Genomic DNA, 57,671 nt, shown 5'->3' with positions numbered 1-57,671 from the left:
TCAAGCAATTGTCCAGCCCCTACCAGGTGGAAAAATTACGCTTTGTGCTGGGTGCCAGCATTGGCATTGCTCATTACCCTGACCATGCCAATCAATTGGACGATTTGGTGCGGGCCGCCGACGTCGCTATGTACGAAGCCAAAAAAACCAAAAACAATATCTATCTGTACAGCAAACAACTGGATGCACATTATCAGCGCCGCTTTGCCATCGAGCAACGCCTGAGGACGGCCATCGAGCAACAGCATCTATTTATGGTGTACCAGCCGCAAATCGATAGCAAGGGGCAGCTGTATGGGGTGGAAGCCCTGGTGCGCTGGCAGGATCCTATCGATGGCTTTATCCCACCAGATCAATTTGTACCGGTCGCGGAAAACAGTGGGCAGATGCCGCTGCTCGGCCAGTTTATTCTGCGACAGGCTTTTGCCGACATCAGTAAAATTCAGCAACAGCTCCAGCAACGTTTCCAGCTATCACTCAACATCTCTGTCCGGCAACTGCTGCACAGTGACTTCTTGCCGCAATTGGATGCCCAGATCCAACAACACGAGCTGGTGGCGGAGCAGCTCACTCTGGAGCTGACGGAAAGCATCCTGATTGAGGACCATGATCATGTTTGTCAGCTGCTAGGCAGCATCAAACAGCTCGGCTGCAAAATTTCCATGGACGACTTTGGCACCGGTTACTCTTCACTCAGCATGCTGCGAACACTGCCGGTGGATGAACTGAAGATTGATAAAAGCTTTGTCGATTGCATGCGTGACGACGAAACCTGCCGCAATATGACCGCCAGCATTATTGCCATCGGGCAACGCATGAAGCTGCTGACCATAGCAGAAGGCGTTGAGCACAGCCATGAGCGTGATCTGCTGCTGCAGATGGGCTGTGAACTCTACCAAGGCTACTTCTTTGCCAGGCCGATGCCAGCAGAACAGCTGATTGGCTATCTTCAACAGCAAAGCGCTGACCAGTCAGCAGAAGGAGCAAACTTTAATCCAGGACAATAAAGTAGCCGCCAGTATGGTCTAGACTTAGTGTCATTGCATTCAGGCACCTAAGGAGTCCACTATGGCATCGCACAACCCGCATCGCGTTTACATTCCCACCAATGCCCATTCCAACCAGTATCTGTTGGCCGAAATCAAACTGGACGATGGCTTTTACCGCCACTATGCCAACAGTGAAGACTGCTATCAGGGGCTGGCACAGCAGCTGTTCAGCCTGGCCGATGCGCTGCAGCTACGCAATGTGCATTTAATTGCCAACGACAAACTACCGGTGGTGCGCTTTCATACCGAGTCCTACACTTTCCAGACCGAGAAACAAATTCTGTTTTTCTACAATCCGAAATACCATGAAGGTCAGAACCTATTTGCCACCCCAGGCTATCAAGCGCGTAAAATCCGCTTGCTGTTTCTGGCTACCGGTGAAGAGCTGCGCAGCCAGGCCGCTAACTTCCATGGTAAAGTGGTGCAACTGCTAAAGCAGTTTAAAGCACTGCTAGCCGAGCCGTGCGCCATTAAGCTGCGCGATCATCAGCATTTATCTTACGATCTCTTTGCCAAAACCAAAGGCCACAAAGAAAGTTATGGTTACAAGCTGCGTGGTCTGTACCCACGCTATCAGGCGCGGCAGTGCGAATTACCGGCCGAGCACAGCGAAATCACCTACGTCACTGTGACTTTGCCACTTAGCCGGGCCCTGAAACAGCAGTTGCTGCATGAGCGCAGTGAGGACTTCAGCCCGCTGTATCAGAGCTTGCAGGATAAATTCCAGCAAGCCTGTGCCGGCAAGAAGCTGGACCGGCTGGCGATGGTGGCCAATGGCCTGACCCCGCTGGTACGCAGCAGCAAATGGGATCAGCACGATAAAAATCGTGAACTGCAAAAAATCAGCTTCAACCCGGATTGCAGTGAGCCGCAGTACCTGACCTTCTGGCAAGCCAATAATCTGGTAGAAAGTGCGCATTTTGTGCTGGTGGCAAGCAAGGAAGATCACACCGAAATGGGCTATGGCCGCTTTATGAATCAGGTGGAAGAAGCGCTGCGCAGCTTTGCCAAAAGCATTGGTTTCGATGGCAACCACCAAAACCTGACAGTGCGGTTCTTCCAGCATATCAGTTACGTGCTCTAACAGCATCGGCAGGGGGAGCCCCCCTGCCTCGCTTCACCGCTGCCACCAAGTAAAAATCAATCACAAAATGTAACAAAAACACCCTGCAAAAATCCTTTCGATAACCATTCATACAATGATATAAACGCATTTATTTACTAAAATACTGAATGTTAACCTATGAAAAAAGCAAATCGGTTACGATTTTTTTATCTAATCCCAGTACTGGCTGTCACAGGCTGCAGCATTAATAATCCACCTTATACCTCAATGAGCCTGGTACGGATGGAAAGTCCAGAGCTCAGTGCCAAGCCACTCAGTGTGCAACTGCATACCGGTTATGCTGAAGAGCGCCAATTTACCCTAACCGCGGATGCAGAGCAGCAGGTAAATTATGGCTGCTCTATTTACAGCAGTAGCAACCCGGACTCTATTACCAGTAACCGCTGCAAAAAACGCGATGCCATCTACCGCGCTGGCCTCGCAGTGGCCCCTGGCCTGGAACTAGGCTACACCCGCCACGCCAACCACCGCGTTTCTGCCAAGTATCAATTTGCAGGCCAGCACCGTGAGACTGCCAGCACCGGCAATTGGTCTCAGGCCCTGGTGGTTGGCTATCAATGGCAGCAGGAAGACTTTGATGGAGCGGTAAACTTTTGGACAGACTTTCCGGATAGAAACCAGCGCGCAACCCGCTCAGAGTGGCAACAAAAAACCACTGGCTACGATATTGGCTATGTAGTGGGCTATCGCATAAATCCCTCCCTGCTAATCTATGGCGGCCCTTACATCTACAAAGGGGATTTGAAAGGCGAGCAAATGTTAACGGTTCAGCAAAATAGCGAAAATAGCCAGCTCAACTTTGATCTTAACAGTGCCGGCCGTCAAACTGGCGCCAATATCGCCTTGCAGTTCAATTTCGGCCAGTATTTCCTGCTGCAATCCGAGCTGGTGTACTCGCAATTGCGTTGGGAAGATGCCCGGAAAAATGCCACTCAACTCAATCTGATGTTCGGTGTGCAATTCTAATGCAGTAGTTATTAGACCGGCTGGTACTGCTTGGCCGCCGATATAGCCCCTGCCTGCCGGACTTCGACTAGCGGCCCCCATTGCAATTTCCAGCGGGCTAACTCACACTGAAATGAGTATTTTACCACTGGAAATTTCACCATGACCGCTCTTCGTATACTGCTTTGCCTGGTTGCAATGGTTCTGATGCCGGTAAGCCATGCTGAAACAGCAGCCGGGTTTGATGCTGATCTGGCCAAACAACTTGGCGCTGATAGCTACGGCATGAGCCGTTACGTGCTGGTACTGCTGAAAGCCGGCCCCAACCGTCAGCAGGATCCACAGACAGCGAGCGAGCTGCAGCGCGGCCATATGGCGGCCATCAACCACCTGGCCAATGAAGGAAAGCTGGTGCTGGCTGGCCCGATGCTGGCTGGTGGTGAACTTCGCGGTATCTTTATTTTAAATACTGCCGAGCCGGACGAGGCTCAGCAATGGTTGCAAGCCGATCCGGCCATTCAAGCAGGTCGCCTGCAGGCTGAGCTACACCCCTGGTATGGTTCGGCTGCTTTGAAACAAGTGAACCAGCTGCATCAGCAAATCAGTGCAAAACAGCCCTGATGTCTATGGCTGAAAATTATTGTATATGATGTCTTTTACAGAGCTGTCCGCCCCAGTCAAACACAGCATGACCGAGAAAAACAGCGATTTTCTAGCCTTTTTGCAGCCGGTACAAAACCGCGATGAGGCCATGCAGTGGGTCGAGCAGTACCGTGCACGCTACCGCGATGCCAGCCATGTCTGCTGGGCGTATAGTATCGGCAATACCCGTCAGCCAGAGGCGCAAGCCTGCAGCGATGATGGCGAGCCGAGCGGCACCGCCGGCCGGCCGATGCTGCATGTGCTGACTGAACGGGAGCTTGGCAACAGCCTGGCGGTGGTGGTGCGCTATTTTGGTGGCGTCAAACTGGGTGCCGGTGGTCTGGTACGGGCTTATTCTGCTGCGGTCTCCCAAGCCGCACAACTGGCTGAGCTTGCTACCGTCAGCCCACAGACAGAACTTGCCATTCAGCTTGGCTTTGCCGATGAAAGCAAAGTACGGCAACTGCTGAGCGAGTATCAGGGCGAGCTAATAAGCAGCGATTACAGCCACCTGGTCACCCTGACCATCCGGCTGCCACAAAGCGCTGAAGCCGCCTTTTGCCAGCAACTGAGCAACCTGACTGCAGGCAGTGCCGTCATTGACAACAACAGCTGATTTCCTCTTTGGCATTTCCCTCTATTCCATGGATAATAGCCGTTATAACACGACAAAAATGACCCCATGGCAGCCGAATCGGGCTGCCGACAGGATGCGCTATGTCTCAATTACTTCGTATTGTGCTGCTTCATACCCATTTGCCGGGTGTGGTGGAGTTGCAGCTTGATCAACACACCAATATTTGTGGCACCAATGCTTCGGGTAAAACCACGCTACAGCGGTTGGTGCCGGTATTTTATGGCGAGCAGCCAAACCGGGTGGTGCCAAAGACCCGCAAAAAATTCGATGAATTTTACCTGCCCTATGCCAACAGCTACCTGATCTACGAATACCAGCGCGAAAATGGCGATGTCTGCCAGGTGGTGCTGACCAAAAAGAGCGATGGCGGTGTTGAGTACCGTTTTGTTGCTGCACCTTACCAGAGCGATTTCTACCTGCAGCAAAGCGAAGAAGGCGTGAAGGCGCTGAGCTACAGCGATTGGGCCAGCGCCATGCGCGCCCGGCCTGATGTGCAGGTGTCCGCCAAAATCAGTGCCACCAGCGAGTACCGCAGCATTATTCAAAACGACGCCGCCGCGCTGCGTGGCAACAATGCCGACAGCGTCAAACTGCGCCGGCTGGCGGCTAGTTTCAGCCTGGTCGCCAGTGGCCACAAGCTGCGTCATATCGAAAAGCTGGTCAGCGCCGTCCATGCCAAAGAAGGCAAGATGGATACGCTAAAAGCGATGCTGGCGGCTATTTTTGAAGAAGATGGCGTGACGCTACCGACCACCAAGGTAAAAAACACCAAGGCACGGGACTGGATCCAGCAGATGCGCCAATCGATGCGGCTGGACCGGTTGCAACAGGATTTCGAGCGGCTGCAACAACTGGCATTGCAACTGGATGGTGCCGAAGCCCAGTTGGCGGCTTTGCTGCCCCTGCTGGAGCAGGATGAGCAGCAGTTAAAGCAACAACGCGCCGATGCCGAGCAGCAGGTGCAAAGCCTGCGTCAGCAATTGCAAAGCGCCAAAGATCAGTATCAGCAACAGCAACTGGAGCACAACAGCCAACTGGCCAAAGTGGAAGCCGATCTGCATGAAACCTCAGCCCGGTTGGATCGCTTGCAGCAACAGTACGATGACTTTGACAGCAAAGACATGCCGAAACTGCAGCGCGATACCGATGCGCTGCCGCTGTGGCGCGAAACCCTGCAAGAACTGGCGGAACAGTACCAATTGATGGTGGAGCAGCACGGCGATATGGAGCGTCAGCTGGAGCAGCGCAAAGCCAAGCTGGCAGAGTCCTTTAATCGCTTAAGCGAGCAGCACAGAGCCAAGGCCAAGCAGCTGCAGCTACAAAAGGACCAGACCCGCGAGCAACAAGACAACAAACTGGCTGCGCTGGAGCAGGCCTTTCAAAGCCGGTTGCAAGAGCAGCAGCAAGCCTTTGCCAATCAACTCAGTGAATGCCACAGTGCTATCGCCGTGTTGCACAGCCAGCTAAGCGCCTCACCGCTGACCGAAGCCGAGCACGACGAGCTGCGCGCCGCCGAGCTGCGGCTGGAGCAAGCCCAGCAGCAAGCCCAGCAGCAGGCGCGGCAGATGCAGCAACTGCAAAAGCAGCACCAGCAAGCGCAGCAACAGCGTGAGCAGGCCGACCAGCAGTTGGAAACCAGCCGCAAAGCCCTGCACAGCGCCGAGCAGCAGCTGCAAAACCTGCATCGCCAACTAAGCCCCGAACAAGGCAGTTTGCGCCATTTCCTGCGGCTGCATTACAACGGCTGGGAGCAGAAGCTCGGCAAAGTGCTGGACGAACGCCTGCTGGAGCGGCACGACTTGCAGCCGCATCTGCTGGAGCTGACCGACAGCCTCTATGGCCTGCAGCTGGATATAGCCGCCATCGACACCCCGGACTACGCCCAGGATGAAGCCGCCATTCGTCACCGCATTCACAGTGCCGAACAGCAGCTGGAGCAGGCCAACAGCAACAAAGCGGCGGCCGAGAAAGCATTAAAAGACAAGTACGAGCAAGCCGAACTGGCCCGGGCACAACTGGAGCAGGCCGAATGGCAACTGACCCAGTACGAGCAAAACATCGACTACGCCCGCGATGCCCGCAACCGTTTAGAAGCCCAGCAGCGCGAGCTGGTGAAACAGCGCCAGGCCTGCGTACGCTCGGAACTGAGCAGCCGTCAGCAGCAACTGGAAAAACTGCAGCACCAGCAACAACAGGATCTGCACGGCCTCAAAGACGACCACAACAGCCAGAAAATGGAGCTAAAAGCCGACTGGCAGGCCGAACTGCAGGTGTTCGATGAGCAGATGGACGAGCTGGAGCGTCAACTGGAGCGCAAGCGCGAAGACAACAAAAGCCAGCTGCGCGAACTGCAGCAAGCCTTTGCCGAAGAGCTCTCCGCCAAAGGCATCGATCCGCGCCGTCTGACCGAGTTAAAGCAAAAGCAGGACCAGCTGAAAACCGAGATCCAGAGCGTGACCGAGCGTCAGAATGAACTGAGCGCCTGGCAAAGCTTTATGCAGCTGGACTGGCAGCAGCTACGGCCCAAGCTGCTGGAGCAGGAAACCACGCTGAAACAGCAACAACGCACGGGCCGTCAGGCGCTGGAACAACTAAAAGCCGATTACAGCCAGCAGCAAAAACAGCTGGATGTGCGCAAGCAACAGCATCAGGAACAGATGCAACACGCCGAGCAGCGGCTGGTGCAATTAAAACCTTGCCTGAGCAAGCTGGCCGAGCTGCACCTGAGCAGCGTGAAACCAGCCAGCCTGGCAGCCTGCGCCGATGTGATTGAACGGTTGTCCCGTACCAACGAAGCACTGGAACAGCGCAGCAAGCTCGATGGCGCGCTGAAGCTGGCGATGGAGCAGTTTGAAAGCATGCTGAGTAAAGATGCCGGCCCTGAGTTCCTGGATCGGCTGGAGCATGAAAAACGCAAATTGCCCGACTACGCCGGCAAGCGCGAGCAGTTGCCGATCCTGTCCGATTTGCTGCGTATTTTAAAAGACGCCCAGCAGCAACTGCTGGAGATGGGCGAAAACATCGGCGGCGATCTGAAAAAGTTCTTCACCGTCTTTAGCGACATCAACCGCCGTATTGCGCTGCAAAGCCGCCGTTTAAGCGAAGCCGTGGCCGACGATCTGGTGCTGGAAGGCATCAGCCGCTCAGAAGTTCGCATTCTATCCACCATCGACGAGCTGGGTTTCTGGCAACCGCTGAAGCACTTCGCCAAGCTGTACGACGACTGGGGTGCCTCTGGCAAAGCCCTGCCCTCCGAACAATACTTAAACGCCCTGGCCGATGTGGTCGAGCTGCTGCGCGCCGACGAGCAGTACAGCATCGAATCCCTGCTGCGGCTGGAATTGCATTTAAGCGAAGGCGGCTCCGAGCTGGTGATTAAGAACGATCGCCAGCTGCTGGAGTCCTCCAGCCATGGCATGGCCTACCTGATCCTGTGCAAATACCTGCTGGCCTTTACCCGCTTGCTGCGCGGCGAGGCCAAGGTCAGCATTCACTGGCCGATTGATGAAATCGGTACCCTGGCCTACCACAACGTGGAAAAACTGTTCCAGGCTTGCAGCAGCAACAACATTGTCATTGTCGGTGCCTTCCCGAACCCGGAGTCCGATGTGCTGATGCTGTTCCAGCACCGCTATCTGATTGAGCCCAGCCAGCAGGACCCGAGCAAGCGCCAGCTCAAACGCATTCAACCCAAAGTCAGCCGCCTTGCTGAGCGGCTGGCACAGAAACAGCAGGAGGCCAGCTGATGCTGCAACACGGCCCTTTACTGGAACGGCTGCTGGCCGGTGACTTTATCTGTCAAATCAGCGACGAAGATGGCTATCGCCACCTGAGCGATGAACAAACCCAGCAGGAGATCAACCACTACCTGCGGCCGTTAAACCGCCGGCTGGTTAGCAATGACGATGGCTCGGTGTTTTATCTCGGTTACCACGAGCTGAGCAAAGAAGCCCGCGAGCATCTAAGCAGCCAGTTTGCCCTGACGGTGCAATCCTTGCTGCCTTTGCTGGAATGGTTGCAACTGGTGCAGGAAACCCTGGGCCGCGACAGCGCCCTGACCGCCGGCGATACCATCAAGCTGCAGGAGTTTGTGCTGCGCACCGAAGACAACCAGAGCCTGCGCCAGCGCCTGAACGCCCTGGCCAGCGACCGCTTTTTTAACAGCCAGAGCGAGCAACTGGACAGCCAGGTCAAACTGATTTTCCGCCGCTTAAAAGAGCACGGCTATCTGCTGCAACCGCACAGTGAACGCCAGTACTACATCGTCACCGGTAAAATTGATCATCTGCTGGATGTGATCCGCTTTATCCGCGATGAAGAGCAACTGCCGGTAGACGATACCCCCAGTCAGGAGGCACTGCTCTGATGGCCCCGTTGGAACCCAGCCTGGCGTCCAATTTATTCAGCATCGGTGCCGAGCGCCTGGCCTTGCTTGGCAAGCACCACAAAGCGCTGATGCAGGGTTATCTGGATGGCCATATTGATGAAACCGCCTTTAGCGAAGGCGCGCTGAAAAAGCTGATCGCCGCCCGTATTTTATGGCGGCCGGACGAGCAGCAGCCACTGGCACTGCGGCCTTTGGTTAGCGAGCTGATTGCCAGTATGGTGGCCGATGAAAACCGCCGCCAGATCAATGCCGACGTGGCCGAGAAGTTAGAACAAATCCGCAACCGGGTACAGGCCTACCGCGATGCCCAGTTCAAAGGCGATTACAGCGTGGCCGAGCTGCAACTGCAGCGCCTGACCGAGCATGTGCACGATTTAAGCGGCCAGTTTGAAGAGGCCATCGACAGCCTGTGGCACCGCTTAAACAGCGACTTTGGTTTTGTCAGCAGCCTGGACGATAAGATCCGCGAAAACGAACGGGCGCAAAAGCAACTGCGCCGTTTGCTGGATGGCCTGGATTTGCTCGATTTCAACGAGCTGATCGAGCTGTCGGAAGGCAACAACCACCTGCGTAAACTGCTGGTTAGTCAGTTGCAAAATCAGCTCAGCTCCCATCACAGCAGCTTGCTGGAAGTACAAAAGCGGCTGGTGCAACTGCTGGCGAAATTCCGTCAGCAACAGGCCCGCTCCATGCTGATCGCCAATATGGCGGCTTTTTTACGCCAGCACCCCAAATACCAGCCAGCCGATTACCCCAATCGCTCCGAACTGCCAACCTTGTTCAACCAGGCAGCAGCGATCCGGCCACAGGCCGCCATCGCACTGGATAAAGCCAGCGAACGGGCCGTGCTGGCCGAACTGGTCCGCGCCCTGCCAAGGCCCAGCAGTATCGAACTGCCGGAGCAACACAGCGCCAGCTTTGCCGAGCTGATGGTCGATGAAGAAATCGCCGCCCGCCAGCAGGCGCTGAAAACCGATGTGGAAAACTTCTACCTGCGGGTGATCGATCAGGGCGGCAAACTCAGCGCACTCGAGTACCTGGCCCAGCAGAAGCTCGACTGGGACAGCGAGATCTGGTTGTATCAGATCCTGGCCGAATACCAGGCACTACCGCTGGAAGAAAAGCGCATGTTCGGTATTTTGCGCGACGAAGCTCCGGCCAGCAGCGTCAACCAGCTGCTGCTGATCCGCGATATTCAGATCGCCCTGAAGGCCGCCTGATGCAACAGGCGCTGGGGCTGCAGGCACTGAACTGGCTGCGCCAGCTGGAGCTACGGCTGAAAGCCAGCGGCAGCGAAGCCGTAAGCCCCGGCAAAAAAGCGGCAGCTCAGGTGATTGACTGGTGCATTGAGCAGCAACTGTTGCCAGCCCACAGCGCCAGCTTGCCCAAAGTCCGCTTTGATATGGCGCTGCTGGGGGCCATTGCCACAGCCCAGCGCCAGCTCGGCCAGGCCTGTTTTCGCGATAATCTGGCGGCACAAAGCCGGATGGAGGCTGCACAATCCAGCCAGCAGGAATTAAAAAGCGCTGGCTTAAAGCCTCGCCAACAGCGGGTGCTGCTGCGTTTAAATCAACCAACGCAGCAAGCAGGTCTTCATACAGAGTTTATCGACACCGACTGGCAGCAACTACCACTGGACCAATTCGACACCTTGCTGGTAGTGGAAAACCTCGATTGTTTTTACCAACTGGAGCTGTTCACTCTGGAGCTACCCTTCCAGCAGCCGTTGGTGGTTTATCGCGGCGATCGCCTCTACAGCCGGGGCTGCAAAGCACTCAAAACCGCCTGGCTAAGTTTGCAGAAACCAACCATCTACTTCGGTGATTTTGATGGCAAAGGTGTCAGCATCGCTTTGCACGAAGGCTATCAGGCCATGCTGTTACCAGATCTTGCCACTTTGCAACAACAAGCCAGCAGCAGCATGCTGCCGGATACTCAGCTGAAATACCTGCCAGCGATCAAAAGCACTGCCTGCAGCCAGGATTTTCAGCCTTACCAAGCGTTACTTTGTCAGCAACTAAAAGGCCTGCGCCAGCAAAATATGCAACAGCAGCAACTAAAACCAATCAGCCTGACCTAAAGCAATATCAGCAATCACTGACCAAACCAAAGTTATGCTTGCAGTAAGTCTCTGTTCATTTTGAAAGCGCTAGCATCAGACTATTAGATTATTATAATTTCTAAGTACTGGATTGACATAGAATCACCTAGGTTCTACTATTAGAACCAATATGACCGACGCCTCTGCATTTATGTACGCGTCGGTTCTCATTTCTGAAATTGACTCAGCCATTCAACAGCCCCCTCAACGACACCAAGGTCTTGCAATGTTAACATGCCATTTCTAGAGCTTGGGAAGTCGTTTATCAGTGCAATCAGTCGTTGTGTCCAGCTTGAGTTAGGGCAAATAACAGCGAGTAGTTTCGCCATGATGGCAAAGTACATAAAAGGGCGGCTATGGTGCGCTGACACGTTACGCACAAAGTTCAAACTCTTAAGCCATTTTGCCAGCTGAGCGCCGTCCGCAAGCCCATACTTTTGGGCCACCTGATTTTTATCTGTAAACTGCATGCCTTCAAATAACCGGGACAGTAGTCCGAAGTCCCATACTTCAATCGCTACCCATATTGGTAAACAGCCGTCATACTTCTCGCGGTGATGAGCAATAAAAGGCTCCCGTCGCGCTCGTTTCAACATAGTATCGTATTTTTCCAGCCATACCTGATGCTCAGTCTTGCCTTTGTTTGGCCCTTTTATTATCGCTTTTTTGGCAAAATTACCATGCAAGCAATCCGGGTTCAGGTGTGCACAGGGATCTTTCTCCCCTAACCGATGGGCAATGTCCACCCGAAGTGCCATTTCAATTCGTTCCAATGCATCCAGCGCCAGTAGACGTAGCTTTTTATCAAACACATACAACTTAACCACATCTTCAAAATGGCTTTCTGGCATAAAGTGATCAAAGCGCACGGGTCGGTGTTCTTGTAGTGATGTTTCAGTGTCGATAACGCGAAGGGGGTACCAATAGCCGCTTAGCCGGTAATAACCAATACGTGCAAGGTAATTAAGCGCTGCTGGTTCATTATCAACCAGCAAACCACGGGATTTTAGAATAGCTAATTGGTCGGTCATTGACCGCCATGGTTTTAAGTCTGGCACAGGTTTATTTACCCCCTCCTTGCTCAAAAGTAGTATTTTTACGACGAAGGCAAAAAACCTCTTCCGTGCTTTCCATGGTATCGAGCACTACAGCTGTAACTTCAGACTTATCTACCCCATACCGCTCTTGGGACGCCTTTCCCATCTTTTGCTTCACTGGCGTACACAAATTCAGCGTCACTGTTTACTGGAAAATTAGCGTTATGAGCCGCTAAGATAATTTGTCGGCTGGATTTTACTTTACGATGCATCGGAATCACTTCGTTGAACACAAAGTTTAAATCCAGCTCATCTCCTGGCTGGTCAATAACCAAAGGTCCGCCTTGTTGTGCCAGAAACAATGCATGCGTCAATGATGCTTAAAAGTACTGTGCTAAAACAGATTGCGCGACTCTTCGAGTTCCCGCATCAAATACTCTTTGCGATTAAATCAGCTTTTAGTAACCCGCCCTTTGTCAGCAAACGAGCGGAGAAATTTGGTTTGCGTTTACTCCGATAAGCATCATAAATTTGCTTTAGTCCGTCCGCTGTGAGTAAAGAGATATTCACTTCGGTATCCATCTCCGCTGACTCAATAAAATCCTGCGAAAAACTTGGGGCAATAATCAGCACCTGTGCAACACTTTTTCCCTGATTTTCGCATCGTTTAACATAGGCCTTTATCTGCCGTGAAGTGCTGGAGTATTTTGCAAAATCACCATTCTTGCAGGTTTTGGCCTCACCAATAATAATATCGTCATCGCTGATGGACAGGATAATATCGGCTTTATCTTTAGCCGTATTTATCGACTTGCGAAGCTCTTCATCCACATTCAAATCCATCTGCTCGAGAATAGTTTTGGTAGCCTCCTCAAATTTCAGACCAAGATCTGCCTCAGAGACATCAATACCGGATTCTTTAAGCCCCATCAGATCACGTCGAGCTAAAGCAGCAAAATTTTCAATCAATTTATCATTTGCACTGGCGAATACATCAAGCAGATGAAATCTTGGGTTACCCTTTTTAGGAAGATTCATCGTATCCCGCAAATCTCTCATTTCATCATTATTAATTAAATAAAGCAGGTCATGTGGGGTGATGCTCAGAGCGCGTAACCGCTCGACATTAATTTCCTCGGTATCTTCCAGCTCAAACTCTCTTTTGAGACGTTGTGAAAGTGACTCTTGGCGGCCATCAGGGTCCTTGCCGTGGAAGTTTTCCTCCAGCGCATCGAACATTTCTTTATAGCCTGTTGCACTCATGGCATTAAATTCGCGCTCAGTAGCTGAATTTAAGCTCTCCAAAATTACGTTAATCCGCTCATCAACTGTTTGTCCTATTCGCTCAGCGTCAATATCCAGATCGGTGATCAGTTGCTTCAAACGCTCTTTGCGTTTATTTTGACTTTCATTTTCATCGTACAAATCCCGTCCCAGCATATCTCGTACAGAAATACCGGAATGCATGATGGTTGAAATTCTCTCGCTGCGGGAAACCCCACGAATTCGCTTACCATAACTTTTAAGAATGTTGGCAAGTTCAGCGTCGGACAGCACCCGTAATATCCTTAGCAAATGCTTATCCGCCAACTCTTTATGCTGAATTTGATTAAGTATGGCAACGACTTCGTCAGGAATCAGTACTTCTGAGCGTTTCCGGTTGATAAAAATCACCCCCATCTCGCGTAGGTCCTGCAAACAATTTTCGACTGTTTCCTTCCCTGCTTTTATCGGATCAGACAAATGCTCAATAGCTACGACTTCATCGTGAGAAATTTTCAGGTGCTGTGCGAGGACATTGAGAATACTTCGTTCATCATCAGAGATATTGGCTTGTCTGTTTGTTTTGAGATCGTTGGAATATGCAATTTTGAGGCAGTCATTAAAAATTTTAAGTCGATGTTCACGACAGTAGTTATCCGCTATACAGCTGTTTATCTCTTGCTGTATTTGCCTCGAAAGCGAGTCCAGCACCTCCCACTCCCGACTATATAATTGCTCTAGCCAGCTGATTCGAGCAACGCCGTTACCGTCACGGCTCAATATATTCACTAACAGAGCCATAGATGCATCGCATAGTGTCAATCTTTCTTCTATCGCTACTTTGTAGTGCTCAGCAACAGCAGCAAAAAGTAATGAAATTTCGCTTCCGGATGCATCTTTGATTTGGCGATTGACCTTATTCAAAGTTTTGTCGATTGTGGCGTCGTAGGCAGCTGCATTGCTACATAATTTGTCTAGGCAGGTAATAAATTTTGATTTTTCAATTTGATTTAGTGCAGACAGAACTTGATTCAATTTCATTGGACGTCCCTTTCTTATTGTTTTGGCATTGCTAACAACGGCAACTATTAGACTGGTTGTAATTCAACCAGAAAAATACTTATACCCAATCTAGAACATAAGTTGCTGTTTCGCAATTCAAAACAAGACAAAGGTTAATCACCCGATTTACTTTAGTGCTTCAAAACTCTCTGCTACGCATGGTTACTACTGCACATCACCAACCACCTGATGCTTGCTTCTTAGTAACAGCACTCCCAACCAGCTAAACCAGATAAGTTGCAACAGGCCAAACATGTCTTTTAAATAGGGCACGGTATGCAGCACGGTGAGGATCCCCAGGCAGCCTATCAGCAACCCCAGTAAGTGCAAGGCTTTCGGTAGCCATTGTTGTTTAAGGCCAGCCAAGCTAAGCAGCAACACCCATAGCCCACCGACCAGCTCAATACCGCCTCCAAGGGCATGGGTGATAAGCCAGAAGCTATGGTACAGCGCTTGTGCCTGCACCGGGTCGATGCTGACCAGGTGTATAAGTCGGTCCAGCCCTATCAGGTAGGTCATGCCGCTGGCCATCATCAGCGTGACCCAGATCCAGCCAAAGCGGTCTGCCAAGCCGGCCAGGGCAGATTGTTTATCCGGCATTGCCTGCTGCAATGCCTGCAAACTGATGGCTAACAAGATCCCAAACACCAGATAACCAAGGCTGTAACTGATGGCAAACAGCAGCCGACCTTGCTGCAAAAATTCTATCCGCCCCAGGGTATCCAGCCCTGGCGGAACGGAGATCAGCCCAAAGAAAATGATAAACATACTGAGATAGCACAACGCCATCCCAAGGGCGGCAACACCACCGATCCGTACTGTGCTGTTTGAAGGGGCTGAAGGGGTCGCTTGCATGCTTTGCTCCTGGTATTGAACGCTGTTTTACCGTCCTACCATAAAGCCATTTCGCTGTGATGTCGTCCGGGACGATAAGCGCGGACAGTTTTTTACTATTGGCGCCCCAGAAAAGGCCGTACACTAACGGCTACAAACAACGAACAAAAAGCAAGCATCGATGACGGAATTAAGTCTGGCCGCTGCAGCACTGGGTGTGCTGGGATTTACCCTGCATTTGCTGATACTGCGGCTACCACAGCAGCATTATTTATCGCCATTAGTGCTTGCCTTAGGAGCACTGGCGGTGATCTTAACTGGCCCGCTGATTTTTCAGCTCGCGCCTGACTTCATCTTCCTGTACATCGCGGCTTTGCCAGTGGCTTTTTTTGCCGTGCCCCCCAGCCTGTACCTGTATGCCAGAGCGCTAAGCACCCGCACTGCATGGCGCTGGCAGTGGCACCATAGCACCAGCTACTGGAGCCAACTGGTTGCGATACCGCTGGCACTGCTGATTTACACCCTGCCCGAAGCGGAGCAACAGGCGCTGTTTTTCGCCGATTCCGCCTCACTGCAAGGCCAGTCACTGCTCACCGCTATCGCATTCTTAGCAGCCACTTTGCTTTGGCTGGGGCTTAGTCTGTTGTATCTGCTCCGCATCACCATGCAATTACGGCGCTATCGAAAGCAGCTCAGACAGGTGTTTGCCACTGATAGGGGAAAACACCTGCATTGGCTCGATGGTCTGATCATCTCGCTACTCCTAAGCTGGGGTTACGCTGTGCTGGTATTGATGGCTGGTGAGCGGCTGGCATCGCCCTGGGTCAGCGATAGCGGTGTGCTGCTGTTGGCACTGATACTGGTGTGGTTACTCTGTTATTGTGGTCTGCAGCAACAGCCGGGTTTTGCCGAAGTGTTCAGTATGGTGGAGACCAGCGAACCTGGTGACGCAGAAGCGGCAGGAACCAAGCCCGTCGATGCCGTTAAATACCAGCGTTCGGCGTTAGGTGAGGCGCAAACAGAGCGGATAGCGAACAAGCTGCAGCAGGCGGTGTACCAGCAACAGCTGTACCTGGACCCTGCGCTGACCTTGTACAAACTGGCAGAGCATATTGGTGTGTCGCCGCAGTATTTGTCGCAGACACTCAACCAGGCTCTGCAGCAATCGTTCTATGACTACATCAATGACGCCCGCATAGCCGCAGCAAAGCAGCAATTGCAGCACAGCAATGACAGCGTGCTTACCATTGCCATGACGGTTGGTTTTAACGCCCGCTCGTCTTTTTACAAAGCCTTTAAAGCCAGCACTGGCCTTACCCCGGCGCAGTATCGGGCGCAGGTAGCTAACTAATCAGGCTGCACCCGTGCCAGCACAGTAATAGGTTCGGTCAGCGGTAAGGCCAGCAGTAAGCCTTCGCCGGAGGCGGGAAAAATACCAGTCAGAGCGGTGATATTGACCTGATGACTGATCAGCACTGTGGGGGTGCTAAAGGGAGCCTGCGCCAGAAAGACTTTCAATGCGCTGGTTTGTGCCTGCCGATCACCTCGGCCAGCAAAAAATGAATTCAGCAGTGGCAAGGGCTCAACCGCTGAAAGCGCCATCAGCTGACCGGTTTCAAGGCTGCGGCACCACTCACTGCTAAAAATCTGCACATCGGCAGCTGTTTTTTGCTGCAGCAAATGCCCCCAGGCCTGGGCCTGCTGACGACCGCGCGCATTCAGATTGCGCTGGGTGCTGCAGTCTTGCAGCACAAAGCCGGCCGGGTCGCCGGTACCTGGCGCTAACGCATGGCGCATGATTAAAACGGCGTTGCCATAACGCCAGGCTTGCCATGCCAGTTCATCCGCCGTCAGGCTAAATGGCAACAAAAATAATAGTATCCAGGGTTTCACGTAAGGCCCCCAACATCATCCCACCGAGGCAATACGTCACAGGGGGCCAAAAGGATTTAGCTGGCCGGATAAAACCAGGCGCTTTTAATCAGGCCAGCTTCGACTTCGTACACCACGGCCACTTCGGATGGCGTGTCGCTTAGGCCATGCACCCGCTCGTGATCAATCACCTTGTTGCCTACCACCATACGGCTAAGCACCTCGGCGCGAAGCGCTGGCAGGGTAAAGCGCTCACTGGCATAGAACTGCCGCAGCGCAGCCAGACCCTGCAGCGCCGGGGAACTTGCCGGCATGCGGTAAATGGCGATATCCGGGTGGTAACAACGGCAAAAAGCGGCTAAGTCTTTGGCATTGTAAGCATCCAGCTGACGCTGCACCGGCTCACGCACATCGGGCGCCGCCAGCAGGCTTTTGACCATAAAGCAACTGTTTTCATCGTCCTGGTAATCGGCAAAAGGGCCGCAAAACACAAAGCCAGCGCTTTGGTACAAGCTACGGGCTGGCTTGAAAAAATCCATCGAGCCGGTTTCAAGGTAAAGGGTATCGATCCCCAAAGCGGCTGCCTCGGCCAGCACATGCTGCAGCAAAGCCCGGCCAATGCCCTTGCCACGCACCTTCGGATCGGTGCGCATCGATTTAATCTCGCCGATGCCGGCACTGTGCTGCTTTAAAGCCACGCAGCCCAGCAACGCATCGTTTTCCCAGCCAGTCCAAAAGCGGATATCCGGTGCTTTGAGTTTGCTCAAGTCCAGCGCATGCACGCTCTCTGCCGGTGAGGTGGCGTACATATCGGCCAGATGGCCCTGCAGCAGTGCAATGACGGCCGAGGACTCGAGGGGATCAAGAATGATGTTCATAAAAACAGATGTGGATTGAGGGTGCATCATCATAGCAGCAAGTCGCGCCGTTAAAAAAGCATGCCTTTGACTGCCACACAACATTTGGCTGAGCGGCTACCCATCTGTTTAACGACTAACGACGTGGTATGGTTTGCTGGCGCATCAGGTTGTTTTGTCTTCCTGATACATGCACCAAGCGTGATGCCCGGTTTTACTTTGATACATGGCACTATCGGCTTGCTTTAGTAAGGTTTTTGCCGAAACTGGCTGGCCGGGTGAAAACAGGGCAACACCAATGCTGCAAGATACATCGATCTGCTGCGCTGAGTAGTGCACACCGGGTGTGTTTAAAGCACTGCTGAGCCGCTCAATGGCTTTGCACAGTTCTTCATCGCTGTTGATTCGATCCAATATCAGCACAAACTCATCCCCGCCCAACCTGGCAGCAAAGTCCGAAGAGCGGCTGGCTTGCTGCAACTTGATTGCAGTTTCAACCAGCAGTTGATCGCCAGCATCATGGCCATGGGTATCATTCAGTTCTTTAAACTTGTTCAGATCAAAGTACATCAGCGCCAGTTGGTGCTGGTATTTTCGAGCCAGTTGCAGCCGCCGTTCCAGCTCTTTATTGAAGAAACGCCGATTGGCCAGTTTGGTTAAATTATCGTGATTGGCGATGTATGACAGTTTACGGTTTCGCTGTAGCTGCACAAAAGCACTGTAGCTGATTAGGAAAAACACCACCAGCAGGTAACTGAGCTTGGCTTGCCAGGTTTGCCACCAGGGCGGGATCACATCCAGTTGGATCCGCTTGCTAGCAGGGTTCCAGATACCATCTGCATTGGTTGTGCGCACCTCCAGTTCATACTGGCCGTACGGTAACTGGCTTAAACTCAGCTGGTTGCCGGCCATGGCACGCCAGCTGTTCATTAACGGCGGCAGCCGGTATTGGTATTGAATGCGCTCGGGGCTGAGAAACTCCAAAGCGGCAAACTCAAAAGCGTAATAACTCTGTTCCGGCTGAATGGTCAACTGCTCAATAAAAGCCGGCAGGCTCTGCGCCATCACCTGCACCGATGTCAGATGCAGCCTAGGGAATTCGACATCGGCAGCCAACTGCTCTGGCGCAAACAACAGCAGCCCCTGATTACCACCAAACGCCAGCTGACTTGCGCCCGAACGGCTCACCGCATTGGCATGAAACTCCATATCCAGCCAGTGCAGATGACGGGATAGTGCCGTAATCGTCAAGGTTTCCGGCTCAATACGGCTCAAAGTTCTCATGCCGGTTAGCCAGATATCGCCGTTTTCGGCTTTGGCCAGGCCGCGCAACTGATTCTCTGCCAGTCCCTGCTCTACCGTCAGATGGTGTTGCAATTGCCATTGCTGTTGCACTTGTTGCCAGCCTAGCACAAACAGACCGTGATCCTGCGTCGCCAGCCACAGCCTGTCTTCCTCCAGCAGCAGGCTGGTGATATGGCGCTGCTGCAGCTCTGTGATCCCAAGTTGTTCAGCCAGCTCAACCGCTTCCTGTTGGTGCAGATGCCATAAGCCACGCGAACTGGCCAGCAGGTACCCCTGCTCCACAGGCTGGATATCCGTGATGTAGCCGCGGGCGATCGGAGGATGCTCCAACTGGAGCTCACGGCTTGCCAGATCCATGACGGCAAAACCACCGTCATAAAAGCCAATGAGCAATTGCTGTTGATCCTGTCGCAGGCTATACACTTCCCGCCCTGCTATCAGCACTTCAACCTGAGCGCTGTCGGGGTCAAAACCAAGCAATCCGGCATTGGTGCCCAGCAGCACCTGATCTTGCCATGGCAGCAAACTCCAGATCACCGTGCGTGGCAAAGCATCCGGCTCACTGGAAGCCGGGAAAGTGCGCAGCTGTTGGCTGCGCACATCAAAATGATTCAAACCACTTTCCGTGCCAAACCAGACGCTCTGCTCAGTCGCTGCCACCGACCACACATGCTTATTGGTAATATTCTGATATTCCCCCAGATGGATGATGGCGGCATCAACCGGATTCGCCACCGCCAGGCCATTGGTGGTAGCGACCCATAAGTGCTCGGCTTGATCAAACAGCAACTGGCTGATGTTGTTATGAGGCATGCTGTATTGGATCTGGGGATGATGGCTGTAATGGCGAATGCTAAGATCCTGCAACGATAAAACCGCTATACCATCGTAAAAGTAGCCAAGCCAGAGCTCATTGTTGCGAAGCGCCAACGACCAAATGCTGTTGGAAAGCAGGCCGTCATCGGTAAGCAGTTGCCGCTCCAGCTGTCGGCTGGCCGTATTAAAGATCAGCAAGCCATCCCGCTGTGTGGCCAGAAAAAGCCGCTCCCCCAGCAACAGGCCATCAAACAACCGCTGATGCTGCACATCGAAGCCCGGCATGGCCGTTAAATCAATTGGTTCTGGCTGGCTTTCTGCCTGCCTGGCGTAGAGCCCCTGCTTGGTGCCAATCCAGAGCGTATTTCCTTGCTCCGTAAGAAACTTCACTTCCACATCAGGCAGGATCAGTTCAAAATCACCGATGGGATCAACCAACCGATACAAGCCCGCATCCGTTCCCACCCAGAGCTGCTGCTCACTATCCTGGTACAGGGTTAATACCGTAGCGTCGGGCTTGGGTAAGGGTTGCAGGCTGAAATGGCCTGTCACTTCATCAAACAGATACAAGCCTTTTTCAGACCCTACCCAGAAGCGCTGCTGTTGGTCCTGCAGCAATACCAGAATATCGTTGCTGCCAAGGCCACTGTGGGCAGACAATTGATAATGCACAAAGCGTAAGCCGTCAAAGCGCGCCACGCCGCCTTTGGTTCCTAACCAGATAAAACCATCCTGGTGTTGACTGATGGTATTGATGTAGGCAGAAGGCAACCCATCCCGGACCGATAAGCGGCGAAAATGCAGTTGCTCAGCATCAAGCTGGTAACTGGCGGCAAGGCCAGCAGCAGGGGATGTACACAGCGCCAAGATAATCAACAACTTAATCATATGCTTTGGCAGTAATCGGCAGGTAATCTCAGCCTAGCAAATGCTCAGGAAATATACAAAGTAAAGTGCGATCATTCCTCTTTAGAGGTACAGGCTGTTACCGGCCATCGCTGGCGTTGCAGCAATCCTGCAGCACCTGTTCAACAGAAGTACAGAGCGTCTGCTCGGTAAAGACATTACTTTGCAGCCCCAACAAACGCTGACGCAGCGCTTCATCATCCAGCAGCAAGCGCGGCCGCAGCTTTTTTTGCTGCAGTTTTTGCAGCATGTCTTCAATGGCAAAGACAGCAGTGAGATCCATGTAATCCACCCCGCGACAATCCAGCACTATGTCTCTGGTTTGCATTACCTGGTCAACCTTATCCATCCGATCCAGCATCTGCGCCATCGAGCCAAAAAACAGCGGGCCGCTTAGGCGCACCAGCCGCACACCGGGGTGTTCGGGGTCATTCGGTACATCCAGCAGCTCGTCGTCTTCCAGATGAATATGGGCGGTTTTGGCCATGCGCCAGGTCACCAACCCCATGGCCAGCACCACCCCAACCCCAACGGCTATCACCAGATCCACCAGCACCGTCAGCGCAAAGACACTGAGCATAATGACTACTTCTGGCCTGGGCGTGCCCTGTATCCGCTTGAGTAGCCGGTAATCCAGAATATCGATGCCTACCTTCACCAAAATGCCAGCCAGAACCGCCAGCGGGATCTGAGCCGCCAGTGGCGCCAGCCCCAGCAGCAAGGCCAGTAAAAACACTGCATGCACCATGCCACTGACCCGGGTGCGGCCACCGGCATTCACATTGACCACAGTACGCATGGTGGCACCGGCACCGGGCAAGCCACCGATAAAAGCACACAGCATATTGCCAAGGCCCTGACCAATCAGTTCTTTATTAGGTTGATGCCGGGTGCGGGTGATGGAGTCTGCCACTAACGAGGTCAGTAAGCTGTCGATGGTTCCAAGCAGCGCCAGCGTTAAGCCCAGGGTAAAGATCAGGCTCCATTGCGCCAGGCTAAATTGCGGCAGATGAAACTCCGGCAAACCCGTTGGGATCTCGCCAATCACCGGTACCTGCCAGCCCAGCAGTACAGCAGCCAGGGTGCAAAGACAAAGCGCCAGCAAAGGCGATGGCAAATAGCGGCTAATGCGCATTGGGGTAAACCAGACAATGGCAAAGGTCATTAAACCCAGCACCAGTGCATGCCAATTTAGTTCTGCCAGCGTATCTGGAAGCCTGGCCAGTGCCTGCAGCGGTGAAGGGGATGGTGAGGCGCCAAGCAAGGGAGCGAGCTGCAACAAAATAATAATCACCCCAATGCCGCTCATAAAGCCGGAAATAACCGGATAGGGAATGTAGCGCACCAGGCCGCCAATTTTTAGCAACCCAAAGATAATTTGCAGCATACCGCCCAGCAGCACCACCGCCAGTGCCATTTGAAAGCTGCCACCTAAAGCCGCTATAGCCGCTGCAAACACCACCGTCATCGGCCCGGTTGGGCCGGAAATCTGCACCCTGGTGCCACCAAAAAGCGCGGCCACTAAGCCCAAGGCAATGGCACCATACAGACCTGCCGCCGCCCCAGCGCCAGAAGCAACCCCAAAAGCCAGTGCCAATGGCAGTGCTACGATGCCGGCAGTCAGGCCACCAAAGAGATCACCACGCAAGGTGGCGGCAGAATAGGAGTTAGGTGCTGCCATGAAATCGTCTTGTTGTTGTTATTTTCAACAGACTTTGCAGATAATTGCAGCAAAGCCACGGTAAAGTGTGGCTAAGTTACCGTTTTCAGGCTCCGATAACAAGGCGGATCAGTTTGGTCTGTGCCAGCAAAGACTGCTCTGCAAGCTTTTATTTGACGGGAGCAAGACCAGACTTGCTATGCTTAGCAAAACACTCAGGTGCCCCTGCTATGGAAAAGAAAGTCCCTCCGCTGCTGTTGTTTGTGATCTTTGCCGGGCTGATTTGGCTCACAGCCAACTGGCCGGCTCCCTGGCCATTGTGGTTCAGTCAGTTGCTGGCGGTCTTGCTGCTGTTGGATGGCGTGATTTTCTGCGGCTGGGCGTTTTGGCAGTTTCGACGCGCCAAAACCACCGTTGACCCGCGCTACCCGGAGCGCACTGCAAAGCTGGTGACTGGAGGGGTATTCCAGTTTAGCCGCAACCCGATGTATCTGGGCTTTTTATTGCTGCTGATTGCGCTTTGCTTCTGGTTGCATAGCCTGAGCGGCTTTTTGTGGTTACCGGCTTTTGTGCTCTGGCTGCATTACTGGCAAATAATGCCTGAAGAGCGGGCACTGGCCGAGCGCTTCGGCGATAGCTGGTGGCACTACTGTCAGCAAACCCGGCGCTGGCTTTAACGTAGCAGCGCGATTTCTTGCAAATGATCTTTTAAATGCAGCCAATGCGCATTGTAATACTGTGCCTTGCTGAGACGGCCATAGGCAAAATGCGGTGCCAGTGCGCCCTGCCAGCGGATAAACTGCTCCAGCTCTATCACCAGCTCTGCTTGAGCCACGTCAATCGGTACCGATTTGCGTAACTCTGGCGCTCCGGGCAGAGGTTCATGCAGTGGGTGCTGCATCTTACCGGCCGCACTAAAGGCGGCCAGTGCCGTCGAGCCGACCGTCAGCTGAAACAAGCGGGAGCGCTGCTCCGGATAACCAATACGCGAATAACGCACACTCTGGGCACAGTGCTGAAAGATTTCACTGACACTCCAGTCGCCGAGTTGGGTCAATTGCCCGGCCGGCCATTGCTGCAGCTGGCTGGTCAGCTCATGCAAAGGCGGTCGGCGTAGCATGGCACCAACATGGGCTCCCGCCCAGAGTGCGACCGGCGTAGCAGCCACCAGACCTAAAAAGGCTCTGCGTTTCATGACTCATTCTGCTCTACTTAGTCTCTTGACTTCATCTTAACGCCATTTTCCTGTCAGATCGAATACTGGTTGTACCTTGCTGAAGGACAGTACTGTGCTGTATGCTTGTTAACAAATAGGGCAAGGAGAGAAACTATGCGTTGGTGGTGGTGGTTTACCTGCTTTAGTGCCGCCTTGTGGGCAGAGCCTGTACCCGATGAGATCAGGTTGTATACCGAGCATCTCCCTCCCTACAGCTATCTGAATGGCGATACTGTAGATGGCATCAATGTCGAATTGATGCGCTTGCTGTGTCAACGTACTGAGCTCAACTGCCGGATTGAACTGCTACCCTGGCGCCGCGCCTTTGACAATGCGCAGCAACAACCCTACAGCGGTGTGTTTTCCACTTCCCGCACCGAAGAGCGTGAGTCGCTGTTTCAATGGGTAGGGCCTATTGCCTCGGATTGGGGGTATTTATTTCGCCTCAAAGGCCGTAACGACGTCAACCCGACCAACCTGGAAGAAGCCAAAGCCTATCGACTGGCGGTAGCGCGTGGCGATGTCTATGAAAGTTATTTCAAACGCCATGGTTTTGAGTATGGTGTCAATATGCTGGACTTTACCACCAAGCCGGAGCCGGTGCCCTTGTTTCTGGCCAAACGGGTCGATTTATTGGTTGGCTCGCCCCGCTCAGTCCGAAGCTGGCTGCAACAGTACGGTGCACCAGAGGACAGCGCAGAGGCCTTATTTAAGTTGCGCAATGTAGGCGACAATTACCTGGCACTGCACCCCGGCTTTCCGGCTGAACTGACCGCCCGACTGCAGCAAGAGCTGGAACTGCTGCGCGCTCAGGGCGTGATTCAAGCCCTGATCGAGCAGTATACTCACGAGTAACACTTCCTTTAGTCGCAGCATTCACCGAAAATAAAGTACACTCTGTTTTTTTTATACTAACGACTGCAGTACGAGGCGAACCTTGACCACACGCCCCCTTTTCCAACCGGCCTGGTGGCTACCCGGCGGGCATTTACAAACGCTGGCGGCCAAATACCTGCACCCACGCTATCAAGGCAGCCTAAGCAGTGAGTGGCTGCCGCTGGCGGATGGCGATGAGTTGGAGCTGTGCTGGAGTCAAAACTTGAACGCCGATTACCAGGGGCCCTTGGTGGTGCTGTTGCATGGCCTGGCCGGTAACCGGCACAGTCATTACGTGCAAGGCATGTTTGCTGCGTTTGAACGTCTGAACTGGCCAGTCGTACTGCTGCATTTTCGCGGCTGTGGTAGCCGGCCCAATCAGTTGCCACGCGCTTATCATTCGGGTGATACCGATGATCTGCGCTATCTGTTGGCTCAATTGCAGCAACGCTTTCCAGGTGTACAACTGCTGGCCGTAGGTTTTTCGCTGGGTGGCAATGTCCTGATGAAGTTCTGCGGGGAAGAAGGCAACAATAACCCGTTGACAGCTGCAGTTGCCGTCTGCGCTCCACTGGCTCTGGCTAGCAGCGCCAAACGAATCAATCAAGGCTTTAGCAAGCTGTATCAGCGCTACCTGCTGCGCCAGCTGAAGCAAAGCGCGCTGCAAAAGCTGCAACGCTTTGATGACTTCCCTATTCCACTCACGCACCAGACCGTAAAGCGTATGCATAGCATTGAAGCCTTCGATAATGGCTTTACCGCACCTTTGCATGGCTTTTTGGATGCCGCCGATTACTATCGGCAGGCCAGTGGCCGGCAGTTTTTACCGGCGATCCGGGTGCCCAGCCTGATTATCCATGCCAAAGACGATCCTTTTCTAGCCCCTGACGTGGTGCCACACCAGGCAGAGCTACCGGACTTGGTACGGCATGAGACCTGGCCTTCAGGCGGCCATGTTGGCTTTGTCAGTGGCCGCAACCCATTGAAGCCGGTGTTCTGGCTGAACCAGCGGATCCCACTATTTTTCCAAGAGGTACTGCAACGGTGATTATTCCCTGGCAACAGCTTGAGGCAGAGACGCTGAACAATTTGATTGAATACTATGTATTGCGCGAAGGTACCGATTATGGCGAGCAGGAAATATCGCTAGCGCAAAAAGTAGCGCAAGTCCGTGCACAACTGCGCTCCGGCGAGGTCGTACTGGTGTTTTCTGAGCTGCATGAAACCGTCAATCTGATGTCTAAACAGCAGTTTAACGAGCAGTAAGGGCAGCTGAGCTGCCCCTGCTGTGATGGCTGTGATTTAAGGCACCAGCTTACGTGCGGTGTCGAGATAAACCTGACCCCGGGCTTTCACCTTAGCGGCATCGCTGTATTCGGACGCGACATGCACTTCTTCCAGCACCTCGGCAAGTATGGCCAACTCGGCCTGCATTTTCTCCAGCGCGTTTTCCAGGGTGTAAGTCATTTGATGCACTTCGTGCAGCTGAGTCGGAGTGAGTGACCCCAATGCCACCAGCTCGGCCAGTTTGGCATTGTAGACAGAAAAATTTTGCACGGCTTCAGTCAGTGTATTGGCTGGTAGACCTTCAAAATGATCGGGGCGGTCGGAGTGGGCCATAGCCGCTGTAGATAAGCTAAGTAGTACGGTGCATACAAATGTTTTGAGTCGCATTCTCAATCCTCATTGCTATCGATTCGGTTGCTTGAGGTCGCTGACATTGTCTTGCAAGTGAGTGTGATGTGCCACTCATCAAAATACAGTCACTCTGTCGGTGCTGTTGATCGTCAGTATATACCCAACTGACCTCAAGATGCGAGCATCAGTGCCGCTGGGCGGGGTGAATAAGAGCCAGACCAGCGCTGTGGCTGGTCTGTTTGGCGGGGTTCAGGCCAACCGGCGTGGTGAGCGGCTGCTCACCAGCCAGACCAGCGCCAGCAGCAACAGCAAAGGCCAAAGGACGCTAAAGCCAACCACCAGCAGCACGATTCCTGCCAGCACCACCCCCAGCAGCAGGCTGTTCAACAGCACAGCTCCCAGCAAGTAAGCAAGGCCAGCCAGACAGAGCACCACCACGGCGGCGATCAACACATCAAAAATCATCACCACCCCGCCGACCAGGACAGCGCCGACAAAGGCCAGCAACGCTGGCCCAAGCCAGACAATAGCTACCAGCAATGCAAAAACAATCAATACATTACGCATGGCTTGTCTCCTTATGCGGCTGTTTTTGTTTCAGTGCCACCAGCGCCTGCTCAATGGCTTCTTGCTGCTCCAGGCTCTGAAATTGTTGTTTCAGCGACGTGCTGCTGGCCGAACGCCCCAGATCCATCGCTTCCAGCTGAGCTTCTAAGCCATCGATTTTTTGCTCGTAACGCTCGAATTTATGCATGGCCTCGGTGATTTTGTCTTGATGCTGCTTGCTTTGCACCTGCATCCGCACCTCAGTGCAATCTGCCCGGCGTTGTGTTTGGTGATAGCGCTGCCGCGCTTCATTCAGCTTGCTTTGCAAACGGCTGATATCGCCTTCAATATCGGCCAGCAACGACTGACTTTGCGTGTCTTCCTGCTGCACGCTGCTGCGCTTTTCTTCCGCCGCCAACCGCTCAGCCAGTGCCGCCCGCGCCAGATCTTCTTTATCGTGCGCTAAAGCCCGTTCGGCTTTTTGCTGCCAGTCCGTAACCGCCGCATCCAGCTGCTGCAGCTGGCGTTGCAATTGTTTGCGCTCAGCAATGTGCTCAGCCGCTAAGGTACGCAGCTCGGCCAAAGAGTCCTCCATTTGCTGCACCAGCAAACGCAGCATTTTTTCAGGCTGCTCGGCTTTATCCAGCAGGGCGTGCAGATTGGCGTTGATAATATCGGTAAAACGGTTCAATGCATTCATGGGATTTTCCTTGTGTCTTTGCCAGCTGTACTGGCTTGAAATAAGCGATTACACGAAAGCTATTTCAAGAGCTGTGCCAGAACACCTAAAAACACAAAAAGAGCCTTATTATCATAAACTTAATGCAACGCCAATCCACAGAAAAGCCCACAGCAGCAGGCTTACATAACGGAGTCGTTAGCAAAATTGACCAGAAAGTGGTGAAATCTGACATAATGTCAGGTATGAAAGCGAACCGCACCTTGCTTCAGACTTAGAAGGTCCGCCAGTGATTTAAAAGCTAAACACCTTCACCGCCGGGTTCAACATTTTCTCTGCAATACGCGGTGGTTGCGCTGCTGTCACGCCTTCAAGCAGGGCGTCTGCCGTGGCAGGCTTGTTGGGTAAGTAAAGCGCGCATACCTCGACACTGGCGCCACCAGCCATTAATTGCTGCAGCAACTGAGCGGGGGTGACGTCTCTTGGCTTTAACGTCGGGCTTTCATGGCCTTTGAGGGCTAAATCGCCGGCACCATCACACAGTAGGACCGAGACATTGGCACCTTGCTGTTGCATCTGGCCGGCCAGCACCATCGCCATGCCCTGAGTTTGCAGTGATGAGCTGGTCAGGTAAACAAAGACATCGTTATCGGCGTGAGCGGCTGTGCTGACAACAGCAGCACAAGCCAGGGTTTGCCATAGTTTCATTGGTCGTTCTCCTTCGTGGTTTTCATAGTCGTTTTCACAGCGGTTTTCGTCGTGGTTTGCATCGTGATGCACTGTGTCGTTGTGATTTAATTTTTTGAGGCTTCTGATGTCGGGGCTATCCAGGCCACCCCGGCAGGCACCCGGTAACTCCAGGGCAAGCCGGAATTGCGCCAGCCATCCAAGGCACATGGTTAAAGCATACACCCATTACATTAATTTTTTCTTATTAAAGCCTGCGACATAGTGTCGCAGATCAAAGTAAAGCTGTTTTTTACACTAGTACTTCGCTCGTTTTGCAGCTAACCTTTAATTAAGATTAACCTAATAAAATGATGGTGTGGCTATGAAAACCAACGTAGGTGGACTGGATAAAACATTACGCATGCTGGTGGGCATTGTGCTGATTGCTTTGGCTGCCACAGGCGTGGTCGGTGTTTGGGGTTGGGTAGGTGTGGTACCGCTACTGACCGGCTTACTCAATACATGCCCGGCCTACAGCCTGCTCGGCATCTCAACCTGCAAGCCCAAAGCATGACCAGTCAGACACTGCAGCTATTTGACTCTTTGGTGTTACTGGCTGTGCGCTACGCCATGGCGGACACAGGGAGCGCCAGCTTGGCTCAGGTACAACAAGCAATGGCGTATCTGCAACCCCCTGGCGCAGAACCAGATGAGATCGGCACCGCTCTGCAACGGTTGCAAAGCGCCAGCTTAATCACCGTCAGTGATCAGCAGTATCGGTTCAACGAACTGGCCGAGCGTTATTGGCACCAAAGTGGCGCTGATAAAGTCTGCGGTGTACGAGTGCAGTGGCAACGTTTGCACCAGCAATTGCAGGGGTTTGAACTTGGATCCCAGGAGGTTTTATGAGCACATCTCCCATTCAGCCACTGCGGCGCAAGTTGCTGCTTGGGTTAGCGGCATCACTGTACAGCTGGTTGTTGTGCAAAAGCTGGCTACGAACCCGGACATTTTGATTTAGCTTGTACTTACATGATGTCAGGCTACACTTTTAAGTGAGCTTGTTGCAGTTAGTGGAGTCTGCCCTTGTACGCTTACATTGCCCGCCAGCCGATCTACGATAACACCAAAGCACTGTATGGCTACGAGCTACTATTTCGCGATGGCGAACAAAACAGCTTCCCCAATATTGATGGCGACGAAGCCACCTCACGGCTATTAACCGAGCATCACTTGCTGGTCGGCGTGGAGCATATTGCAGCTGGCAAGCTGGCCTTTATTAACTTTTCGGCTGAAACCCTGATCCATCACTTTCCTACCTCGATCGATCCCGCTACTACAGTGATTGAAATTCTGGAGACGGTACCAATCAGTATGGAATTGCTGCAAGCCTGCAAAGCCCTGCACGGTATGGGTTATGCACTGGCACTGGATGACCACGACTTTGATCCCAAGTGGGACATCTTTTTGCCTTACACCCGCTACCTAAAAGTGGATGTACAACAATTTAATCTGCTACAAATCAGTAAGTTCATTCAACGTATCAAACATCATCCGGTGACCTTATTGGCCGAGCGGGTAGAGACCGCTGAGCAGTTTGATAAATTAAAACTGATGGGGTTTACCTTGTTTCAGGGTTACCTGTTTGCCCGTCCGGAAATGATGAAGCATCGCCAGCTAAGTAGCAACAAGCTCAACCTGCTGGAGCTGATTGGCGAAGCTTGCGCCGAGCAACTGGACTTTGACCGACTGAGCTCGATTGTCGAGCGCGATGTCGCGCTTTCCTTTAAATTGCTGCGTTTTATCAACAACTCCGCCTATGCCAAAGAGCAAAGCATTCAATCGCTGAAGCTTGCCATGGTTTATATGGGCGAAGCTGAGTTAAAAAAATTCATTGCCTTGTTGGCACTGGCTAACCTGGCAAACGGTGAAGAGGATGCCCGCATCATTCAATCACTGGTGCGGGCCCGTTTTTGCGATCAACTGGCCAGGCTTTGCCAGTATCCGACCAATCCACCTACCGCTTTTTTGACCGGGCTGTTTTCCAAAGTGGATGAGTTGGTAGAAATGCCCATGGCTCAGGTGTTAAGTCAGCTCCCACTGCCTGCCAGTATTCGTCAGGCACTGTCCGAACGCAGTGGTCGTCTCGGCCATATCTTAGCGCTCATCGAAACCTATGAAGCTGCAGACTGGGTACAGGCAGAAAAACTGGCCAGTAAACTGCCATCTCATGCCGATCTGGCCATGCAGTATCACGATGCTGTGCAATGGGCTCAGGGGATTTTACAACCCAAATAATGATCCAGCGCATGCCAGTTCATCCCCTGTCAACCTACACTATGCGATGGCAGCTGATCGACAGAGATGTTTGGGCGTATACCAAACAAAATGCGAATGGCAGATGAGTTTAAGGGTCCATCAACAACGCGATTAAACAGGAAACGCAAGTGCCAGAAAAACTAAGCCCCACAAAACTTCGTGTTGGTCATGCCATTAAGCTGCCTCTTAGCTGGTTGCAACATCCCTTTATGTCCAACAAGCTGGTGATAGAAAATCAGCATCAAATTCGTATCATCCAGTCACTAAAGCTGGAGTATGTTTATCTATACCCAGATAAAAGCCTGGCAGCCCCTCCTGAGCCAAAGCCAGCTTCGAATGAAGAGGTACTGCGGCAGATTGATGAAGCTGCCGAATATCGTGCCACCTTACAGCAAAAAAAATCGGCGCGTATCGAGGCCTCCAAAATGCGACGGCGCTCGATTCAAAAAACCGAGAAAGCATTTAACCAATCGTTTAAACAATTACATAGCCTGATGAAAAAGCTCGGCAGCCAGCCTGTCACGGCCATTGAAGAAGCCAGTCAACTGACAGCGCAAATGGCCGAACTGATTGCCCGCCCCGATGCGCTATCGCTGCATATGATTGCCACAGCGCAAAAAGATCAAGAAAACCTGTACTACCATGCGCTGAATGTCTCGACTTTATCGATGATGCTGGCGAAAAACCTGCAACTGACCGAGCAACAGATCCAGCTGGTGGGCTTTGGCGCTTTGTTTCACGATATTGGCAAACTGCGTCTGCCAAGCCAAATAATGCGCAAACAACAGCCACTGACAAAACCCGAGCAAAACCTGTTGAACCTACATACTCAGTATGGTGCCGAGCTGGCCGAGCGGTTGTCGGTGTTTCCATCTGAGGCGATCCCAATACTCATGCAGCACCATGAGTACGCAGATGGCAGTGGTTTCCCTCGAGGCCTGAAAGAACAGGATATAGACCCACTGGCAAAAATTGTGATGGTGGCAAATACCTTCGATAACTTATGCCATCCGGGACCAGGCCAGGCAACGCGCTCACCACATACCGCTTTATCGTACATGTACCGGAAGATGCGCCAGCAATTGCCGGAGACCGAATTAAAACTGCTGATTAAACAAATGGGCGTATATCCGCCTGGCACCTTGGTTCAGCTCAGTGACGACAGAATCGGTATGGTGATCACCGTGAACAGCGACGCGCTGCTGCAACCTAATATTATGGTGTATGAAGCGGATATTCCCAGGCTTGAAGCCCCAATCCTGACGCTGACTGAAGACGATTTGGCCATTGAAAAAGTGCTAAAACCGCAGCAGTTGCCTGCCCAAGTACTGGACTACCTGAACCCCTGCGCTCAGATCAGCTACCACGTTCAAGGCAAACAATAGGGGCGCATGAATGCGCCCCTATTGTTTCATGAGTTGAGCTTAAAACTAACTATCGGCTTTCATCCAGTGTTCAACGGCCGAAGCCAGTTCATCCGGGTGGAACTTGGCAATAAACTGGTCAGCACCAACTTTTTTTACCATGGCCTCGTTAAAAACCCCGCTAAGCGATGAGTGCAGCACCACATGCATGTTGCGTAAATCCGGGTTGGCTTTCACCTGAGCCGTGAGGGTGTAACCATCCATCTCCGGCATTTCGATATCTGAAATCAACAAGGGTACCTTTTTCGAGATATCGCCACCCAGCTCTTTGGCTTTTTTCTCCAGCCACTGCAGCGCCTGCCTGCCATCATTGACCAGCTCGATATTCACACCGATCGAAGTGAGCGCCCGTTTGACCTGACCACGGGCCACCGCCGAGTCATCGGCCACCAACACCACCAAATCCGCCAGATTCATCTGAGCCGCTTCTTTTTTCAGGCTTTCGCTAACTTCCTCATCCGGCGGCGAAATCTCAGCGAACACTTTCTCCACATCAATCACCTGCACCAGGCGATCATCCACCTTGGTCACGGCGGTCAGGTAATGATTTCGGCCAGCCCCTTTCGGCGGTGGGCTGATTTGCTCCCAATTGATGTTGACAATGCGATCGACCCCACCCACTAAGAAGCCCTGAGTGGTTCTGTTGTATTCGGTCACCAAAATAAAGGCTTTTTTCAAATCCTGGATAGCCGGTCCGCCGGTGGCCTGGCTCAAATCAATCACCGTAATGGCCTCTCCCCGCAAATGGGCAATACCACGCACATGGGGTGAAGCTCCGGGCATTTCGGTGAGTTGAGGACACTGCAACACTTCCCGAACTTTAAACACATTAATCCCATACGGCTGCTCACCGTTCAGCCGGAAAATCAGCAGCTCCAACCGGTTTTGCCCGACCAGGTTGGTGCGCTGATCCACCGATGCCATAAATTTACTCATGAGAACTCCATCATTCGGGCTGGTTGTTATCAGTATAACTGAACTTTCGTAACTGGCACTGTTTCAGATCATGCTTAAGTGTAGTCTGCCTTTCAACCTTTTACCCTCACCAGGCTCAACTGGTTCTGCCCTAACCATGAAAAGAGCAGATTATTCGACATTGCCGGCATGCACACACCAAAAAAAGAATAAAGAAGGCATAATCAATCATAAAAATCGATTGCGTCGTTCAGGAAAAGTTACTTTCGGGACAGTAGTTTGCTGTCTATAGTTGATACAGCTAAAGCGTGAGTACCTGCAGTACGCTCAGTAAAACCAACCTGAACAAGGAGTGATGCATGGACAAGACCAATCAAAACGCCGGTAAATGCCCGGTGATGCATGGCGCCAATACGGCCGCCACCGACAATGTGATGAGCTGGTGGCCTAAGGCACTGAATCTCGATATTTTGCACCAGCACGACAGCAAAACCGACCCACTCGGTAATGACTTTAATTACGCCGAGGCTTTCAAAAGTCTGGACCTTGAAGCAGTAAAAAACGATTTAAAAGCCCTGATGACCGACAGCCAGGACTGGTGGCCTGCCGACTGGGGCCACTACGGCGGCTTGTTTATCCGCATGACCTGGCACAGTGCCGGTAGTTACCGGATTGCCGATGGCCGGGGCGGCGGAGGTACCGGTAACCTGCGCTTTGCACCGCTGAACAGCTGGCCGGATAACGGCAACCTGGACAAAGCGCGGCGTTTGCTCTGGCCAATCAAAAGGAAATACGGCAACAAGTTGTCCTGGGCCGATCTCATGATACTGGCCGGTAATATGGCTTATGAATCGATGGGCCTGAAAACCTTTGGTTTTGGCGGTGGCCGCAAAGATATCTGGCACCCGGAAAAAGACACCTACTGGGGTTCGGAAAAAGAATGGCTGGCGCCATCCGGCAGTGAAGGCAGCCGCTACTCTGGCGAACGCGATTTAGCCAACCCACTGGCCGCCGTGATGATGGGCCTGATCTACGTCAACCCGGAAGGGGTGGATGGCAAGCCCGATCCGCTCAGAACCGCCCGGGATGTCCGCGAAACCTTTAAGCGCATGGCGATGAACGACGAAGAAACCGTAGCGCTGACCGCAGGCGGCCATACCGTCGGTAAAGCCCATGGCAATGGCGATGCCGCCAATTTGGGCCCGGCACCGGAAGGCGCCGATATTCACGAGCAAGGCTTTGGCTGGATGAACCACAAAACCCGGGGTGTTGGCCGCGATGCAGTGACCAGCGGGCTGGAAGGCGCCTGGACCAGCAACCCAACGCAATGGGACAACGGCTATTTTGAGCTGCTGCTGAACTACGACTGGGAGCTGAAAAAGAGCCCGGCCGGTGCCTGGCAGTGGGAGCCGATCAATATCAAAGAAGAGCACAAGGTGCCGGATGCAGAAGATCCATCCAAGCGCCACAACCCCATCATGACCGATGCCGATATGGCGATGAAGATGGACCCGGACTACCGCAAAATCTCCGAGCGCTTCTACCAAGATCCGGAGTATTTTGCCGAGACCTTCCGCCGCGCCTGGTTCAAACTGACCCACCGCGATCTGGGACCGAAGAGCCGTTATTTAGGGCCGGATGTACCGAAAGAAGACTTGATTTGGCAGGACCCGGTGCCCAAAGCCGATTACACCCTGACCGAAGCCGAAATCAGCGAGCTGAAAGCCAAAGTGCTGGCCAGTGGCCTGTCGGTGTCTGAGCTGGTCGCCACCGCCTGGGACAGCGCCCGGACGTTCCGGGGCTCGGACTACCGTGGTGGTGCCAATGGTGCCCGTATCCGGTTGGCGCCACAAAAAGACTGGGCCGGCAATGAGCCGGAGCGGCTGCAAAAAGTACTGAAGGTACTGCAGGCCATTCAGGCATCGCTGAGCAAAAAAGTCAGCATGGCCGACCTGATTGTGCTAGGCGGCAGCGCGGCGGTAGAAAAAGCCGCCAAAGACGCTGGCGTCAACATCACGGTGCCGTTCGCGCCGGGCCGCGGTGATGCCACGCAGGAGATGACCGATGCCGAGTCGTTCGATGTGCTGGAGCCACTGCACGATGCCTTCCGCAACTGGCTGAAAGCCGATTACAGCGTGCAGCCGGAAGAAATGATGCTGGACCGCGCTCAGTTGATGGGCCTGTCTGCACCGGAAATGACGGTACTGCTGGGCGGTATGCGGGTACTGGGCACCAACCATGGCGGCAGCAAGCATGGCGTGTTCACCGACAAGGTGGGTGTGCTCAGCAATGACTTCTTTGTCAACCTGACCGACATGAGCTACCAATGGGAGCCAACCGGCAAGAACCAGTACAACATCGTCGAGCGGAAAACCGGTGCCACCAAGTGGACGGCGACCCGGGTCGACCTGGTGTTTGGTTCCAACTCCATCCTGCGGTCTTACGCCGAGGTCTACGCGCAGGACGACAACAAAGCCAAGTTTGTGCAGGACTTTGTGAAGGCCTGGGTCAAGGTGATGAACAACGACCGCTTTGATCTGAAGTAAGACGATCCAAACAAAAGCCCCGCCGGTTGACTGGCGGGGCTTTTTTTATGCTGTTAATGCGCGCTGTTTACTCTTTCGGGCCAGGGCCTAAGTAGCGGTCCAGCCAGCCGGTAAATTCATTGAACCAGAACACCGAGTTATTCGGCTTTAAGATCCAGTGATTTTCATCCGGGAAGTACACCAGCCGCGCATCCAGCCCCATGCCTTTGTAGACACCATAGATTTCAAAACCCTGGGTCACCGGCACCCGGTAATCCAGTTCACCGTGAATAATCAGCATCGGCGTTTTAAAGTTGGCCGCATGCATCGAGGGGCTAAAACGCAGCACATTGTCCATGCCATCCCAGGGCGCGCCGCCGTAGGCATGCACCCGGTGCGCTGTGGTATCGGAGGCAAACTGGCCTTTCAGGTTGTAGACCCCGGCGTGATTAATCAGCGCCTGATAACGATCGGTATGACCGGCTATCCAGCTCACCAGGTAGCCACCGTAGCTGCCACCGGCTGCTGCCAGCCGATTGCCGTCGACATAAGGACGCTCTAACATAAAGTCGATGGCCCGCTCCGAGTCGATAAAGGGCTTGGTTGGGTGATCGCCATGAATGGAGATGGCAAAGTCCTGGCCAAAGCTGGTGGAGCCATGGAAGTTGGGGAGAATGGTGATGTAACCGGCGGCGGCAAACACCTGGGCGTTCCAGCGAAAGTGAAAGGTATCGCCAAAGAAGCCATGCGGACCACCGTGCAACAGGTTCAGCACCGGCCATTTTTTGCTGGCATCAAAGTTGGGCGGGTACACCACAAACATCTGCACCGGAGCGTCATTGGCGCCAGCGTAGGTCACATTCTCCACCTTGCCCCAGTCGATGCTGTCTTGCAGTGCCTGATTCAGCTGGGTGAGCTGGCGGCGGTCACGACCATTGACCCGCACACTGAACAGCTCCGGCATCTGCGTCAGGCCATGATGCACAAACAGCAAGCGGCCATCGGCGGTTTCAGCAAGTCCCGTATTGGTACCGCCACGCAGCACTTCCCGAATGGCACCACCCCGTGCCGGCATGGCAAACAAGGAGGTCATGGCCCTGTCATCGGCCTGGAAGAAGATCTGCCGGCCATTGCGCGAATACTGCCAGTTGACCGGAGTATGATCAAAATCCTGGGTTAACATGCGGCTCTGACCATTGCGCAGATCGTACTGCAGCAGATTGATTTGATCGGCATAAAAGTCATTGCGTAAACTACGGCCCCACAGCAGGTAACGACCATCCGGGCTAAACACCGGATTGATATCGCGGCCGGTATTGTCGGCACTCAGATTGACGTAGCTGCCACTGCCATCGGTTTGCAGCAACAGCACATCGGCTTTAAAGTCATCAAAAGGGGGCTCAGTGGTATTGGCCGTTAGCGCAATGTGCCGGCCATCGGGCGAGATGTCGTAGCTGATGCCACCGCCAATGTTGAAATAACGCTGCCAGCCCGGCGTCAGCTCAGTCACCTCGCCGCTGGTCAGCTGCACCCGGAACAGCCGCGGATACGCATCTTGCTCTAAAAAGCGATCCCAGTGCCGGTACAAGCGGTTCTCGGTGACAAAGGCCGAAACTTTGGATTTGGCCTTTTCAGCTTGCTGCGCTTTCAATGCAGCAAAGTCGCCGTCAAAGTCGGCCGGCACCTGGGCCATAAACACCAGGCTCTGACCATCCGGCATCCATTGTACTGCCGATACCGCCACCGGCAAATCGGTCAGCTGGCGTGGCTCACCACCATCCATCCGCATCACAAAAATCTGGTTGCGCTCGGCCTGACGACGCGACACAAAGGCAATCTTGCTGCCATCAGGACGCCACACCGCCCCGCTGTCGCTGCCACTGGCCGGAAACGTCAGCTGCTGGCTTTGGCCAGTTTGCAGATTCAGCCAATGCAGAGCCGTGGTGCCGCGGTCGGTCTCCATGCTGTAGCTGCTCACACCGTACAGCGCACTTTTACCATCTGGTGCCATCACCGGGGCTGATGGCCGTTGTACCTGCCAGAGATCTTCGGGTGTTAAAGGCCTTGGCGCCTCGGCCTTAGCCAGGCCCGCCCACAGCAGGCTGGCCGATAAAGTCAGAACCGCCGTCAGGCGGCCGGAGAAGAAAGGGACCATGGGTTATCCTCTGTCGTTATACCGCCGGCTACTTTAGCACAGGTGCAATGACAGCGGAAAAAGGCTCGGCTAATGGCAGACTGCGGGCGTTGGTTGGCTTGAAAGCCAATGAATGCAAGGCAGAGTTTACTTTCTATGTCGCCAGTAGATTTTCAATCAGCCGGATTAACGTCTGCTTTTCCTGCGGATCAGATTCAGCAACCAACAAGGTAATAGCCGCCAGGCCGGTATCATTAATAACAGCCTGATAGTGTTCATTAAAGAGGCGATTGTTTCTGTTGAGAAAGTCTACGAATAAGAAGGCGGCACTACGCTTGTTGCCATCGCTAAAAGGATGGTTTTTGACCACAAAATACAGTAAATGCGCAGCCTTGCTTTCCACGCTGGGATAGGCTTCTTCACCAAATACCGTTTGCTGCAAATTACCCCAGATACTGGCCAGTCCATCTTGCCGCTCTTGGCCAAATAATACGGTGGCTTCGCCTCTGGCAATGAGCCGGGTTTTTAATTGCGCCAGTGCTGCTCTTACATCCGCTAAGGGAGTTAACTCACCTCCAAGCTCACCTTTTGGCTGCTGTAATAAGCCTTCGTCGTATTGCTGCAACCACAAAAAGGTTTGCGTGTAGCTGGCCAAAATATCAACTAGCCCTGCACCAAACTCACTGTTGTAAGGCAAAGCTGCAGCACGCTTGACCAGTTGCAGCGCTTTCTCCAGTTCAGCAGCGTTTTGACTTAAACGTTGCTGATTTAAGCTATAGCCCTTTAGCAAATGTTGTTTCAGTGTGGCAGTGGCCCATTGGCGAAATTTAACCCCTTGCACTGATTTAACTCGGTAGCCAACAGAAATAATCACATCCAGCGAGTAAAACACCACAGGCTTATCAGAGTTTGCAGTATGCATTTTTTGCATATTGCTTGCTTCATCAAGCTCACCTTCATTAAAAACGTTTCTGATATGACGGGATAAAACGGATTGATCTCGTTTAAATAAACTCACCATTTGCGCCTGTGACAACCAAAGCGTTTCATCACGCAAAGGCACAGCCAGTTGCAGACTACCATCATCATTCTGATAAATTTGCAGTTCGCTCATCAGCGCTCTCTCGTAAACGGGTTGGTCAATGGAGTTAAGCTAAAGCGGTGCTTAAGGTTGCTCTCTAAGAACCTACACAACACGACATCAAAGATCCAATTAATTTACCAAAAAATATCATTTCTAAAAGGCATCGAATGGCACAACAGCAAGGCAGGCTAAATGGCAAAACGCCCCGCAGGATGCGAGGCGTTTCAGCTAACAGGCAGCGCTACCGCTTAACGGGTGCGTATGCGACGGATCAGGCCTAAAGCCAATAAACCAGCAGTAAAAACACCAAAAGTCGCCGGGGCAGACACAGCAGCAGTACCCTGTTGAGCAATCACACTCACGCCATCAAGAAAGTTGCCGATGGTGCCGCTGTTGTGCGAAGTAAAACGCAAGGTGGTATTGGTATCGTTGGCAACAAAGGTGCTGCTAAAGAAGCTCCAGCCTTGGTTGGTGTGATCGTTCAGCGTTTGGCTCAAATCCGCTACCGTCACGTCAAACTGCTCATTGCTACCGTTGCGGGCACGGTAGTAAAAGCTCAGCTCATAGCTCTGGCCTACCAGGGTTTCAAAGCTCTGGAAAATCGACCAGGCGCCCTGATTGCTGCCGTGCGCATTCAGCTCAATAAAGTGGTTGCCGACCATCGCCTGCACCCCATTCATCGAGTTCCAGATTTCGATATTGCTACCCTGCCAGCCAGCTACTTGGCTGGAAGGCTTCCAGGTCCAGGAGTTGGGGTTAATCGGATTGCCTTCAAAGTCGCCATTTACAATCAACGACGCCTGACTGCTAAAACTGGCGATTGCCAATACAGCAGCACCTACCACGGTACGAACAAGTGCTAAAGACATTTTTGGTCCCTCAAATATGCGGTTAAAAAACACGCTCATTGTACCAGTTAACAAATGACAACGGAACAAAAATTAATCGGCTTTGTTAATCAGTAAGTTGGAGATCTTTTGGATCGATGATGGCTTTGAGCCGCGCAAAAGTGCGCATCGATTCACTTGCCTCCAAATCACTGTAATTTGGATTCGTCGCTTTTAGTAAATAACGTCCATCGGCTTGCTTTTTAACTTCTCGCAGCAAGTAGTGGGCATCTCCAGCAGCATCGACCTGCTCTATCGCCATAGTATTGTTGCTAATCGAACCGGCACTGCTTGGCGTGACCCACTCAAACAGCAGCAGATCACCATCCTGGACAGGCTGCTTACCGCCATTCATCGAATTACCTTTTGCCGGCGCTATAAAATGCCTTTCCGGGTTCAGGTTGCCATAGTGCAGGGGCAAAGTTTGCATCTCAGCACCGTCTGGTGAGCCTTGCCCAAAATGGCCACAGGCAATTTTCAAATCCGGATAAAATGGCAGCACGTTCGCAGCTGGGCCCTTTGTTTTTTCCGGAAGCACTGGCGCTGATAAAATGGCAACCGAATTATCCGCTTGCTGATTTTGTTGGCCCCCCTTACCCTTGGCATATTGCGCCAACCTGAAATCTATCAGCTCATCAACAAGCGCTACCAGCGGCTCAATATCATTAACGTCCAGTTCGAAGTTAATCAGAAAGAAATCACCATCCCGGCGGAACCAGGCTTGCTGATCTTTCTGATCTTTGGCGCAATAAAACTTAATGGGATTATCCAACCAATACTTGAGCCATTTTGGGCTTTGGGCACCTTCCGATTGAAGGTCGGCTTTTATATCCTGCCGTGCCCAGTCAGGGTGACGCCAGATAATGTGCCAGCTTCGCTCAGCCAACGCCTGTACAGTAATCTTATTACGAAAGCCGTCCAGCTCCAGAAAAGCCCGGAGTAAAATCATTTTAAAGCTCTTACTCATCGAGGTAGTTTCCACCCCCCGCAACAAAAATTGCCGATTTCGCGCTACGAACTGAGTGAAACCGGAGTCTTTTTCATAGAGAGCAACCAACTCAAACCAGCTGTTGTGTGCTTTGCGAACTTTCGCAACATCGTATCCCGCTTCAAAGAATTCAACCGCAGACGGCCGGTGACCTAATTCATCGGCTAGCTGCTGTAAGTCCTCAATAGAGGTATTGCGGATGGCCCTTGCCAGTTGCTGCATGTAATCAATAACTTCGGGGGCAAAATTGATGTAACAGCCATCGGCCAGAGTCGGTGGTTTTTGCATCAATGCGGCCAGCTTTTTGGTTGCAGTGTCTTGAAATAGGGTGGCAGGTTTGAGTAAAAATGAGCGGTGATTGCCAATAAAATCCACCACCACTAAATGCTGCTTGCCAGTATCAGGGCTTTGCCGAAGACCGCGACCAAGTTGCTGTAAGAACAAAATTTTCGATTCAGTTGGTCGAAGCATCAGTACCGTATCAATCGCTGGCAAATCGGTGCCTTCATTAAACAAATCGACCGAAAAAACCACTTCAAGCTTGCCAACTTCAAGTAGCTGCAAAGCCTCGTTTCGACGCAGCACACTCCCCTGATAGACAGCAGCGGCTTTGACACCATGACGACAAAAATACTCAGCCATGAAATCGGCATGACGACGCGAAATGCAAAACGCCAAAGTCCGGCTTTGTCGCAAACTTTGCCAATGCCTCAAAATATGCTTTGCTCTTTGTTGAGTCGCAAAAGCAGAGTCCAATGCAGTTGGTTCGAACCGTCCATTGCGCCAGGGGATTTCCTGATAATTCACATAAGGGTCATTCAGCCCATGATAATGAAAGGGAACCAAAATCCCCTCCTCAATACCATGCACCACATTGCGTTGGTAAACCAGATTATGATCACAAAGAGCCAGAATATCGGCTTGATCCGTTCGTTCGGGTGTAGCGGTCAATCCAAGTAAAAACTTAGCGCGAAAGTGCGACAATATAGCCTGATAACTGCGACCTGAGGCATGATGAAACTCATCTATCACAATGTAGTCGAAATGATCAGCAGCAAATTTCTGCAGGTTTTCTGTTTGAGACAGCGTTTGAACCGAAGCAAACACCAAATCCGCAGCGGCATTTTTTTCACTCCCGACATACAAGCCACTGCTTTTGGCCGGCAATAACCAACTAAAAGTTCGCTGAGCCTGTTGTAAAATCTCTTCCCGATGCGCTACAAATAATGCGCGATGTGCCCCAATTTGCATGACATCAAAAGCGGCCAACCAGGTTTTTCCCATGCCAGTTGCCAGCACCACCAAGCCGCGTTGATAGCCTATAGCCCGGGTCTTAGCCAGCAACTCAAGTGCCTCTTGTTGGGCGCTGTTGGGAATGATTTCAGGCTCTTTTTCAGCCTCCGCCATGCTTAATTGCTTCGTTGTTGCTTGTTGCGCCTTGTAGCGACGGGTGTAATCAGCAAGTAGTACTTCATTTAGCGGTAGGCTTTGTGAGTGGCTGAAAATAGCTAAAAATTGCTCGCGAATATGGCGGTAATCAGCAGGTATGGCCTCCCCATGAAACTGATAACGCAATGACCATTCATGACTAAGGGTCAAAGCAGCTTTGCTAATATTGCTGGAACCGATGTATGCACATCCGCTTACCTGTTCGTCATCGACGCTACGGGTAAAAATGTAGGCTTTCATATGAAAACCTGTATCGGGCTTGCAGCAGAACAATCGTACCCGAGCCCCACGCTCTGCCAATAACAATAACTGGCGCAAGGCTCTCGGTGAAGTAATCAACAAGTAATCTGAAGTCAGAATCGAAAGTTGCGCCCCATTTGCAAGGGCGTCTTCAAGTGCGGGAAGCAATAACTCCAGACCAGATGGCTGAATGAAAGCCACGCTGATTTCAATTTCAGTGGCGTGGTTGATGGCTTGTACCAATTTCGGAAACAGCGGATCCGAGGCTCCACCAGCTGTCAGCAAGGGGCCTTGCCAAAGTAGCGCACTCATGCGCTGCGTTTCTCCAACAAAGCATTGAGCCAAAGCTCGTTTTCACGCCCCGGGCGAAGATCGCTGGTCGACCAACATTTATGGATTTGCAAGGATGTGCCCTTAAGCATTTTACCCAGCCGCTGTTCAGTCATGTTAGTAAAGTGACGGCCATCCCTTGAAGTATCCACTTCAGCCTGCTTGAACGAACAATAAAAAATGCCACCAGGCTTCAGCTGATGGGCTAAATGTTCGAAAGTGTCTGAGAGCTCTGCAGCGGGCACATGCAATAAAGAAGCACATGCCCAGATAGCATCGACCAATTCTGGCGCAGAAAAGGCATTAAAGTCGGTCAGCAGCACCTTGCTACCGGTTAACTCTTGTGCAGCAGCTACCATGGCCTCGCTGGCATCAAATGCAGTTACCTGAAAACCTTGTTGCAAGAAAAAAAGCGTATCACGGCCACTGCCGCAGCCCGCATCAACGATATGCGACCTAGTTTTTAAGTTCGGCAAGAACTCATCGTACAGTGCAGCCATCTCAACCGTGACTGTATCACGAACGAAACATGCAGCATTTTGGTTGTAAAAATCGACAGACATACAGCATCCAATGCACTTTTTTCTGTTGTACCAACAAAGCCAGTCAGCCACAAGTGCTGAATGGCTTCAGGGGGTAACAACAATGCTCACCCCAAAAAACCAGCCAAGCCTTTCGGCAACCGAGCAGGCTCAAAAATCTCAATCCAGTAGCCATCCGGGTCGCGGATAAAGGCGATGTCTTTCATTTTGCCATCGGCTGGTTTTTTCACGAAGGAGACGCCCAGCGCTTCAAAACGCTGGCAGGCGGCGGTTAAATCGGGCACGGCGAAGCCGATGTGGCCGAAGCCTTTGGGTTCGTCGTTGCCGTTGTGGTACTGGCAGTTGTCGTCGGTTTCACTGCCCCAGTTCCAGGTAAGCTCCAGCATGGCCGGGCGGCTGAAGGTTTGGATGGTGCGCTCATCGGTATCTTTGGACCACTGCTGTGTTGCTTGCTCGCTCAGCGCTGCCAGGAAGAACAGCGAGAAGGTCATCTCAGGGAAATCCAGCTTGCGTAACAGCGTCATGCCCAGCACCCGGGTATAAAAGTCCAGGCTGACGGCCGGGTCTTTGATGCGCAGCATGGTTTGGTTAAAAACAAAGTCGTTGGTGGCCGGATCGCGTTGCTCGCACAGGCCGGGGGCGCTTTCAAAATGACGGCTCATGGCTGGCTCCTTCTGGGTAACTAACAGAAATTCGAAGAAGCCAACAGCTTAGCAGATTCTGCCCCTATTGTTGTGATCTTAGGGATCCCGCTTTGCACCACAGTAGATTAGAAAAACATTATTTAAAGGTCCGAAGTTTGATCTGCCGCATGCCACCCTTCACAGCAACCGCTATGCTTAGTGCCTTTGAAACCCGATAAAAGGATCCTTCCATGAGCAATAAAACCGTAACCGTACAGGCCAATATGGCCGATGGCTTTGCAATCGCCGCAGACATTGATGGCCACAAAGTGATGATTGACCAGCCGGTCGCGGCCAAGGGCAGTGGCACCGGCCCTACCCCGTTGCAAATGATGCTGTTCGCAGTGGGTGGCTGCATTGGTACCATTGGCCGTATTGCTGCTTTTCAGCAAAAAATTGCGCTTCGCAGCATGCAAATTACCGTGGAAGGTGATTACAACCCGGCCGGCCTGATGGGCAAACCGAGCGATGACCGGGTAGGTTTTTCGCAAATTCGCATCCGTGCCAGCATTGATGCCGACTTGACGGATGCAGAAAAGCAGCAGTTTTTGGATGAAGTCTGCGCCCGCTGTCCGCTGCATGATAATTTGTTGCATGGTACTGAGGTGCTGCATACGCTGGGATCCTGATGCTGAATATGCGAGCGAAGCCCTTTGGTAAACCCAGCTATTCTCATGCCATTTGCGGCAACAGCCGGACTGCTCGCTCAGCAATGCGCTGATTAATAGCATGCAATGAGGGCTCAATTGGCCACTGAGGTGTGCTTTGAGTAGCACAATAGCCCAGCGGCGCCGCAGAGAGCCCATAGTCGTTATTGACTTTGAGTAAGTCATGCCTATACGGGCTGCAAAGTCGTTACCACAGACTAAGTGGTTGCCGGCAATGAAAAAGTCTTACTCGACTGGCATTGATAAACACAGGGTCTACGGTATCATTCCCTCCCCCACCCCAAATGTATACAATATAACATTTGGTCTGCTAATGGCACGAAATCGAACCAACCGGAGAAGCCATCATGAATGCTTTAATTATCTGCGCCAGCCAACGGCAAGAAGCTGAAAGCGCCAAAGTAAGCCAGCTCATTGGCCGCCTGATGGAACATATTGAGCCCAAAGCCACTATCAATACGTTGTATTTGGCCGATTTCCCTCGGGCACTGCATTGTTATGGTTATCACGCAGCTGAGCCTGTCGGCAACCAACAGGCTATCACTGAAGAAAAGAAAATCCTGCAAGATGCTTTAAGGCATTGCACCATGGTGATCGTCGTTACACCAGAGTGGGGCGGCATGATCCCGCCCGCTTTAACCAACTTGTTTTTACTTTCAGCTTTCGGCTCTGCCAATGGCATGCCACTGGCTCACAAACCAGGTTTTATTGTCTCCATTTCTGCCTCTGAAGGTGGTCACTACCCAATATCTCAATTACGCGGCTACACCTCAAAAAACAGTCATCTCACCTGGATCCCTCTGCACTGCATTATCCGTCATGTCGAACGGTTTCTGCAGCACCCCTGGTCTCCTGAGGATGAAAGCCCTGATTCACATACCCAATCCAGATTAATTACCGGCTTAACCTGTCTAATCGCTTATGAAAGCGCATTAAAGACAATACGCGAAGCGCTGCTTCCTTTATCAGAGAAGCATCCTTTCGGCCAATAAGAAGTGACTTTGCACAGTGACAAGGCAAAAATTAGCCATCTACCGGCTAGGCCATCTTTTGCTGCTGGATGAAGTCTGCGCCCGCTGTCCGCTGTCCGCTGCATGATAATTTGTTGCATGGTACTGAGGTGCTGCATACGCTGGCGTCTTAACCCCCTGCCTTCTACTCTATTGGCACGGCTGCACCTGGTGTAGCCGTCTACTTTGTTACAAGCGACAGCTAAAACCTGTAACAACCTGTTGCAATTTATGCGTTAAAACCTGTTATTTTGCCTGAAAACCCCGTTATCATAGCCACTCTTGTTTTTGAAGGAGCGAGCTATGGGATTTGGATTATCACTGATTGGCTTTTTTGTTGTGTTAGTTCTGGTGATTCTGGGCTCGATTAAGGCCTATGAAATCATCGGCGGCAAATCAAAGAAGAAGAAGGACGATCAATAATGGCAAAAAATAAAAACATTTTTACCGCAGCTGCTGCGGCATTGGGGATTCTTATCCTGCTGTTTGCAGTCGGCAGTTTCTACACCGTGGATGAAGGTGAGCGTGGCGTGGTCATCCGCTACGGTAGCCTGATTCACGTGGCCGAGCCGGGTTTGCATTTTAAACTGCCGGTGATCGACAGTGTGCGCAAAATTTCGGTGCAAGAGCAGGTAGAGCTGTACCGCAATATGGAAGCGTACAGTAATGACCAACAGCCGGCGGTAATGAACCTGTCAGTGCGCTACCAGATCGACAGCAGCCGGGTGGATGAAGTGTACCGGAATTTTGGTACCCGCCAGGCGTTGATTGACCGCCAGGTGACACGGATTGTGCTGGAAGAAGCCAAAACCGTGTTGGGCCAGTTTAACGCGGCTACTTCTATTCGTGAGCGTGGCCGGTTGAATTTGGAAATGGCGCAAGCGGTGCAACGGTCGGTCACCGGGCCGGTGATTATTCTGGGTGTGCAGGTTGAAGATGTGTCCTTCAGTGCTGCCTATGAAGAAAGCGTCGAGCAGCGCATGCTGGCAGAAGTGGCCGTTGAGCGTGAACGGCAAAACCTGGAGCGGGAGCGGGTGGAAGCCGATATCGTGCGGACCCGGGCAGCAGCCGAAGCGGATCGGGTGCGGGCACAAGCCCAGGCCGAAGCCGACAGCATCCGGCTGCGCGGTAACGCGGAAGCAGAAGCTATTCGGGAGCGGGCAGCGTCGCTGGCCAATAACCCGCTGTTGGTGGAGCTGGTCAAGGCAGAGCGCTGGGACGGCAAGCTGCCAACCACCATGCTGCCGAACTCGACCGTGCCCTTTATTGAAGCCAATAAGTAATGGATGCAGCGCAGGCGGTGTGCTCATAGCCGGGCACGCCACTTTATTATTTGCACAAGCTGATGCGGCAACCTGTCGCATCTTCCTGACCAAGCCAGTTTGTCCCGCCACCAAAGTGTGTTAAGAATAATAGTTATTGCGCTAACACTACCAAGGATATGCCCTTCATGTTTAAAGCGAAAATGCCCATGCTGGTTGCCAGCTTGCTGCTTGGCCTTTGTGTTCAATCTGCTCAGGCTGCCACCGAAACGCCTTCACAGGGGCGGGTGATTGCATCGGCTGATCAATTCAGTGTGCTCGCTCACCGCGATCGCATTGCACCGGAAAATGCCATGCTGAACGAGCGCTTGAGCAGCTTGCTACCCACGCTGATGGCCGAGACAGGGCTCGATATGTGGTTGGTGATTAACCGTGAATACGTGGAAGACCCAGTGTTCTTCTCACTGGTGCCTCAGCCAACCTTTGCCGCGCGCCGCACCACCATGCTGATTTTTAACCGCTTAGCCGATGGGACCGTAGAAAAGCTATCGGTCAACACCTACCCTTTTGGCGCCCCTTATGAGTCGGCCTGGTCTGGTGGCGATCTCGATGAGCAGTGGCAGGCGCTGGCCACACTGATTGCCGAAAAAGATCCACAGCGCATTGGCATCAATGTTTCGAAACACTGGCCAGAAGCCGATGGGCTCACCAAGGGTATGCATGAACGCTTGCTTGAAGTACTCCCCACGCGTTATCAACAACGGCTACAACCGGCCGAAAACTTGGTGATCCGTTGGTTGGAAACGCGCACCGAAGCCGAGCTTAGCGTGTATGCGCATGCGGTTGGCCTGGCACGTGGTGTGATTGCTGAGGGCTTTAGCTCACGCGTGATCACCCCTGGTGTCACCACCACGGATGACGTGGCCTGGTACTTGCGCCAACGCTTTGAAGATTTGGGCCTGCCTATTTGGTTTATGCCCTATGTCACTTTTCAGCGCCAGGGTGAAAGCTGCAGCGATGAGCAGCCGTTTTGCAGCATCAACCAGGGCATCATTCAACGGGGCGATGTGCTGCATACCGATGTCGGTATTTGCTACTTAAAAATGTGTACCGATACCCAGGAAATGGCTTATGTGCTGAAACTGAATGAAACCGAGGCACCACAGGGTTTACGCGATGCGTTACGCCAGGGCAACCGCTGGCAGGATATGCTTACCGCCGAGTTTAAAACCGGCCGCAGTGGCAATCAGATCCTGGCAGCAACCCAGGCAGCCAGCAAGGCTGCAGGACTGAACAGCAGCACCTACACCCACCCGATTGGTTTTTTCGGCCACGCGCCAGGGCCAACCATTGGCATGTGGGATAATCAAGGACCAACGGCGGTCAATGGCGACTGGCCACTGTATGCCAATACCGCTTACGCCATTGAAGGCAACATCAAACAGCCTTTGCCGGAATGGGGTAATCAAACCATTCAAATTATGCTGGAGCAAAGTGCTTACTTTGATGGGCAACAGGTGATTTATCTGGCCGGGCGCCAGACCAAGTGGCATTTGGTACGCTGATAGCACATGGTAACTGGTGAGCAACGGCTCGCCAGCTTCCTTTGAGTCACGTAAACTGCCGCCAGATAACTGACTGTGATGATTATGAGCAAACCAACCCGACTGCACCCGCGCAACCCACATCAGGGGCGTTACGATTTGGCCCGGCTAAGCCGTGACTTTGCTCCCTTGCAACAACATCTGCAGCTAAACCCGACGGGCGAGCACACCATTGATTTTAGTAAGCCAGACGCCGTGCAGGCGTTAAATGCTGCCTTGCTCAAGCACTATTACCAGGTGGCCTACTGGCAGTTGCCACCAGGCTATTTATGCCCGCCGATCCCAGGGCGTGCCGATTACATTCATTTTGTAGCCGATTTACTGGCAGGCCCTGAAGGGGTGCCAACCGGCAAGCAAGTGCGGCTGCTGGATATTGGCTGTGGCGCCAATCTGATTTATCCGATCATTGCCAATCGTAGCTATGGCTGGCGCTGTGTTGGCAGCGATATCGATGCGGTGGCATTAAAAGCGGCTCAGCTGATGATTGATAGCAACGCCACCCTCAGCGGCCAGATCAATCTGCGCAGGCAAACGGATAGCCAGCACATCCTGCACGGTGTGATAAAGCCTGGCGATGCCTTTGCAGTCAGTGTCTGCAACCCGCCCTTTTATAGCTCGGCCGCCGAAGCTGCTGCGGCAAATCAGCGTAAACGAAGCAATTTAAAGCAGGCAAAAAGCCCGCAGCAGCGAAACTTTGCCGGCCAGCAACACGAGCTGTGGTGCCCTGGCGGGGAACTGGCGTTTATCCGGCAATTGATTGCAGAAAGCGTTGATTTTGCCAGCCAGGTCGGCTGGTTTAGCAGCCTGGTATCGCAACAGCGCCATCTGAAAGCCTTAGAGACGGCCGCCCGGCAAGCCGGCGCTGCAGAGGTGAAACAAATCAAGATGCAGCAGGGCCAGAAAAGCAGCCACCTGTTGGCCTGGCGGTTTTAGTGCACTGGGTACATTTTGTGGCGCGGCTGCGATACAAGCCGCCCGCATGGCAATTGCTGACAATCTTGAGGTTGCAGCTAACTTCCCGATTGCAGATAGTGCAAAAAGTGCCTGGCGGCGGCTGATAACGGCAGATCATTGCGCCATACCACGTACCAGTGCCGGTTTAGTGGAAACCCCTCAACCTGCAGCATCGTCAGTGGATCTGCCGGCCCCGGCTCCCCGGCGGATGTTGCCACGACCGGCCACAGCGGCGGGCACACAGCCAGCCTGGACAACACTGCAATGCCAAGACCTGCTGCCACGGCATGCTTAATGGCTTCGTTGCTGCCCAGGCTCATGGCCACGGAAGGCACAAACCCTTGCTGTTGGAAATGCTGTTCGGTTGCCATACGAGTGCCGCTGCCAGGCTCACGCATCAGCCAGCGTTCTTGTGCTAAATCGTTCAGCCTGATAGGCAAATGTGCCTTCGGATGCGACGAGGGCGCAATCACCACCAAAGGGTTGGTCTGAAACTCCAGCCGCTCCAGCGGTAGGTTGTCGGGTGGCATCATCATCACCACCAGTTCATCCTGTCCCTGCGCCAGTCGCCCCACCACGCGATCGCGATTTTCAATAGCAAGCTCAATGTCTACGCCCGGATGAGCAGCCGCAAAACTCCCCAACAAATCAGGGACAAAGTACTCGGCCGTGGTTACAGCTGCCAATTTAAGGCGACCACGCACCAGCCCATGGATCTCTGCCAGGCGGGATTCCAGTCGCTGCCAGCAACCGGCCAATTCCCGCACAGTCACAAATAGGGCCTCTCCTGCCTGTGTCAGTTGAATGCTGCGCCCACATTGCTGAAACAATGGCTCACCGAGCGTGCTGGCCAACTCGCGCAGCTGGACTGAAACGGTTGGCTGACTGACACAGAGCTCCTGAGCAGCCCGCGTAACAGACAGCAAACGGGCACTGGCCTCAAAAGCTCGTAACTGTTGAGGGGTGATGCGCTGAAAGCGTGCCAGGGTGGTTGCAGGCATGTCCGGCTCCGGTTGGCGGGGATCCATCACAAATCTATAGCTTTTGAGCTATGGGTTCAATTAAAACTAAGTATTTTTATTTATAGGTCTGTTTGCGTACAGTGCCACTATCCCATCCATAGGAGCAAGACCATGCGTGATGATCATTGTGTTGTCAGTACCCCCAAAGCCCGGCTGGCCGCTGTGTCAAAACAAGATGTGGCTATTACTGTTGCCTTAGGCGATGGCATAGGCCCGGAAATCACCCGTGCTACCCTGCGTATGCTGGAGGCGGCTGGTGCGCGAATTGCGCCCGAGTTTATCGACATCGGTGAGCAGGTCTATTTAGCCGGTCACAGCGCTGGCATTCAACCGGATGCGTGGGACAGTTTGCGTCGCACCAAGGTTTTCTTAAAAGGGCCAGTCACCACGCCATCGGGTGCCGGCTACAAAAGCCTTAATGTGACCATTCGCAAAACCCTGGGGCTCTATGCCAATGTACGGCCTTGCATCAGCTATGCGCCATTTGTGGCCACCCAAAGCCCCAACATGAATGTGGTGATCGTGCGGGAGAATGAGGAAGACTTGTACGCCGGTATTGAGCATCGCCAAACCGACGAGGTGTATCAGTGCCTGAAGCTGATTAGCCGCCCGGGCTGTGAACGCATCATCCGCTATGCTTTCGAGTATGCCCGCAGCCATGGCCGTAAAAAAGTCACCTGCATGGTCAAAGACAACATCATGAAAATGACCGATGGCCTTTTTTACCGGGTTTTCCAGGAAATCGGCGCGGAATACCCGGAAATTATGCAAGATCGCTACATTATTGATATCGGCAGTGCCCGGCTGGCAACCCGGCCAGAGCAGTTTGATGTGGTGGTCACCACCAACCTGTATGGCGATATCATCAGCGACATCGCGGCTGAAGTGTCGGGTAGTATTGGCCTGGCAGGCAGCGCCAACATCGGCGAGCATGTGGCGATGTTTGAAGCCATTCATGGCAGCGCGCCCGATATCGCCGGTCAGGGCATCGCCAACCCAAGTGGTTTGTTACTGGCAGCCGTGATGATGCTGGTGCATATTCGTCAGGCTGATGTGGCCGAGCGTATTCACAATGCCTGGTTACGCACCATTGAAGATGGTGTGCTCACAGCCGATGTCGCGGGAAATGCCAGCCAGGCGGTGAGCACCGAAGCTTTTACTCAAGCCGTCATTGCCCGCCTAGGGCAAGAACCACAGCACTTTGCCAGGGTACGTTATCAAAATGCTGAGGCGTCGATCCAGGCTGCAACCGCTCAGCATGCGGCCCGCCCCACAGCCCGCAAATTGTTGATTGGCGTCGATGTATTTTTGCACCACAAGCCGATTGCCTCCGATCGTCTGGCCGAACAGCTGTGTAAGTTATCGACCGAGTTCTTACAACTGCAAATGATCACCAACCGGGGCGTGAAAGTGTGGCCGCAAGGGTTCCCGGAAACCTTCTGTACCGATCACTGGCGCTGCCGTTTTGTGGCCAGAGACGAGCACAGCAGCATACGTTTCGGGGCTGTGATACAGTTACTGCAACGGTTAAGCGAGGCAGGTTTTGATGTCATTAAAACGGAAAATTTGTGCAGTTTTGACGGCGAGCGCGGTTTTGCCCTCGGGCAGGGGCAGTAAAGGCAGAGGCCTGCAGTGAATACTCCACCTCGTAAGGTGAACCGGGTTCCGTTCGCGGAGCCCGGTGCCTTGTTAACACGGCATCACAAAGCGGCACTGATTGCCCCGGAACTGGCTGCGCTGGGGCTCACCCTCACGGCAACCGACGCCTTTGATACCGATCAGCTGGGCACGTTTTCCGGCGAGATAGCGCGGACACTCAGCCCGCTGGATTGCGCGCGTACCAAAGCGAAACTGGCCTGCCAGCTTACCGGCTGCTCATGGGGTATTGGCAGCGAAGGCAGTTTTGGCGGCGGCCCTTTTCCTGGCATGCTGCCATGGAACGAAGAATTGCTGTTGCTGTACGATCAGCTCACCGGGCAAGAAATCGTCGCCCGAGTGGGCATGGCGGTAGCACTGACCTCGATAGAAACCCAGGACTGGGAGCTCGTTCGGCAACACCTGGCCAAGCACGATCCTAAGCAGGGTTGGATGCTGCGCGGCCCTGACGGTTGGCACAAAGAACTGCAAGGTGAGCATGCCGTGCTGACCGCGCTTCAAAGCGCCGGGTTACTGGGTCCCAACCTGAGCTTACGGCAGCAGATCACGCTGCAACCCGACCTGCGCGCCCATGTATGCCCGCCGCGTCAGGCGGTGATTCAACAGGCAGCTGCTCAGTTGGCACAACGCTTAACAGCGCATTGTCCACACTGCAGCGCACCGGATTTTTGGGTCAACGATTGTGTGCGTGGCTTACCATGCGGCGATTGTGGCTTTTTAACGTCACAAATCAGCAGTACAATAAAGCGGTGCAGCCGCTGTGGTCACCAGGAGCAGCAGCCGGTTGCAACAGCATGGGCCGATGCTAAGCATTGCCCCAGCTGCAACCCCTAATCGCTTTACGACGGAGACCTCGGCTTGTGACAACCCTGCAGCTGGACCCCACCAAACCAGATGAACTGGCACTGGCTGCCCAACTGCTGCTGGACGGCCGTTTGGTAGCGGTTCCGACCGAAACCGTGTATGGCCTGGCTGCCGATGCGCGCAACCCAGAGGCCGTTGCAGGGATTTTTACGGCCAAAGGCCGTCCGGCCGATCACCCGCTGATTGTGCACTTGCCTTCGGCCGACGCCATAAGCGATTGGGCTGTCGATATTCCGGCCAGCGCCTGGCAACTGGCACAAGCATTCTGGCCAGGCCCGTTAACCTTGCTGCTGAAAAAAGCACCGCGTGTAAGCCCGGTTATCACGGGCGGGCTCCCCACCATTGGGCTGCGGGTACCGGCGCATCCGGTGCTGCACCAACTGCTGCAGCAGCATCAGCTGGCGGTGGCTGCGCCGTCGGCCAATCGTTACAAAAAACTCAGCCCCACCAGTGCCCGGCAAGTGTTGCATACGCTGGATGGCCGCATTGATGCGGTGCTGGATGGTGGCGATTGCAGTTATGGCCTGGAGTCCACCATTGTGGATGCTACCAGCGAGCCACTGACCATTGTGCGGGCGGGCCCGATCAGCGCCCAACAGCTCGCCGGCGTATTAGGCCGGCCGGTGCAACAACCTCGTGAGCACAGCATCAAAGTGGCCGGCAACGTCAAAGCACATTACCAGCCCAATACCCCGCTGCTGTACGCTTCTTTTGTCGATCCCCTGCCAGTACAGGCAACACTGGCCCCAAAGCTGGCCATACTGCATCTGAGCCCGGTGCCCAAAACACTCCAGCCCATTTGGCAGCAACAGATGCCTGCCGATGCCCCATCCTATGGCCGTAAGCTGTACCGCGCCCTGGCCGATGCAGACCATGCCGGTGCCGATCTGATTTTGCTGGAGTCGCCCCCGCAGGATGAAGCATGGCTGGCGGTCTGGGATCGGGTAAAGCGAGCCAGCTATCGGGGCTAAGCTGGCTCAACTGTGCTTACTGCGGGCAGGCACCCAGCTCCCAGTAACTGCCATCATAGGATGACAGCGTCGTAACCCCCCAGGTTGAACCAGCCATGGCTGCATTGCTGCCGTTGGCAAAGTAATCAGGCACAAAGAAATTGCCGGTACTGTAGGCTCTTCCTGCCACTTTATGGCTGTAATTGTTAGTGGTAAAAGCCACGCAATCGCCAGGGGGTGGCGTGCCGCCCTGATCACCGCCATGACCCGGGGCGGCTCCGCTGCAGCTCTGGGCTGGCCCAAAACAGCTGCCATCGTCATTTTGCCAGCGGCATTGATCGCCGGTAATAACGTGTTCACGCAGCACAAAACTGGCGGTGCCATATTGCAGGTAACAGTTGGCGTAATTGGTGTAATCCAGCCGGCCGGCACTGATGTGCTGATCCAGGGTACCGCTTTGGCCTGCATCAATGGTGAAGCTCACCAGCTCGGCGCTGAACAAGCCTTCCAGATCGGTCGCCGTGATCACAGCACTTTGCTCGCCACCGGCCAACTGGCACTGCTGGGCACTGAACAAATCGCCTTCGACACTGGCAGTCACAGTGCCATTGCTAAACGCTACCGTGACGGTATCCAGATCGCGATTCAGATCAAATACCCGGCCGCTGACCTTAGCGCACTGACCAGCTATCGCCACCGCCAAGTCAGACAGCTCCGGTGGTACCGGTGGCGGCGGTGGCCCAATCAGCAGCTGCTCGGTGTAGGCCGCACTAACCAGCCCTTCGCTGTCGGTGGCGGTTAACATTAACTGATACCAGTCATCCGCCAGTACCGGACTGGTCAGACTAAAATTGCCGGAGGCATCCGGTGCATCAGTTACCAGTTGCTGCAAACCCAGGCTGTCGGTAAAACTGGCGGTGATCATCATGGCATCGCCATCGGCATCGGTCGCCGTACCGGTCACCGTCACCACACTGTTTTGCTGGCTGACACTGATATCGCTTAGCTCGGGGGCACTGTTGCGATTAACCCGCTGGTTGTGCTCCAGAAAGTACTGCCCCAGGTAGAGCGCATAATTGATGCCGTTGCTGTTGATGTAAGCCCCACTGGCATCCTGACCACCCGACCAGGCGTGATCGACATTATTGAGCCACAGCATCGATACCCGGCCATCCTGCCACAGGATCTCATCGGCAGTACGACCCGCGCCATGGCTGATCAGATTCTCACTGCTTAACTGGCTGACGCCGTAGAGCGTAGCCATGCCGTTGGAATTTTGCTCGTTGTAGCACTGATTGACCGTGGTATCGTTGCGGCCATGGGCAATGGAGGCAATCTGAGTATCGAAATGACTAGCAAAACTACCGGCATACTGAGCGCAGCGGGCAGCCACATTAGCCGTTTCACAAGGGCCGATGGCACCACTGGAGCTGGTGCCGATGCTCGGGCCGGCACTAATGCCCATGCCGGCAAACACATCAGGAGCCAGGCAAGCCGTGGTATTGGCAAAGCTGGCACCCGAAGATAACCCGGCAATATACACCTGGTTGGGATCGATCTGATAGCTGACATCCGCAACCAGACTGTTGGCCAGGTTGATCAGGTTTTGGTAATCGCCGGCATTGCGGGATTTGGTGCCCTGCCAGTACGACCAGCAGCCAAAACCGGCTTTGTTCATTGCATCCGGCACCGCGATCACCAGGCCATACTGGTCAGCGGCCTGCTCTAAGTTGGCGGTAAGGTAGGCGTTGATCGACTGGGTACAGCCATGCAGCACCAGCATCAAACCGCGCCCCTGGCCAATGGCCGAGACACTGTCGGGCGTGTAGATATGAACGTTATTGAAGCCACCACGATTGACATTTTGTTGCCAACTGCCAGCAACAGCGGGTATAGCAAGCAGGCTTGCAGCCATGAGGGCACCGGTCAGCAATACACTAACCCGGTGTAGTAGTTGAATTTTCACGTCTGTTGTTCCTTATTTTTTTTAATTTAAGTGAACACCTCAGCGACGCTACGACTCCTTGTTTCGACCTCTGACTCCCCCGGTAGCAAGCTGGGATGCCAAACCACTATAGGGGACAAGCGGTAATTTCGATTTAGTACTTTAGTGCTGCTTTAACTGGTTGATGTTCGTTAACATGAGGTTGATGCTGTGGTCCTCATGCAGGATGGTTGTTTGTTTTGGCACGCCCGTCAGGATTTAGTTTTACTTAAATAAACAGCGAAATAGCACACTCAAATTACGCCTTAGCGTATAAAAACAAAACTTACGTTAAAGCGTATATTGACACTAATTACGCTAAGGCGTATAGAGTTAAGACCCCAACAAGATTTGGCATCAACTTTCATGCATATCACCCGCCCGGAGCAGCTTAGTACACTAATTAAAGCGTATCGCAAAAAACACAAGGTCACTCAGGCCGAAATAGCGCAGCTCGTAGGCCTTCGGGTGGCGACCATTTCTGATTTTGAGAACAAACCCGAATCGTGCAAGTTAGCCACTTTTTTTAAAATCCTTGCCGCGCTGCAGTTACAACTTGATATCAGCCCCCGCGATCAAGTTTCAGAGCCAGGCCAGAGCTCATGGCAGGAGGGCTGGTAAATTGGACAGGCTGGATGTTTACATGAATGGGATCAGGGTTGGTGAGTACCAGCGCGATAGCCGGGGGGCGAATGCGTTCATTTACGATACTGATTGGCTATGCTCGCCCGGACGTCGAAGCTTATCGCTTTCTTTAACACTTCGACCAGAGCGCTATGCAGGGCCGGAAGTCTATAACTTTTTTGACAACTTACTGCCCGATTCACGCGAAATTCGCGAGCGGATGGTTGCACGCTTCAAGACAAGCTCAATGGAGCCCTTTGATATCCTGAAACAGGTTGGGAGAGATTGCGTCGGTGCAATACAACTGGTGCCGTCAGGTGCAGATGCGCCAGCCATAAAACGCATCGAGGCAAGCGCACTGACAGATGCTGAACTAGCAAAGATATTAAACGGCTATCAATCGAAAAAGCCCTTGGGCATGCTGGATGATACACAGGATTTTCGTATTTCACTTGCCGGTGCGCAGGAAAAGACAGCATTATTGTTCCATCAAGGCCATTGGTGCTTACCGCATAACGCCACACCAACAACCCACATACTCAAGCTGCCAATAGGCGAGATACGCTCCCATGATCGTGTCATTGATATGACACACAGTGTTGAGAACGAGTATCTGTGCCTTAAGATCGCCAAAGCCTATGGCTTTGAAGCCGCAAACTGTCAGATGATTGTACCAGACGGCGTTAAGGCGCTGGCGGTTGAGCGCTTTGATCGCACAATGTCCCCCGATAACAGCTGGATCATGCGACTACCGCAAGAGGATTTCTGTCAGGTGAAAGGCATCTCCCCCGCCAGAAAATATGAACCAGACGGTGGGCCAGGCATTTCGGACATCATGCAGGAACTACTCGGTGCGACAAATCCCAAACATGACAGGGAAACCTTCATGCGCACCCAGGTTTTATTCTGGCTGCTGGGCGCAACAGATGGCCACGCTAAAAACTTCTCCATTTTTCTTGAGCGACAAGATCACTACAGGCTGACACCGCTATACGATATCTTGTCTGCCTTCCCTGCCATATCTAAACAGGCCCTGCACGATAAAAACCTTCGCCTGGCGATGTCACTAAAAGGTTCTAAAGGAAGAAAAACCGAATGTCGGTTGATCTGCCCAAAGCACTTTTTCGCCACCGCGAATGAAGTCGGTTTTCCACAATCGACCATGGAACAGATACTGCACGATATGGGAACCAGGACCGCAGCTGTGATCAGTCAGGTTGCTGCTGACCTGCCCGCTGATTTTCCGGGCTTTATTGCCGAACCCATCTTTGAAGGGATGCACAGATATAGCCAGCGACTGCTTGGGTAAACAGCGCTACCTGGAAGTATGGAAACAAAAACCGCCGAAATGGCGGTTGTTTGTTTTGGCGCACCCGTCAGGATTACTCGGGCTGTCCTGCCCTCGCCCTTAAGGGCCCGCTGAAGCGGTT

At 53.1% G+C, this 57,671-nt stretch carries 50 protein-coding genes and 2 pseudogenes (1 of these 52 running past the window's edge); 29 read left to right on the top strand and 23 right to left on the bottom strand.

Annotated elements, in window-relative coordinates:
• The 9 genes from BLW37_RS16155 to BLW37_RS16115 form a co-directional block, all read left to right on the top strand.
• Positions 1–1,007, top strand: the 3' end of a protein-coding gene (locus BLW37_RS16155) for a putative bifunctional diguanylate cyclase/phosphodiesterase (RefSeq protein ID WP_091344796.1). 1,315 nt of this gene lie to the left of the window's left edge; the window shows 1,007 of its 2,322 coding nt (coding positions 1,316–2,322); its start codon lies beyond the left edge, outside the window; the stop codon is at positions 1,005–1,007.
• 61 nt (positions 1,008–1,068) lie between these two features.
• A complete protein-coding gene (locus BLW37_RS16150; protein WP_091344795.1) occupies positions 1,069–2,133 on the top strand; it encodes a DUF3083 family protein in 1,065 nt (354 codons plus the stop codon).
• A 159-nt stretch (positions 2,134–2,292) separates the two neighbouring features.
• Complete coding sequence (locus BLW37_RS16145; RefSeq protein ID WP_139243738.1) at positions 2,293–3,141, top strand: hypothetical protein; 849 nt, start codon at positions 2,293–2,295, stop codon at positions 3,139–3,141.
• Positions 3,142–3,282: 141 nt separating this feature from the next.
• Positions 3,283–3,741, top strand: coding sequence for a YciI family protein (locus BLW37_RS16140; protein ID WP_091344790.1), 459 nt, complete (start codon positions 3,283–3,285; stop codon positions 3,739–3,741).
• A 25-nt stretch (positions 3,742–3,766) separates the two neighbouring features.
• Positions 3,767–4,378 (top strand): YigZ family protein, encoded by a 612-nt coding sequence (locus BLW37_RS16135; RefSeq protein ID WP_091344788.1) that lies wholly within the window; start codon positions 3,767–3,769, stop codon positions 4,376–4,378.
• A gap of 101 nt (positions 4,379–4,479) precedes the next feature.
• Positions 4,480–8,145: an ATP-binding protein gene (locus tag BLW37_RS16130; protein ID WP_091344786.1), complete on the top strand. Its 3,666-nt coding sequence runs from the start codon at positions 4,480–4,482 to the stop codon at positions 8,143–8,145.
• Entirely contained in the window at positions 8,145–8,765 is a 621-nt protein-coding gene (locus BLW37_RS16125) for a hypothetical protein (protein WP_091344784.1), read from the top strand. The genes BLW37_RS16130 and BLW37_RS16125 overlap by 1 nt, the downstream gene beginning before the upstream one ends.
• On the top strand, positions 8,765–10,006 hold the full coding sequence (locus tag BLW37_RS16120; protein WP_091344783.1) for a hypothetical protein: 1,242 nt from the start codon (positions 8,765–8,767) through the stop codon (positions 10,004–10,006). Before BLW37_RS16125 ends, BLW37_RS16120 begins: the two co-directional genes overlap by 1 nt.
• Positions 10,006–10,866 carry a DUF7281 domain-containing protein gene (locus BLW37_RS16115; protein WP_091344781.1) on the top strand — a complete coding sequence of 287 codons (861 nt, stop codon included), beginning with the start codon at positions 10,006–10,008 and terminating at the stop codon, positions 10,864–10,866. Before BLW37_RS16120 ends, BLW37_RS16115 begins: the two co-directional genes overlap by 1 nt.
• A 188-nt stretch (positions 10,867–11,054) precedes the next feature.
• Here the strand turns inward: BLW37_RS16115 and BLW37_RS16110 are convergent, their stop codons facing one another.
• The 4 genes and pseudogenes from BLW37_RS16110 to BLW37_RS16095 form a co-directional block, all read right to left on the bottom strand.
• Positions 11,055–11,918, bottom strand: a complete 864-nt coding sequence (locus tag BLW37_RS16110; RefSeq protein WP_091344779.1) for an Abi family protein — start codon at positions 11,916–11,918, stop codon at positions 11,055–11,057.
• A 31-nt stretch (positions 11,919–11,949) separates the two neighbouring features.
• Positions 11,950–12,289, bottom strand: a pseudogene (locus BLW37_RS16105) (TrlF family ATPase); the annotation flags it as partial.
• Positions 12,290–12,353: 64 nt separating this feature from the next.
• Complete coding sequence (locus tag BLW37_RS16100) at positions 12,354–14,228, bottom strand: hypothetical protein (protein WP_091344776.1); 1,875 nt, start codon at positions 14,226–14,228, stop codon at positions 12,354–12,356.
• A gap of 186 nt (positions 14,229–14,414) precedes the next feature.
• Positions 14,415–15,104 (bottom strand): hypothetical protein, encoded by a 690-nt coding sequence (locus tag BLW37_RS16095; protein WP_091344774.1) that lies wholly within the window; start codon positions 15,102–15,104, stop codon positions 14,415–14,417.
• 160 nt (positions 15,105–15,264) lie between these two features.
• Between BLW37_RS16095 and BLW37_RS16090 the strand changes: the two genes are divergently transcribed.
• A complete protein-coding gene (locus tag BLW37_RS16090; RefSeq protein WP_091344772.1) occupies positions 15,265–16,434 on the top strand; it encodes a helix-turn-helix transcriptional regulator in 1,170 nt (389 codons plus the stop codon).
• Here BLW37_RS16090 and BLW37_RS16085 read toward each other — a convergent pair.
• The 5 genes and pseudogenes from BLW37_RS16085 to BLW37_RS16070 all read right to left on the bottom strand — a co-directional run bounded on the left by BLW37_RS16085 (position 16,431) and on the right by BLW37_RS16070 (position 22,520).
• Positions 16,431–16,976, bottom strand: coding sequence for a histidine phosphatase family protein (locus BLW37_RS16085; RefSeq protein ID WP_091344769.1), 546 nt, complete (start codon positions 16,974–16,976; stop codon positions 16,431–16,433). The two genes, BLW37_RS16090 and BLW37_RS16085, sit on opposite strands and share 4 nt — an antisense overlap.
• Positions 16,977–17,032: 56 nt before the next feature.
• Positions 17,033–17,395, bottom strand: a complete 363-nt coding sequence (locus BLW37_RS18830; protein ID WP_216351834.1) for a nuclear transport factor 2 family protein — start codon at positions 17,393–17,395, stop codon at positions 17,033–17,035.
• Positions 17,381–17,833: pseudogene (locus tag BLW37_RS18825) on the bottom strand (GNAT family N-acetyltransferase); the annotation flags it as partial. The gene BLW37_RS18830 and the pseudogene BLW37_RS18825, both read right to left, overlap by 15 nt.
• Positions 17,834–17,977: 144 nt before the next feature.
• Positions 17,978–20,812 carry a ligand-binding sensor domain-containing diguanylate cyclase gene (locus BLW37_RS16075; protein WP_171907652.1) on the bottom strand — a complete coding sequence of 945 codons (2,835 nt, stop codon included), beginning with the start codon at positions 20,810–20,812 and terminating at the stop codon, positions 17,978–17,980.
• A gap of 106 nt (positions 20,813–20,918) precedes the next feature.
• On the bottom strand, positions 20,919–22,520 hold the full coding sequence (locus BLW37_RS16070) for a SulP family inorganic anion transporter (RefSeq protein WP_091344765.1): 1,602 nt from the start codon (positions 22,518–22,520) through the stop codon (positions 20,919–20,921).
• 209 nt (positions 22,521–22,729) lie between these two features.
• On the opposite strand from BLW37_RS16070, the gene BLW37_RS16065 reads away from it, so the two are divergent.
• Positions 22,730–23,176, top strand: a complete 447-nt coding sequence (locus BLW37_RS16065) for a methyltransferase family protein (RefSeq protein WP_091344763.1) — start codon at positions 22,730–22,732, stop codon at positions 23,174–23,176.
• Here BLW37_RS16065 and BLW37_RS16060 read toward each other — a convergent pair.
• Positions 23,173–23,694, bottom strand: a complete 522-nt coding sequence (locus BLW37_RS16060; RefSeq protein WP_091344761.1) for a DUF1569 domain-containing protein — start codon at positions 23,692–23,694, stop codon at positions 23,173–23,175. The genes BLW37_RS16065 and BLW37_RS16060 overlap by 4 nt on opposite strands.
• 135 nt (positions 23,695–23,829) lie before the next feature.
• On the opposite strand from BLW37_RS16060, the gene BLW37_RS16055 reads away from it, so the two are divergent.
• From BLW37_RS16055 to BLW37_RS16045, 3 genes are all read left to right on the top strand, one after another.
• On the top strand, positions 23,830–24,570 hold the full coding sequence (locus BLW37_RS16055; RefSeq protein WP_091344759.1) for a substrate-binding periplasmic protein: 741 nt from the start codon (positions 23,830–23,832) through the stop codon (positions 24,568–24,570).
• 82 nt (positions 24,571–24,652) lie between these two features.
• Positions 24,653–25,639: a hydrolase gene (locus tag BLW37_RS16050; protein WP_091344752.1), complete on the top strand. Its 987-nt coding sequence runs from the start codon at positions 24,653–24,655 to the stop codon at positions 25,637–25,639.
• Positions 25,636–25,857, top strand: coding sequence for a YheU family protein (locus BLW37_RS16045; RefSeq protein WP_091344750.1), 222 nt, complete (start codon positions 25,636–25,638; stop codon positions 25,855–25,857). The genes BLW37_RS16050 and BLW37_RS16045 overlap by 4 nt, the downstream gene beginning before the upstream one ends.
• A 36-nt stretch (positions 25,858–25,893) precedes the next feature.
• Here the strand turns inward: BLW37_RS16045 and BLW37_RS16040 are convergent, their stop codons facing one another.
• The 4 genes from BLW37_RS16040 to BLW37_RS16025 form a co-directional block, all read right to left on the bottom strand.
• Positions 25,894–26,265 carry a DUF6746 family protein gene (locus BLW37_RS16040; RefSeq protein WP_091344749.1) on the bottom strand — a complete coding sequence of 124 codons (372 nt, stop codon included), beginning with the start codon at positions 26,263–26,265 and terminating at the stop codon, positions 25,894–25,896.
• A 213-nt stretch (positions 26,266–26,478) separates the two neighbouring features.
• Complete coding sequence (locus BLW37_RS16035) at positions 26,479–26,796, bottom strand: hypothetical protein (protein ID WP_091344747.1); 318 nt, start codon at positions 26,794–26,796, stop codon at positions 26,479–26,481.
• Positions 26,789–27,475 carry a PspA/IM30 family protein gene (locus BLW37_RS16030; RefSeq protein ID WP_091344745.1) on the bottom strand — a complete coding sequence of 229 codons (687 nt, stop codon included), beginning with the start codon at positions 27,473–27,475 and terminating at the stop codon, positions 26,789–26,791. Before BLW37_RS16030 ends, BLW37_RS16035 begins: the two co-directional genes overlap by 8 nt.
• Positions 27,476–27,748: 273 nt before the next feature.
• On the bottom strand, positions 27,749–28,162 hold the full coding sequence (locus BLW37_RS16025) for a DsrE family protein (RefSeq protein WP_091344880.1): 414 nt from the start codon (positions 28,160–28,162) through the stop codon (positions 27,749–27,751).
• A gap of 343 nt (positions 28,163–28,505) precedes the next feature.
• Here BLW37_RS16025 and BLW37_RS16020 point away from each other — a divergent pair, with 343 nt between their 5' ends.
• The 4 genes from BLW37_RS16020 (at position 28,506) to BLW37_RS16005 (ending at position 31,827) form a co-directional block, all read left to right on the top strand.
• On the top strand, positions 28,506–28,697 hold the full coding sequence (locus BLW37_RS16020; RefSeq protein WP_091344744.1) for a YgaP family membrane protein: 192 nt from the start codon (positions 28,506–28,508) through the stop codon (positions 28,695–28,697).
• The gene (locus BLW37_RS16015; RefSeq protein WP_091344743.1) at positions 28,694–29,032 is read left to right on the top strand and encodes a hypothetical protein; all 339 of its coding nucleotides are present in this window, start codon (positions 28,694–28,696) and stop codon (positions 29,030–29,032) included. Before BLW37_RS16020 ends, BLW37_RS16015 begins: the two co-directional genes overlap by 4 nt.
• A gap of 177 nt (positions 29,033–29,209) precedes the next feature.
• Positions 29,210–30,421 (top strand): EAL and HDOD domain-containing protein, encoded by a 1,212-nt coding sequence (locus BLW37_RS16010; RefSeq protein WP_091344742.1) that lies wholly within the window; start codon positions 29,210–29,212, stop codon positions 30,419–30,421.
• 149 nt (positions 30,422–30,570) lie between these two features.
• The gene (locus BLW37_RS16005) at positions 30,571–31,827 is read left to right on the top strand and encodes a cyclic di-GMP phosphodiesterase (RefSeq protein ID WP_091344740.1); all 1,257 of its coding nucleotides are present in this window, start codon (positions 30,571–30,573) and stop codon (positions 31,825–31,827) included.
• A 45-nt stretch (positions 31,828–31,872) separates the two neighbouring features.
• Here BLW37_RS16005 and BLW37_RS16000 read toward each other — a convergent pair whose 3' ends face one another.
• Positions 31,873–32,802 carry a chemotaxis protein CheV gene (locus tag BLW37_RS16000; protein ID WP_091344739.1) on the bottom strand — a complete coding sequence of 310 codons (930 nt, stop codon included), beginning with the start codon at positions 32,800–32,802 and terminating at the stop codon, positions 31,873–31,875.
• Between the two features lie 338 nt (positions 32,803–33,140).
• Here BLW37_RS16000 and katG point away from each other — a divergent pair, with 338 nt between their 5' ends.
• Positions 33,141–35,327: a catalase/peroxidase HPI gene (gene katG / locus BLW37_RS15995; RefSeq protein WP_091344737.1), complete on the top strand. Its 2,187-nt coding sequence runs from the start codon at positions 33,141–33,143 to the stop codon at positions 35,325–35,327.
• 67 nt (positions 35,328–35,394) lie between these two features.
• Here the strand turns inward: katG and BLW37_RS15990 are convergent, their stop codons facing one another.
• From BLW37_RS15990 to gloA, 6 genes are all read right to left on the bottom strand, one after another.
• The gene (locus tag BLW37_RS15990; RefSeq protein ID WP_091344736.1) at positions 35,395–37,461 is read right to left on the bottom strand and encodes a S9 family peptidase; all 2,067 of its coding nucleotides are present in this window, start codon (positions 37,459–37,461) and stop codon (positions 35,395–35,397) included.
• A gap of 133 nt (positions 37,462–37,594) precedes the next feature.
• Complete coding sequence (locus BLW37_RS15985; RefSeq protein ID WP_091344734.1) at positions 37,595–38,554, bottom strand: virulence RhuM family protein/type II toxin-antitoxin system death-on-curing family toxin; 960 nt, start codon at positions 38,552–38,554, stop codon at positions 37,595–37,597.
• A 218-nt stretch (positions 38,555–38,772) separates the two neighbouring features.
• On the bottom strand, positions 38,773–39,393 hold the full coding sequence (locus BLW37_RS15980) for a DUF642 domain-containing protein (protein ID WP_171907651.1): 621 nt from the start codon (positions 39,391–39,393) through the stop codon (positions 38,773–38,775).
• Positions 39,394–39,478: 85 nt separating this feature from the next.
• Complete coding sequence (locus BLW37_RS15975) at positions 39,479–42,400, bottom strand: DEAD/DEAH box helicase family protein (protein WP_091344730.1); 2,922 nt, start codon at positions 42,398–42,400, stop codon at positions 39,479–39,481.
• Complete coding sequence (locus BLW37_RS15970) at positions 42,397–42,981, bottom strand: class I SAM-dependent methyltransferase (protein ID WP_091344728.1); 585 nt, start codon at positions 42,979–42,981, stop codon at positions 42,397–42,399. Before BLW37_RS15970 ends, BLW37_RS15975 begins: the two co-directional genes overlap by 4 nt.
• Positions 42,982–43,067: 86 nt before the next feature.
• Positions 43,068–43,622, bottom strand: a complete 555-nt coding sequence (gene gloA / locus BLW37_RS15965) for a lactoylglutathione lyase (protein ID WP_091344726.1) — start codon at positions 43,620–43,622, stop codon at positions 43,068–43,070.
• Positions 43,623–43,834: 212 nt separating this feature from the next.
• Between gloA and BLW37_RS15960 the strand changes: the two genes are divergently transcribed.
• The 5 genes from BLW37_RS15960 to rlmF all read left to right on the top strand — a co-directional run bounded on the left by BLW37_RS15960 (position 43,835) and on the right by rlmF (position 49,120).
• Positions 43,835–44,272 carry an OsmC family protein gene (locus tag BLW37_RS15960; RefSeq protein ID WP_091344724.1) on the top strand — a complete coding sequence of 146 codons (438 nt, stop codon included), beginning with the start codon at positions 43,835–43,837 and terminating at the stop codon, positions 44,270–44,272.
• Between the two features lie 386 nt (positions 44,273–44,658).
• Positions 44,659–45,303 carry an NAD(P)H-dependent oxidoreductase gene (locus BLW37_RS15955; RefSeq protein WP_091344722.1) on the top strand — a complete coding sequence of 215 codons (645 nt, stop codon included), beginning with the start codon at positions 44,659–44,661 and terminating at the stop codon, positions 45,301–45,303.
• A 440-nt stretch (positions 45,304–45,743) separates the two neighbouring features.
• Positions 45,744–46,604, top strand: coding sequence for a prohibitin family protein (locus BLW37_RS15950; protein WP_091344720.1), 861 nt, complete (start codon positions 45,744–45,746; stop codon positions 46,602–46,604).
• Positions 46,605–46,771: 167 nt separating this feature from the next.
• A complete protein-coding gene (locus BLW37_RS15945; protein ID WP_091344718.1) occupies positions 46,772–48,148 on the top strand; it encodes a M24 family metallopeptidase in 1,377 nt (458 codons plus the stop codon).
• Between the two features lie 84 nt (positions 48,149–48,232).
• The gene (gene rlmF, locus BLW37_RS15940) at positions 48,233–49,120 is read left to right on the top strand and encodes a 23S rRNA (adenine(1618)-N(6))-methyltransferase RlmF (protein ID WP_091344717.1); all 888 of its coding nucleotides are present in this window, start codon (positions 48,233–48,235) and stop codon (positions 49,118–49,120) included.
• 77 nt (positions 49,121–49,197) lie between these two features.
• On the opposite strand, the gene BLW37_RS15935 is transcribed toward rlmF, so the two are convergent.
• Positions 49,198–50,142, bottom strand: coding sequence for a LysR substrate-binding domain-containing protein (locus BLW37_RS15935; RefSeq protein ID WP_091344879.1), 945 nt, complete (start codon positions 50,140–50,142; stop codon positions 49,198–49,200).
• Between the two features lie 132 nt (positions 50,143–50,274).
• Here BLW37_RS15935 and BLW37_RS15930 point away from each other — a divergent pair, with 132 nt between their 5' ends.
• Genes BLW37_RS15930 through BLW37_RS15920 form a run of 3 tightly spaced genes read left to right on the top strand, consistent with a single transcriptional unit; the run spans position 50,275 to position 53,654 of the window.
• On the top strand, positions 50,275–51,780 hold the full coding sequence (locus BLW37_RS15930; RefSeq protein ID WP_091344715.1) for an NADP-dependent isocitrate dehydrogenase: 1,506 nt from the start codon (positions 50,275–50,277) through the stop codon (positions 51,778–51,780).
• A gap of 15 nt (positions 51,781–51,795) precedes the next feature.
• Positions 51,796–52,653: a DUF6671 family protein gene (locus BLW37_RS15925; protein ID WP_139243736.1), complete on the top strand. Its 858-nt coding sequence runs from the start codon at positions 51,796–51,798 to the stop codon at positions 52,651–52,653.
• Positions 52,654–52,679: 26 nt separating this feature from the next.
• Positions 52,680–53,654, top strand: coding sequence for an L-threonylcarbamoyladenylate synthase (locus tag BLW37_RS15920; RefSeq protein ID WP_091344712.1), 975 nt, complete (start codon positions 52,680–52,682; stop codon positions 53,652–53,654).
• Positions 53,655–53,670: 16 nt separating this feature from the next.
• Here BLW37_RS15920 and BLW37_RS15915 read toward each other — a convergent pair whose 3' ends face one another.
• Entirely contained in the window at positions 53,671–55,599 is a 1,929-nt protein-coding gene (locus tag BLW37_RS15915; RefSeq protein WP_245785759.1) for an extracellular catalytic domain type 1 short-chain-length polyhydroxyalkanoate depolymerase, read from the bottom strand.
• A gap of 384 nt (positions 55,600–55,983) precedes the next feature.
• Between BLW37_RS15915 and BLW37_RS15910 the strand changes: the two genes are divergently transcribed.
• Both BLW37_RS15910 and BLW37_RS15905 read left to right on the top strand, forming a co-directional pair.
• A complete protein-coding gene (locus BLW37_RS15910) occupies positions 55,984–56,238 on the top strand; it encodes a helix-turn-helix domain-containing protein (protein ID WP_091344711.1) in 255 nt (84 codons plus the stop codon).
• A gap of 1 nt (position 56,239) precedes the next feature.
• The gene (locus BLW37_RS15905) at positions 56,240–57,550 is read left to right on the top strand and encodes a type II toxin-antitoxin system HipA family toxin (RefSeq protein ID WP_091344709.1); all 1,311 of its coding nucleotides are present in this window, start codon (positions 56,240–56,242) and stop codon (positions 57,548–57,550) included.
• Positions 57,551–57,671: the final 121 nt, after the last annotated feature.

The sequence above is a fragment of the Alkalimonas amylolytica genome, from assembly GCF_900107845.1.
GTDB lineage: Bacteria > Pseudomonadota > Gammaproteobacteria > Enterobacterales > Alteromonadaceae > Alkalimonas > Alkalimonas amylolytica.
The sequence above is the reverse complement of the archived record's forward strand: the minus strand, read 5'-3'. Positions and strand labels throughout refer to the sequence as shown.

Coding starts and splice junctions, on each gene's coding strand:
- BLW37_RS16150 (WP_091344795.1), top strand. CDS start 1,069: ATGGCATCGCACAACCCGCATCGCGTTTACATTCCCACCAATGCCCAT.
- BLW37_RS16145 (WP_139243738.1), top strand. CDS start 2,293: ATGAAAAAAGCAAATCGGTTACGATTTTTTTATCTAATCCCAGTACTG.
- BLW37_RS16140 (WP_091344790.1), top strand. CDS start 3,283: ATGACCGCTCTTCGTATACTGCTTTGCCTGGTTGCAATGGTTCTGATG.
- BLW37_RS16135 (WP_091344788.1), top strand. CDS start 3,767: ATGATGTCTTTTACAGAGCTGTCCGCCCCAGTCAAACACAGCATGACC.
- BLW37_RS16130 (WP_091344786.1), top strand. CDS start 4,480: ATGTCTCAATTACTTCGTATTGTGCTGCTTCATACCCATTTGCCGGGT.
- BLW37_RS16125 (WP_091344784.1), top strand. CDS start 8,145: ATGCTGCAACACGGCCCTTTACTGGAACGGCTGCTGGCCGGTGACTTT.
- BLW37_RS16120 (WP_091344783.1), top strand. CDS start 8,765: ATGGCCCCGTTGGAACCCAGCCTGGCGTCCAATTTATTCAGCATCGGT.
- BLW37_RS16115 (WP_091344781.1), top strand. CDS start 10,006: ATGCAACAGGCGCTGGGGCTGCAGGCACTGAACTGGCTGCGCCAGCTG.
- BLW37_RS16110 (WP_091344779.1), bottom strand. CDS start 11,918: ATGACCGACCAATTAGCTATTCTAAAATCCCGTGGTTTGCTGGTTGAT.
- BLW37_RS16100 (WP_091344776.1), bottom strand. CDS start 14,228: ATGAAATTGAATCAAGTTCTGTCTGCACTAAATCAAATTGAAAAATCA.
- BLW37_RS16095 (WP_091344774.1), bottom strand. CDS start 15,104: ATGCAAGCGACCCCTTCAGCCCCTTCAAACAGCACAGTACGGATCGGT.
- BLW37_RS16090 (WP_091344772.1), top strand. CDS start 15,265: ATGACGGAATTAAGTCTGGCCGCTGCAGCACTGGGTGTGCTGGGATTT.
- BLW37_RS18830 (WP_216351834.1), bottom strand. CDS start 17,395: ATGGTCAAAAGCCTGCTGGCGGCGCCCGATGTGCGTGAGCCGGTGCAG.
- BLW37_RS16070 (WP_091344765.1), bottom strand. CDS start 22,520: ATGGCAGCACCTAACTCCTATTCTGCCGCCACCTTGCGTGGTGATCTC.
- BLW37_RS16065 (WP_091344763.1), top strand. CDS start 22,730: ATGGAAAAGAAAGTCCCTCCGCTGCTGTTGTTTGTGATCTTTGCCGGG.
- BLW37_RS16060 (WP_091344761.1), bottom strand. CDS start 23,694: ATGAAACGCAGAGCCTTTTTAGGTCTGGTGGCTGCTACGCCGGTCGCA.
- BLW37_RS16055 (WP_091344759.1), top strand. CDS start 23,830: ATGCGTTGGTGGTGGTGGTTTACCTGCTTTAGTGCCGCCTTGTGGGCA.
- BLW37_RS16040 (WP_091344749.1), bottom strand. CDS start 26,265: ATGCGACTCAAAACATTTGTATGCACCGTACTACTTAGCTTATCTACA.
- BLW37_RS16035 (WP_091344747.1), bottom strand. CDS start 26,796: ATGCGTAATGTATTGATTGTTTTTGCATTGCTGGTAGCTATTGTCTGG.
- BLW37_RS16030 (WP_091344745.1), bottom strand. CDS start 27,475: ATGAATGCATTGAACCGTTTTACCGATATTATCAACGCCAATCTGCAC.
- BLW37_RS16025 (WP_091344880.1), bottom strand. CDS start 28,162: ATGAAACTATGGCAAACCCTGGCTTGTGCTGCTGTTGTCAGCACAGCC.
- BLW37_RS16020 (WP_091344744.1), top strand. CDS start 28,506: ATGAAAACCAACGTAGGTGGACTGGATAAAACATTACGCATGCTGGTG.
- BLW37_RS16015 (WP_091344743.1), top strand. CDS start 28,694: ATGACCAGTCAGACACTGCAGCTATTTGACTCTTTGGTGTTACTGGCT.
- BLW37_RS16000 (WP_091344739.1), bottom strand. CDS start 32,802: ATGAGTAAATTTATGGCATCGGTGGATCAGCGCACCAACCTGGTCGGG.
- katG (WP_091344737.1), top strand. CDS start 33,141: ATGGACAAGACCAATCAAAACGCCGGTAAATGCCCGGTGATGCATGGC.
- BLW37_RS15990 (WP_091344736.1), bottom strand. CDS start 37,461: ATGGTCCCTTTCTTCTCCGGCCGCCTGACGGCGGTTCTGACTTTATCG.
- BLW37_RS15985 (WP_091344734.1), bottom strand. CDS start 38,554: ATGAGCGAACTGCAAATTTATCAGAATGATGATGGTAGTCTGCAACTG.
- BLW37_RS15980 (WP_171907651.1), bottom strand. CDS start 39,393: ATGTCTTTAGCACTTGTTCGTACCGTGGTAGGTGCTGCTGTATTGGCA.
- BLW37_RS15975 (WP_091344730.1), bottom strand. CDS start 42,400: ATGAGTGCGCTACTTTGGCAAGGCCCCTTGCTGACAGCTGGTGGAGCC.
- BLW37_RS15970 (WP_091344728.1), bottom strand. CDS start 42,981: ATGTCTGTCGATTTTTACAACCAAAATGCTGCATGTTTCGTTCGTGAT.
- gloA (WP_091344726.1), bottom strand. CDS start 43,622: ATGAGCCGTCATTTTGAAAGCGCCCCCGGCCTGTGCGAGCAACGCGAT.
- BLW37_RS15960 (WP_091344724.1), top strand. CDS start 43,835: ATGAGCAATAAAACCGTAACCGTACAGGCCAATATGGCCGATGGCTTT.
- BLW37_RS15955 (WP_091344722.1), top strand. CDS start 44,659: ATGAATGCTTTAATTATCTGCGCCAGCCAACGGCAAGAAGCTGAAAGC.
- BLW37_RS15950 (WP_091344720.1), top strand. CDS start 45,744: ATGGCAAAAAATAAAAACATTTTTACCGCAGCTGCTGCGGCATTGGGG.
- BLW37_RS15945 (WP_091344718.1), top strand. CDS start 46,772: ATGTTTAAAGCGAAAATGCCCATGCTGGTTGCCAGCTTGCTGCTTGGC.
- rlmF (WP_091344717.1), top strand. CDS start 48,233: ATGAGCAAACCAACCCGACTGCACCCGCGCAACCCACATCAGGGGCGT.
- BLW37_RS15935 (WP_091344879.1), bottom strand. CDS start 50,142: ATGCCTGCAACCACCCTGGCACGCTTTCAGCGCATCACCCCTCAACAG.
- BLW37_RS15930 (WP_091344715.1), top strand. CDS start 50,275: ATGCGTGATGATCATTGTGTTGTCAGTACCCCCAAAGCCCGGCTGGCC.
- BLW37_RS15910 (WP_091344711.1), top strand. CDS start 55,984: ATGCATATCACCCGCCCGGAGCAGCTTAGTACACTAATTAAAGCGTAT.